Annotated in this window: 62 protein-coding genes, 1 tRNA gene and 1 pseudogene (1 of these 64 running past the window's edge); 26 read left to right on the top strand and 38 right to left on the bottom strand. The window is 66.3% G+C overall.

From position 1 onward, the window contains the following. Positions 1–14: 14 nt before the first annotated feature. Positions 15–1,448: a helix-turn-helix transcriptional regulator gene (locus HDC94_RS02820; RefSeq protein ID WP_179494680.1), complete on the bottom strand. Its 1,434-nt coding sequence runs from the start codon at positions 1,446–1,448 to the stop codon at positions 15–17. 109 nt (positions 1,449–1,557) lie between these two features. Here HDC94_RS02820 and HDC94_RS02815 point away from each other — a divergent pair, with 109 nt between their 5' ends. Together HDC94_RS02815 and glpX are read left to right on the top strand one after the other, a co-directional pair. After that, the gene (locus tag HDC94_RS02815) at positions 1,558–3,384 is read left to right on the top strand and encodes a phosphoenolpyruvate carboxykinase (GTP) (RefSeq protein ID WP_179494678.1); all 1,827 of its coding nucleotides are present in this window, start codon (positions 1,558–1,560) and stop codon (positions 3,382–3,384) included. After that, positions 3,381–4,349, top strand: a complete 969-nt coding sequence (gene glpX, locus HDC94_RS02810; protein WP_179494676.1) for a class II fructose-bisphosphatase — start codon at positions 3,381–3,383, stop codon at positions 4,347–4,349. Before HDC94_RS02815 ends, glpX begins: the two co-directional genes overlap by 4 nt. A 9-nt stretch (positions 4,350–4,358) precedes the next feature. Here the strand turns inward: glpX and HDC94_RS02805 are convergent, their stop codons facing one another. From HDC94_RS02805 to dnaK, 5 genes are all read right to left on the bottom strand, one after another. Continuing rightward, complete coding sequence (locus tag HDC94_RS02805) at positions 4,359–5,453, bottom strand: methyltransferase (RefSeq protein ID WP_308495610.1); 1,095 nt, start codon at positions 5,451–5,453, stop codon at positions 4,359–4,361. A 98-nt stretch (positions 5,454–5,551) separates the two neighbouring features. Next, complete coding sequence (locus HDC94_RS02800) at positions 5,552–5,968, bottom strand: heat shock protein transcriptional repressor HspR (RefSeq protein WP_179494672.1); 417 nt, start codon at positions 5,966–5,968, stop codon at positions 5,552–5,554. Continuing rightward, positions 5,968–6,906 carry a DnaJ C-terminal domain-containing protein gene (locus tag HDC94_RS02795; protein WP_179494670.1) on the bottom strand — a complete coding sequence of 313 codons (939 nt, stop codon included), beginning with the start codon at positions 6,904–6,906 and terminating at the stop codon, positions 5,968–5,970. Before HDC94_RS02795 ends, HDC94_RS02800 begins: the two co-directional genes overlap by 1 nt. A gap of 9 nt (positions 6,907–6,915) precedes the next feature. Further along, positions 6,916–7,563, bottom strand: coding sequence for a nucleotide exchange factor GrpE (locus tag HDC94_RS02790; protein WP_308495609.1), 648 nt, complete (start codon positions 7,561–7,563; stop codon positions 6,916–6,918). Further along, on the bottom strand, positions 7,564–9,441 hold the full coding sequence (dnaK, locus tag HDC94_RS02785) for a molecular chaperone DnaK (protein ID WP_179494668.1): 1,878 nt from the start codon (positions 9,439–9,441) through the stop codon (positions 7,564–7,566). It abuts the gene before it with no gap. A 190-nt stretch (positions 9,442–9,631) separates the two neighbouring features. Between dnaK and HDC94_RS02780 the strand changes: the two genes are divergently transcribed. Further along, the gene (locus HDC94_RS02780; RefSeq protein ID WP_179494667.1) at positions 9,632–11,020 is read left to right on the top strand and encodes an MFS transporter; all 1,389 of its coding nucleotides are present in this window, start codon (positions 9,632–9,634) and stop codon (positions 11,018–11,020) included. On the opposite strand, the gene HDC94_RS02775 is transcribed toward HDC94_RS02780, so the two are convergent. Continuing rightward, entirely contained in the window at positions 11,017–11,553 is a 537-nt protein-coding gene (locus HDC94_RS02775) for a MarR family winged helix-turn-helix transcriptional regulator (RefSeq protein ID WP_179494665.1), read from the bottom strand. The genes HDC94_RS02780 and HDC94_RS02775 overlap by 4 nt on opposite strands. A 56-nt stretch (positions 11,554–11,609) precedes the next feature. Between HDC94_RS02775 and HDC94_RS02770 the strand changes: the two genes are divergently transcribed. Together HDC94_RS02770 and HDC94_RS02765 are read left to right on the top strand one after the other, a co-directional pair. After that, positions 11,610–12,035 (top strand): hypothetical protein, encoded by a 426-nt coding sequence (locus tag HDC94_RS02770; RefSeq protein WP_179494663.1) that lies wholly within the window; start codon positions 11,610–11,612, stop codon positions 12,033–12,035. Positions 12,036–12,050: 15 nt separating this feature from the next. Beyond that, a complete protein-coding gene (locus HDC94_RS02765; RefSeq protein ID WP_179494661.1) occupies positions 12,051–12,470 on the top strand; it encodes a MarR family winged helix-turn-helix transcriptional regulator in 420 nt (139 codons plus the stop codon). A 117-nt stretch (positions 12,471–12,587) separates the two neighbouring features. Here HDC94_RS02765 and HDC94_RS02760 read toward each other — a convergent pair whose 3' ends face one another. Genes HDC94_RS02760 through HDC94_RS02735 form a run of 6 tightly spaced genes read right to left on the bottom strand, consistent with a single transcriptional unit; the run spans position 12,588 to position 17,627 of the window. Continuing rightward, positions 12,588–13,445, bottom strand: coding sequence for a prenyltransferase (locus HDC94_RS02760; protein ID WP_179494659.1), 858 nt, complete (start codon positions 13,443–13,445; stop codon positions 12,588–12,590). Next, a complete protein-coding gene (locus HDC94_RS02755; RefSeq protein WP_179494657.1) occupies positions 13,438–13,755 on the bottom strand; it encodes a lycopene cyclase domain-containing protein in 318 nt (105 codons plus the stop codon). Before HDC94_RS02755 ends, HDC94_RS02760 begins: the two co-directional genes overlap by 8 nt. Then, the gene (locus HDC94_RS02750; RefSeq protein ID WP_179494655.1) at positions 13,752–14,111 is read right to left on the bottom strand and encodes a lycopene cyclase domain-containing protein; all 360 of its coding nucleotides are present in this window, start codon (positions 14,109–14,111) and stop codon (positions 13,752–13,754) included. The genes HDC94_RS02755 and HDC94_RS02750 overlap by 4 nt, the downstream gene beginning before the upstream one ends. Continuing rightward, positions 14,111–15,694 carry a phytoene desaturase family protein gene (gene crtI / locus HDC94_RS02745; RefSeq protein ID WP_179494653.1) on the bottom strand — a complete coding sequence of 528 codons (1,584 nt, stop codon included), beginning with the start codon at positions 15,692–15,694 and terminating at the stop codon, positions 14,111–14,113. The genes HDC94_RS02750 and crtI overlap by 1 nt, the downstream gene beginning before the upstream one ends. Next, the gene (locus tag HDC94_RS02740) at positions 15,691–16,560 is read right to left on the bottom strand and encodes a squalene/phytoene synthase family protein (RefSeq protein WP_179494651.1); all 870 of its coding nucleotides are present in this window, start codon (positions 16,558–16,560) and stop codon (positions 15,691–15,693) included. The genes crtI and HDC94_RS02740 overlap by 4 nt, the downstream gene beginning before the upstream one ends. Next, positions 16,557–17,627 (bottom strand): polyprenyl synthetase family protein, encoded by a 1,071-nt coding sequence (locus HDC94_RS02735; protein ID WP_179494649.1) that lies wholly within the window; start codon positions 17,625–17,627, stop codon positions 16,557–16,559. The genes HDC94_RS02740 and HDC94_RS02735 overlap by 4 nt, the downstream gene beginning before the upstream one ends. Positions 17,628–17,644: 17 nt before the next feature. Here HDC94_RS02735 and idi point away from each other — a divergent pair, with 17 nt between their 5' ends. Beyond that, entirely contained in the window at positions 17,645–18,160 is a 516-nt protein-coding gene (gene idi / locus HDC94_RS02730; RefSeq protein WP_179494647.1) for an isopentenyl-diphosphate Delta-isomerase, read from the top strand. A gap of 6 nt (positions 18,161–18,166) precedes the next feature. Here idi and HDC94_RS02725 read toward each other — a convergent pair whose 3' ends face one another. The 3 genes and pseudogenes from HDC94_RS02725 to HDC94_RS02715 all read right to left on the bottom strand — a co-directional run. After that, positions 18,167–19,147: a hypothetical protein gene (locus HDC94_RS02725; protein WP_179494645.1), complete on the bottom strand. Its 981-nt coding sequence runs from the start codon at positions 19,145–19,147 to the stop codon at positions 18,167–18,169. Between the two features lie 122 nt (positions 19,148–19,269). Next, positions 19,270–19,875 carry a dCTP deaminase gene (gene dcd, locus HDC94_RS02720; protein WP_179494643.1) on the bottom strand — a complete coding sequence of 202 codons (606 nt, stop codon included), beginning with the start codon at positions 19,873–19,875 and terminating at the stop codon, positions 19,270–19,272. Positions 19,876–20,016: 141 nt separating this feature from the next. Then, positions 20,017–20,535: pseudogene (locus tag HDC94_RS02715) on the bottom strand (formylglycine-generating enzyme family protein); the annotation flags it as partial. A gap of 10 nt (positions 20,536–20,545) precedes the next feature. Here HDC94_RS02715 and HDC94_RS02710 point away from each other — a divergent pair. The 4 genes from HDC94_RS02710 to HDC94_RS02695 all read left to right on the top strand — a co-directional run bounded on the left by HDC94_RS02710 (position 20,546) and on the right by HDC94_RS02695 (position 23,921). Then, positions 20,546–21,082 (top strand): sugar phosphate isomerase/epimerase, encoded by a 537-nt coding sequence (locus HDC94_RS02710; protein ID WP_257021618.1) that lies wholly within the window; start codon positions 20,546–20,548, stop codon positions 21,080–21,082. A gap of 46 nt (positions 21,083–21,128) precedes the next feature. Then, positions 21,129–21,199, top strand: a tRNA-Gly gene (locus HDC94_RS02705). A 410-nt stretch (positions 21,200–21,609) separates the two neighbouring features. Further along, positions 21,610–23,241 (top strand): FAD-dependent oxidoreductase, encoded by a 1,632-nt coding sequence (locus HDC94_RS02700; RefSeq protein WP_179494637.1) that lies wholly within the window; start codon positions 21,610–21,612, stop codon positions 23,239–23,241. Between the two features lie 44 nt (positions 23,242–23,285). After that, a complete protein-coding gene (locus HDC94_RS02695; protein WP_308495607.1) occupies positions 23,286–23,921 on the top strand; it encodes a dienelactone hydrolase family protein in 636 nt (211 codons plus the stop codon). Here HDC94_RS02695 and HDC94_RS02690 read toward each other — a convergent pair. Beyond that, complete coding sequence (locus HDC94_RS02690; RefSeq protein ID WP_179494633.1) at positions 23,918–24,730, bottom strand: IclR family transcriptional regulator; 813 nt, start codon at positions 24,728–24,730, stop codon at positions 23,918–23,920. The two genes, HDC94_RS02695 and HDC94_RS02690, sit on opposite strands and share 4 nt — an antisense overlap. Before the next feature lie 99 nt (positions 24,731–24,829). On the opposite strand from HDC94_RS02690, the gene HDC94_RS02685 reads away from it, so the two are divergent. After that, positions 24,830–25,267, top strand: a complete 438-nt coding sequence (locus HDC94_RS02685) for a cupin domain-containing protein (protein WP_179494631.1) — start codon at positions 24,830–24,832, stop codon at positions 25,265–25,267. Positions 25,268–25,332: 65 nt separating this feature from the next. Here HDC94_RS02685 and HDC94_RS02680 read toward each other — a convergent pair whose 3' ends face one another. From HDC94_RS02680 to HDC94_RS02645, 8 genes are all read right to left on the bottom strand, one after another. Then, on the bottom strand, positions 25,333–26,382 hold the full coding sequence (locus tag HDC94_RS02680) for a sugar ABC transporter substrate-binding protein (protein ID WP_179494630.1): 1,050 nt from the start codon (positions 26,380–26,382) through the stop codon (positions 25,333–25,335). An 87-nt stretch (positions 26,383–26,469) separates the two neighbouring features. Next, positions 26,470–27,486 carry an ABC transporter permease gene (locus HDC94_RS02675; protein WP_179494628.1) on the bottom strand — a complete coding sequence of 339 codons (1,017 nt, stop codon included), beginning with the start codon at positions 27,484–27,486 and terminating at the stop codon, positions 26,470–26,472. Then, entirely contained in the window at positions 27,483–29,000 is a 1,518-nt protein-coding gene (locus HDC94_RS02670; RefSeq protein WP_179494626.1) for a sugar ABC transporter ATP-binding protein, read from the bottom strand. The genes HDC94_RS02675 and HDC94_RS02670 overlap by 4 nt, the downstream gene beginning before the upstream one ends. Positions 29,001–29,111: 111 nt before the next feature. Further along, positions 29,112–29,498, bottom strand: a complete 387-nt coding sequence (locus HDC94_RS02665) for a zinc ribbon domain-containing protein (RefSeq protein ID WP_179494624.1) — start codon at positions 29,496–29,498, stop codon at positions 29,112–29,114. A gap of 1 nt (position 29,499) precedes the next feature. Continuing rightward, entirely contained in the window at positions 29,500–30,297 is a 798-nt protein-coding gene (locus tag HDC94_RS02660) for an N-acyl homoserine lactonase family protein (protein ID WP_179494623.1), read from the bottom strand. Between the two features lie 3 nt (positions 30,298–30,300). Beyond that, positions 30,301–31,116, bottom strand: a complete 816-nt coding sequence (locus tag HDC94_RS02655) for an NAD(P)-binding domain-containing protein (RefSeq protein WP_179494621.1) — start codon at positions 31,114–31,116, stop codon at positions 30,301–30,303. Continuing rightward, positions 31,113–31,892, bottom strand: a complete 780-nt coding sequence (locus HDC94_RS02650; RefSeq protein WP_179494619.1) for an SDR family NAD(P)-dependent oxidoreductase — start codon at positions 31,890–31,892, stop codon at positions 31,113–31,115. Before HDC94_RS02650 ends, HDC94_RS02655 begins: the two co-directional genes overlap by 4 nt. 25 nt (positions 31,893–31,917) lie before the next feature. Beyond that, positions 31,918–32,736 (bottom strand): fumarylacetoacetate hydrolase family protein, encoded by an 819-nt coding sequence (locus HDC94_RS02645; RefSeq protein ID WP_179494617.1) that lies wholly within the window; start codon positions 32,734–32,736, stop codon positions 31,918–31,920. Between the two features lie 133 nt (positions 32,737–32,869). Here HDC94_RS02645 and HDC94_RS02640 point away from each other — a divergent pair, with 133 nt between their 5' ends. Further along, positions 32,870–33,550 carry a FadR/GntR family transcriptional regulator gene (locus tag HDC94_RS02640; protein ID WP_179494615.1) on the top strand — a complete coding sequence of 227 codons (681 nt, stop codon included), beginning with the start codon at positions 32,870–32,872 and terminating at the stop codon, positions 33,548–33,550. On the opposite strand, the gene HDC94_RS02635 is transcribed toward HDC94_RS02640, so the two are convergent. The 3 genes from HDC94_RS02635 to HDC94_RS02625 all read right to left on the bottom strand — a co-directional run bounded on the left by HDC94_RS02635 (position 33,551) and on the right by HDC94_RS02625 (position 36,100). Next, positions 33,551–34,198: a heme oxygenase (biliverdin-producing) gene (locus HDC94_RS02635; protein ID WP_179494613.1), complete on the bottom strand. Its 648-nt coding sequence runs from the start codon at positions 34,196–34,198 to the stop codon at positions 33,551–33,553. A gap of 106 nt (positions 34,199–34,304) precedes the next feature. Then, on the bottom strand, positions 34,305–34,601 hold the full coding sequence (locus HDC94_RS02630; protein ID WP_308495606.1) for a DUF2470 domain-containing protein: 297 nt from the start codon (positions 34,599–34,601) through the stop codon (positions 34,305–34,307). 197 nt (positions 34,602–34,798) lie between these two features. Continuing rightward, on the bottom strand, positions 34,799–36,100 hold the full coding sequence (locus HDC94_RS02625) for an ATP-dependent RecD-like DNA helicase (RefSeq protein ID WP_179494612.1): 1,302 nt from the start codon (positions 36,098–36,100) through the stop codon (positions 34,799–34,801). A 75-nt stretch (positions 36,101–36,175) separates the two neighbouring features. On the opposite strand from HDC94_RS02625, the gene HDC94_RS02620 reads away from it, so the two are divergent. After that, positions 36,176–37,147, top strand: coding sequence for a hypothetical protein (locus HDC94_RS02620; protein WP_179494610.1), 972 nt, complete (start codon positions 36,176–36,178; stop codon positions 37,145–37,147). 234 nt (positions 37,148–37,381) lie between these two features. Here the strand turns inward: HDC94_RS02620 and HDC94_RS02615 are convergent, their stop codons facing one another. The 7 genes from HDC94_RS02615 to HDC94_RS02585 all read right to left on the bottom strand — a co-directional run bounded on the left by HDC94_RS02615 (position 37,382) and on the right by HDC94_RS02585 (position 42,758). Further along, positions 37,382–39,355, bottom strand: coding sequence for a cytochrome c oxidase assembly protein (locus HDC94_RS02615; protein ID WP_308495605.1), 1,974 nt, complete (start codon positions 39,353–39,355; stop codon positions 37,382–37,384). A gap of 73 nt (positions 39,356–39,428) precedes the next feature. Then, positions 39,429–39,716 carry an HU family DNA-binding protein gene (locus tag HDC94_RS02610; RefSeq protein ID WP_179494608.1) on the bottom strand — a complete coding sequence of 96 codons (288 nt, stop codon included), beginning with the start codon at positions 39,714–39,716 and terminating at the stop codon, positions 39,429–39,431. 55 nt (positions 39,717–39,771) lie between these two features. Continuing rightward, complete coding sequence (gene rpsN, locus HDC94_RS02605) at positions 39,772–40,077, bottom strand: 30S ribosomal protein S14 (RefSeq protein WP_179494606.1); 306 nt, start codon at positions 40,075–40,077, stop codon at positions 39,772–39,774. A gap of 3 nt (positions 40,078–40,080) precedes the next feature. Beyond that, positions 40,081–40,248 carry a 50S ribosomal protein L33 gene (rpmG, locus tag HDC94_RS02600; RefSeq protein WP_179494604.1) on the bottom strand — a complete coding sequence of 56 codons (168 nt, stop codon included), beginning with the start codon at positions 40,246–40,248 and terminating at the stop codon, positions 40,081–40,083. Continuing rightward, entirely contained in the window at positions 40,248–40,484 is a 237-nt protein-coding gene (gene rpmB / locus HDC94_RS02595; RefSeq protein ID WP_018188988.1) for a 50S ribosomal protein L28, read from the bottom strand. Before rpmB ends, rpmG begins: the two co-directional genes overlap by 1 nt. A gap of 152 nt (positions 40,485–40,636) precedes the next feature. Further along, positions 40,637–42,025 carry a reverse transcriptase domain-containing protein gene (locus tag HDC94_RS02590; protein WP_179494602.1) on the bottom strand — a complete coding sequence of 463 codons (1,389 nt, stop codon included), beginning with the start codon at positions 42,023–42,025 and terminating at the stop codon, positions 40,637–40,639. Continuing rightward, the gene (locus tag HDC94_RS02585; RefSeq protein ID WP_257021616.1) at positions 42,018–42,758 is read right to left on the bottom strand and encodes an SLATT domain-containing protein; all 741 of its coding nucleotides are present in this window, start codon (positions 42,756–42,758) and stop codon (positions 42,018–42,020) included. The genes HDC94_RS02590 and HDC94_RS02585 overlap by 8 nt, the downstream gene beginning before the upstream one ends. A 292-nt stretch (positions 42,759–43,050) precedes the next feature. Here HDC94_RS02585 and HDC94_RS02580 point away from each other — a divergent pair, with 292 nt between their 5' ends. From HDC94_RS02580 to HDC94_RS02565, 4 genes are all read left to right on the top strand, one after another. Further along, complete coding sequence (locus HDC94_RS02580; RefSeq protein WP_218870427.1) at positions 43,051–44,271, top strand: DNA cytosine methyltransferase; 1,221 nt, start codon at positions 43,051–43,053, stop codon at positions 44,269–44,271. Continuing rightward, positions 44,271–45,215, top strand: coding sequence for a NotI family restriction endonuclease (locus HDC94_RS02575; RefSeq protein WP_179494598.1), 945 nt, complete (start codon positions 44,271–44,273; stop codon positions 45,213–45,215). The genes HDC94_RS02580 and HDC94_RS02575 overlap by 1 nt, the downstream gene beginning before the upstream one ends. A 27-nt stretch (positions 45,216–45,242) precedes the next feature. Then, the gene (locus HDC94_RS02570; RefSeq protein WP_179494596.1) at positions 45,243–46,496 is read left to right on the top strand and encodes a threonine/serine exporter family protein; all 1,254 of its coding nucleotides are present in this window, start codon (positions 45,243–45,245) and stop codon (positions 46,494–46,496) included. A gap of 127 nt (positions 46,497–46,623) precedes the next feature. Continuing rightward, entirely contained in the window at positions 46,624–47,097 is a 474-nt protein-coding gene (locus tag HDC94_RS02565; protein ID WP_179494594.1) for a hypothetical protein, read from the top strand. Here HDC94_RS02565 and HDC94_RS02560 read toward each other — a convergent pair. Continuing rightward, positions 47,081–47,515: a hypothetical protein gene (locus tag HDC94_RS02560; protein ID WP_179494592.1), complete on the bottom strand. Its 435-nt coding sequence runs from the start codon at positions 47,513–47,515 to the stop codon at positions 47,081–47,083. The two genes, HDC94_RS02565 and HDC94_RS02560, sit on opposite strands and share 17 nt — an antisense overlap. 191 nt (positions 47,516–47,706) lie before the next feature. Here HDC94_RS02560 and HDC94_RS02555 point away from each other — a divergent pair, with 191 nt between their 5' ends. Further along, complete coding sequence (locus HDC94_RS02555) at positions 47,707–48,795, top strand: DNA alkylation repair protein (RefSeq protein ID WP_179498783.1); 1,089 nt, start codon at positions 47,707–47,709, stop codon at positions 48,793–48,795. A 65-nt stretch (positions 48,796–48,860) separates the two neighbouring features. Here the strand turns inward: HDC94_RS02555 and HDC94_RS14740 are convergent, their stop codons facing one another. Continuing rightward, positions 48,861–49,766 (bottom strand): macro domain-containing protein, encoded by a 906-nt coding sequence (locus HDC94_RS14740; RefSeq protein ID WP_179494590.1) that lies wholly within the window; start codon positions 49,764–49,766, stop codon positions 48,861–48,863. A gap of 121 nt (positions 49,767–49,887) precedes the next feature. Here HDC94_RS14740 and HDC94_RS02545 point away from each other — a divergent pair, with 121 nt between their 5' ends. The 8 genes from HDC94_RS02545 to HDC94_RS02510 all read left to right on the top strand — a co-directional run bounded on the left by HDC94_RS02545 (position 49,888) and on the right by HDC94_RS02510 (position 54,572). Then, on the top strand, positions 49,888–50,061 hold the full coding sequence (locus tag HDC94_RS02545; RefSeq protein ID WP_179494588.1) for a hypothetical protein: 174 nt from the start codon (positions 49,888–49,890) through the stop codon (positions 50,059–50,061). Next, on the top strand, positions 50,054–50,203 hold the full coding sequence (locus tag HDC94_RS02540) for a hypothetical protein (protein ID WP_179494587.1): 150 nt from the start codon (positions 50,054–50,056) through the stop codon (positions 50,201–50,203). The genes HDC94_RS02545 and HDC94_RS02540 overlap by 8 nt, the downstream gene beginning before the upstream one ends. A 17-nt stretch (positions 50,204–50,220) precedes the next feature. Next, positions 50,221–51,708, top strand: coding sequence for an SGNH/GDSL hydrolase family protein (locus tag HDC94_RS02535; protein ID WP_179494585.1), 1,488 nt, complete (start codon positions 50,221–50,223; stop codon positions 51,706–51,708). 86 nt (positions 51,709–51,794) lie between these two features. Next, positions 51,795–51,944 (top strand): hypothetical protein, encoded by a 150-nt coding sequence (locus HDC94_RS02530; RefSeq protein ID WP_179494583.1) that lies wholly within the window; start codon positions 51,795–51,797, stop codon positions 51,942–51,944. 36 nt (positions 51,945–51,980) lie between these two features. Then, the gene (locus HDC94_RS02525) at positions 51,981–52,226 is read left to right on the top strand and encodes a hypothetical protein (protein ID WP_179494581.1); all 246 of its coding nucleotides are present in this window, start codon (positions 51,981–51,983) and stop codon (positions 52,224–52,226) included. 1 nt (position 52,227) lies between these two features. Next, a complete protein-coding gene (locus tag HDC94_RS02520) occupies positions 52,228–52,428 on the top strand; it encodes a hypothetical protein (RefSeq protein ID WP_179494579.1) in 201 nt (66 codons plus the stop codon). A gap of 216 nt (positions 52,429–52,644) precedes the next feature. Continuing rightward, complete coding sequence (locus HDC94_RS02515; RefSeq protein WP_179494577.1) at positions 52,645–53,748, top strand: LLM class F420-dependent oxidoreductase; 1,104 nt, start codon at positions 52,645–52,647, stop codon at positions 53,746–53,748. A 47-nt stretch (positions 53,749–53,795) separates the two neighbouring features. After that, positions 53,796–54,572, top strand: coding sequence for a sulfite exporter TauE/SafE family protein (locus HDC94_RS02510; RefSeq protein ID WP_179494575.1), 777 nt, complete (start codon positions 53,796–53,798; stop codon positions 54,570–54,572). On the opposite strand, the gene HDC94_RS02505 is transcribed toward HDC94_RS02510, so the two are convergent. Beyond that, positions 54,569–54,582, bottom strand: partial view of a Fur family transcriptional regulator gene (locus tag HDC94_RS02505; RefSeq protein ID WP_179494573.1) — the 3' end only. The gene runs 373 nt beyond the window's last position; only the last 14 of its 387 coding nucleotides appear in the window; its start codon lies off the right edge, out of view — the gene reads right to left on this strand; the stop codon is at positions 54,569–54,571. The genes HDC94_RS02510 and HDC94_RS02505 overlap by 4 nt on opposite strands.

The raw sequence follows: 54,582 nt of genomic DNA, 5'->3' as shown, positions 1-54,582 counted from the left end.
CGGATGCTAGTGCCCTAGTCCCCCGCGTTGTGCGCGTCGAGGAACTCGAAGAGCTCCCGATCGTCCACCCCGGGGTAGGTACCGGAGGGCAACGGCGAGAAGATGTGGGCGTGCACCTTGGCGCTCGTCCAGGCACGGCCGGACCAGCGCGCCTCGAGATCGGCCGGCGGACGCTTGCAGCACGAGGCATCCGGGCACTTGGAGTGCTCGCGCCGGGTCACCTCGCGACCGCGGAACCACTTGGATGCATCGAACGGCACCCCGATCGTGATCGAGAACTCGTCCGTGGCGCTCGTGCCGGTCTGCGTCGACTCGAAGAACGTGCCCTCCGGGGTGTCGGTGTACTGGTAGAACTCGGTGGTGCGGTTGGTGCGCGTGAAGGCGCGGCGGGCACTCCAGCGTCGGCAGACGATCTGGCCCTCGACGCCTCCCTGCACGTCGACGGGAAAGCGCAGACCGTCGTTCTCGTAAGCCTTGCTGATCGATCCGTCTCCCCCGACCCGGAGGAAGTGCACGGTCATGCCGAGGTGGGCGGTCGCGAGGTTGGTGAACCGCAGCGCTGCCGCCTCGTGGGTGACGCCGAAGGCATCCCGGAAGTCCTCGAGCGCGATGTCCTTGTCGGCCTTGGCCTGCGTGAGGAACCGCACCGACTCCCCCTGGGGCATGAGGCACGCCGCAGCGAAGTAGTTGATCTCCAGCCGCTGCTGGAGGAACTCGGCGTAGTCGCGCGGCGCCGTGTGACCGAGCAGACGGTGCGCAACGGCTTGGAGCGCCATCGAGCGAAGACCGTGTCCGCCCGGGATCGACGCCGGCGGCAGGTAGATCCTGCCGTTCTCCAGGTCGGTCACCGATCGGGCTGAGTGCGGCAGGTCGCCGACGTGCACGATCTCGAAGCCGAGGGATGCCGCGATCCGCGCGACCGATCGATGGGTGAGCGCCCCCGTGGTGTGGCCGGCCTCCGCGACGACCCGCTCCGCGAGGTCCTCCAGCTCTGGCAGGTAGTTGTTGCGTTCCCGCATGCGAATGCGCAGCTCCGTGTTGGCACGCCGCGCCTCCTCGGGGGTGGCGATGGCCTCGCGCGATCGTCGATCAAGCTCACGATGCATCCCGACCAGTACCGACAGCACCTCGTCCGGCATGCTCCGGCCAGGGCGCAGAGCGGGGAGCCCGAGCTCGGCGTAGACATGGCTCGACTGCGCGCGCTCGAGCTCGATCTCGAGGGCGGCGCGCTCGGAGGGCGGCGTCTCGTCGAGGAATTGGCTGAGCGGCACACCGAGGTGATCAGCGATGTCGGAGAGAAGTGAGAGCCGCGGTTCCCGCCTGCCGTTCTCGTGCAAGGAGAGCTGGCTGGGTGAGACACCCACCGCGTCCCCCAGTTCGCCCAACGTCATGCCCGCGGCCGTGCGGTAGTGCCTGAGTCGCTGGCCGAGGGTTGTCAGATCCGCCATTCGTCCACGATATGTCAAATATGGCTTAACTTTCCAGCATTTCATTCGCTCACACTGAACGTTCGCGCTCCAGAGTCTAAGTAAGCACATTCTTTACGGAGGACGAACGATGACGACAACACTCCCGAGAACCCTTGAGGCCTGGGTCGAGGAGCAGACCGAATTGCTCCAGCCCGACGGCATCGTCTGGGTTGATGGCTCCCGCGCCCAGCTCAACGGCCTCCTGCGGGCCATGGTCGACTCTGGCCAGCTCACCCAGCTCAACCCAGAGCACCGCCCGTACAGCTTTCTCGCGCGCAGTGACCCCGACGACGTTGCTCGCGTCGAGAGCCGCACGTTCGTCTGCTCCAAGAACGAGGCCGATGCCGGCCCGACAAACAACTGGCGGGAGCCCACCGAGTTGAAGGCGGAGATGACCGAGCTGTTCCGCGGCGCTATGCGCGGCCGCACTCTCTACGTCGTGCCCTTCTCGATGGGTCCGGTCGGCGGACCGCTCTCCCGCATCGGCGTGCAGCTCACCGACTCCCCCTACGTCGTCGCGAGCATGTCCATCATGACGCGCGTGGGAGACGACGTGCTCAGCCGTATCGCCGCAGGCGACAGCTGGGTGCCGGCGCTCCACTCGGTCGGTGCGCCCCTCGAGCCGGGGCAGCAGGATGTCGCGTGGCCGAGCAATCCCACCAAGTACATCGCCCACTTCCCCGAGTCGCGGGAGATCTGGTCGTTCGGATCGGCCTACGGAGGCAACGCCATCCTCGCGAAGAAGTCCTTCGCCCTGCGCATCGCGTCGGTCATGGCGCGCGACGAGGGCTGGCTCGCCGAGCACATGCTCCTCATCAGGGTCACCGACCCGGGCGGTCGCCGTTTCCACATCGCCGCGGCCTTCCCGAGCGCGTGCGGCAAGACCAACTTCGCGATGCTACGGTCGACCATCCCCGGATGGACGGTCGAGACGCTTGGCGACGACATCACGTGGATCGCTCGCGGGGACGACGGGCGTCTCCGCGCGATCAACCCGGAAGCCGGCTTCTTCGGCGTTGCCCCGGGCACCGGCCCCGCGACGAATCCGACCGCTGTCGACACCATCTGGGGCAACACGATCTTCACCAATGTGGCCCTCCGCGAGGACGGCGACGTCTGGTGGGAAGGACTCACCGACACCGCACCGAAGGGCCTCACCGACTGGCAGGGTAGGCCGTGGAACCCCGCGGCCGGACCCGCAGCCCACCCCAACGCGCGGTTCACCGTTCCGGCATCGCAGTGCCCCTCGATCGCGCCAGACTGGGACGACCCGGCGGGCGTGCCACTCGACGCGATCCTGTTCGGCGGGCGCCGGGCATCCAACGTTCCGCTCGTCGCGCAGGCGCGCGACTGGCAGCACGGGGTCTTCCTCGGGGCGACGATCGCCTCCGAGCGCACCGCCGCCGCCGAGGGCACGGTGGGCGAACTGCGCCGGGACCCCTTCGCGATGCTCCCGTTCTGCGGGTACAACATGGCCGACTACTTCGGGCACTGGCTCGAGCTCGGCGAGAGCCTCGGTGCCGAGGCGCCCGCGATCTTCCAGGTGAACTGGTTCCGCAAGGGGTCGGATGGCTCGTTCCTCTGGCCGGGCTTCGGCGAGAACGGTCGCGTGCTCACCTGGATCATCCAGCGCATCACGGGAGAGATCGGAGCCGCGGACACCCCCGTCGGCCTCGTGCCGACTCCGAACACGATCGACCACCTCGCTGCGGGTGTCTCCGCCCGGGACTGGGAGGCCCTGTTCGACCTGGACGTGAACTCGCTCCTCGACGAGGCAGACGACACGGAACGGTTCCTCGACGGGTTCGGGGAGCGTCTGCCCGCGGAGGTCAGGGCGCAGCTGGCCGACCTGAGGCGCCGGCTCGAGACTCGGCTCGGCGTCGAGGCGGCCTCGCTCCAGCGCGCCGTCGCGTGAACGCCGCAGCGATCCCCGATCGCAACCTCGCGCTCGAGCTCGTACGCGCAACGGAGGCGGCCGCCATCCGGGCGAGTTCGTTCGTCGGGCTCGGTGACAAGAATGCGGCCGACGGTGCGGCGGTCGACGCCATGCGCGCGTTCCTCGGCACCGTCGCGTTCCGGGGCACCGTCGTGATCGGAGAGGGCGAGAAGGACCAGGCCCCGATGCTGTTCAACGGCGAGGTTGTCGGGCTCGGGTCTGGGCCGGAGTGCGACATCGCTGTCGACCCGATCGACGGCACGTCGCTGACGGCGGCCGGGAGGCCCGGCGCGATCTCAATGATCGCGGCATCCGATCGGGGCACGATGCTCGACGCGTCGAGCGTGTTCTACATGGAGAAGATCGTCGCCGGGCCGGAGGCGATCGGGGTAGTCGATATCAGGAACCCCATCGGTGAAAACCTCCGAGCCCTGGCATCCGTTCTCGGCAAACGGGTCGGGGAACTCGCGGTTGGGGTACTCGACCGGCCACGGCACCAGGTCCTCATCGAGGAGATCCGCGCCGCGGGTGCGGGGACCCGACTCCTCCTCGACGGCGACGTCGGTGGTGGAATCGCTGCCGCGAGTCTCGAGGGTGAGCTCGATCTCTGCGTCGGCACCGGCGGCAGCCCGGAGGGGGTCGCCACCGCGTGCGCGGTCAAGGCGCTCGGTGGACTCATCCAGGGCAGGCTCGTCGCGCGGGACGACGACGAACGAGCACGCGGGGAGGCGGCTGGCCTCCGTTTCGATACCCACTACGAAGCCGACGAGCTCGTGAAGGGCAACAACACGTTCTTCGTCGCGACGGGTGTCACCGACGGGCCGCTCGTCGCGGGAGTGCGGCACCGTGGCGCGATCATCCGTACCGAGAGCGTCGTCGTGCGCGGAGCTTCCGGCACGATGCGTCGGGTGCTCGCGGACTACCGGGCGGAGCGCTGGGTTTAGAGGCTCTGCCTAGCGGCGCGTCGACGCTGTCACGGTGAACTTGCGGTTGCGCGACACCTCACGCGTCGGCCCGACCGCGCGCGCGAGTTCGGCGCGGTACCCGAGATGCGAGTTGTAGACCGTCCAGAGCTCGCCGCCGGGCTTGAGGATGCGGGCCGCAGCCGCGAAGAGCTTCGACGCGATGCCCGTGTGCACCGTCGATCCCGTATGGAAGGGCGGGTTGAGCAGCACGAGGTCGACGCTCGCATCCGGGATGCTGGAGCCCGCGTCGTCCTGCAGCGCCGTGATCGTGGTGACGCCGTTGAGAGCGACGTTCTGCTCGGTGGCGCGCACTGCTGCTGCCGAGACATCCGTTGCGGTGATGTGCAGGTGCGGTCGGGCTTGGGCGAGGGTGATCGCGAGGATGCCCGAGCCGCAGCCCAGGTCGACGGCGCTGGTAGCGGCAGGCGCTACCTCGTCGAGCACCTCCAGCATCGCCCGCGCGCCGATGTCGAGCAGACCGCCCGCGAAGACACCCGGGGCGCCGTGGAGCTGTATGCCGAGATCGGTATGGATGCCACGACTCTCGTTCGACCGCGCGCTGGGTATGGGGTTCGCGACCCGCAGAGCCCGCGACTTCTGCCTCGCCGGGAGCACGTCAAGACTTGCGAAGTGCTGCTTCAGCACCTCGTTTATGCGGAGAGTCATGTGTTTGATGCGCCCACCGGCATACACGGTTGCGTCCGGCGAAACGCCCCCTGCGAGCGCCCAGGCGACGTCCGCGACGCGGTCGAGGCTTCGCGGAAGTTGCCAGAGCACGACCCGCACGCCAGCGAGCGAGTCACGGTCATCGAGGTCCTCATGTCGGTAGTCAGCGAGCCCGCCAGCATTCGCGGCGAGGGCGCGCTCGCCCACGATCGAGTCCTGATGCACGAGCACGCCCCGAGCACCCAGCGCGATTGCCCCGAGCGTGAGTGCACCGTAGTTGTCGTCGACGACGAGAACGCCGTCGGGGTTGGCGCGTATGTCCTCGGCCGCCTTGTCGAGGAGCAGGCGGTCCGTGGCATCCACGGCGACTAGGTTCGGCGCCTCGATGTCGGGCCAGCGGCGGAGACTCTCCAGCACCTCAATCCCCAATGCAGGAGATTTGGGATGCTCCCGCTCAGGCATGCGCGTGAGGGGACAGGTACACGGGGATCTCCTGTATTCGGGATGCGTGGGGGTCAGCTACGACGCAGGGGTCGCCACACGACCACCTGGTTGGCCTTCTCGGCGCGGGATCCGGCCCGCAGCGACACGACGTCCCCGGCGGAACCCGCAGCGAAGACGCGGCGGCCGGGGCGCGAAAGCAGTTCCTCGGCGAGGGCGTGCTCGAGCTCACGCACTCGCTCGCTCAGTGCGCTGACCTGGTTCTCCAGCTCGAGGATGCGGCGGATGCCCTCGAGGTTGAGGCCCTCGGCCGAGAGAGCCGCGATCTCGCGGAGTTGCGCGACATCTCGCATCGAGTACCGACGCGACTGGCCGGCCGTGCGGGTGGGGCTCACGAGGCCGAGCCGGTCGTACTGCCGCAGAGTCTGCGGGTGCATGCCCGCCAACTCTGCGGCAGCCGCGATAGCGAAGACCGGCGTATCGAGATCCATCAGACCTTGGCCTTCTGGATCAGCTCGGCGCGCGGGTTCTCCTTCGGCATGGCCTCGTCGAATGCTCGCAGGAGTTCGGCCGCATCATCCGGCACGCGTGAAGGTACAGCGATCTCGACTTCGGCGAGCAGGTCGCCGGTGCCGCGCGCTGATGTCACGCCGCGACCCTTCACCCGAAGGATGCGACCGCTCGGCGTTCCGGGCGCAACCCGGAGCTTCACGGGGTCGCCCCCGAGGGTGGGGACCTCGATCGTGGCGCCTAGAGCCGCCTCCGTGAAGGTGACGGGAACGACCACGCGGAGGTTGAGGCCGTCGCGCTCGAAGACGGGGTGCTTGCGCACCGCGACCGTGAGCACGAGGTCGCCCGCCGGGCCGCCGTTCGGGCTTGGTTCACCCTTGCCCTTGAGCTTGATCTTCTGGCCATCGGCCACTCCGGCGGGAATCTTGACGGTGATGGGGTTGCCCCCGGCCGCCTGCAACTTGATCGTCTCGCCGCGGATGGCGGTGACGAAATCGAGCGTCGTTGCCGCCGTGATGTCCCTGCCCGGGGTTGGGCCGGTACGGAACCCGGCCTGACCACCGAACATGCCACCGAGGAGATCCTCGAAGCTCGCGCTCTGGGCGCCACCACGCTGGCCGAACATGCCGCCGAAGACGTCCTCGAACCCGCCCGGCTGGTCGCCCGCCGTGAAGCGAGCGCCGGAACCCATGGCGCGGATCTGGTCGTACTCGCGGCGCATCTCGGGATCGGAGAGCACGGAGTGCGCCTCACTGATCTCCTTGAACTTCGCCTCTGCCTTGGCGTCCCCCGGGTTGGAGTCCGGGTGGTACTGGCGTGCGAGCTTGCGGTAGACCTTCTTGAGCTCGGCCTCGCTGATGTCCTTGGACACCCCGAGTACCGCGTAGAAGTCCTTGTCGAACCAATCCTGGCTTGCCACTGACGTGCCTTACTCGGCGGGAACCGCGACCGCGACCTTGGCGGGCCGCACGAGGCGGTCGCCGAGCGCGTAGCCCTGCTCGATCACGTCCGCGATCGTGTTCTCGGTCACACCGGGGGTCGGGATCTGCACGACGGCCTCATGGAACGCGGGGTCGAAGGCTTCGCCCTTCTCCCCCACCGTCTTGAGTCCGTACTTCTCGAACGAGGTACGGAGCTTCTGGGCAACGATCGCGAGCGGGCTGCCCTCGACGAGGTCGCCGTGCGCCTCGGCGCGAGCAAGATCGTCGATCGCCGGCAGGAGCGAACGCAGCACCTCGGCGATGACCGCCTCACGGTTCGCGGCGCGGTCGCGTTCGACCCTGGTGCGGAAGTTCACGAGCTCGGCCTGCGCACGCAGCATGTCGTTGCGCATGTCCGCGACGAGGTCGCGCTCGGCCTCATCGAGGAGAGCCTGGTCCTCCGCGCTCAGCGGTTCGGCGTCGGCCTCAGCCGAGGGAGCGGAGTCGTCGTCCGCTCCCTCAGCCGTGGCATCCGACTCGTCCTGCTCGTCAGCCTTCGGCTCGCGGACATCGCCCGTCTCCGGGTCGATGCGACGCTTGTCGCGGATGACGGGCTCCGCTGCGTTGTCGTCCTCTGGGGTGATGTCGTCAGCCACTTACTTTGCCTGCCCTGAGCCTGTCGAAGAGTCCTTGTCGTCCTCGTCGTCCACGACCTCGGCGTCCACGATGTCCTCATCGCTGGATGCTGCGGCTGCGGGCTCCTCGGCCTCGGTCGGCTGCGCCTCGGGCGCGTTGTAGATCGCCTCGCCGAGCTTCTGCTGGCTCTCGGTCAGCTTGTCGAACGCGGTCTTCACGGCTGCGTCGTCGTCTCCGGCGAGCGCGGTCTTGAGTGCGTCGACATCCGCCTGGACCTCGGACTTGACGTCGTCGGGCAGCTTGTCGGCGTTGTCGGCGATGAGCTTGTCGGTCGAGTAGGCGAGCTGCTCTGCCGTGTTGCGGGTCTCGGCTGCCTCACGGCGGGCCTTGTCCTCAGCAGCGTGCTCCTCGCCCTCGCGCACCATGCGCTCGATGTCCTCCTTCGACAGCGAGCTGCCGCCGGTGATGGTCATCGACTGCTCCTTGCCGGTGCCCTTGTCCTTCGCGGACACGTGCACGATGCCGTTGGCGTCGATGTCGAACGTGACCTCGATCTGCGGGATGCCACGGGGCGCGGGTGCGATGCCCGTGAGCTCGAACGTGCCGAGGTTCTTGTTGTCGCGGGTGAACTCACGCTCGCCCTGGAAGACCTGGATCGCGACGGACGGCTGGTTGTCGTCTGCCGTGGTGAAGGTCTCGCTGCGCTTGGTCGGGATGGCCGTGTTGCGCTCGATGAGCTTCGTCATGATGCCGCCCTTGGTCTCGATACCGAGGCTCAGGGGGGTCACGTCGATGAGCAGAACGTCCTTGCGCTCGCCCTTCAGCACGCCAGCCTGGAGCGCGGCGCCGACGGCGACGACCTCGTCAGGGTTGACGCCCTTGTTGGGCTCCTTGCCACCCGTGAGCTTCTTGACGAGCTCGACGACGGCCGGCATACGCGTGGAACCACCGACGAGGACGACGTGTGCGACGTCGCCGACCTTGACACCGGCCTCCTTGATGACGTCGTTGAACGGCTTCTCCAGACGAGCGAGCAGGTCAGCGGTCAGCTCCTCGAACTTGGCGCGGGTGAGCGTCTCGTCGAGGTTGGCGGGGCCGTTCTCCGTGAGGGAGAGGTAGGGCAGCTGGATGGTGGTGCTCGTCTGCGACGACAGCTCCTTCTTCGCCTGCTCCGCGGCCTCCTTGAGGCGCTGCTTCGCGATCTTGTCTCCCGAGACATCCACTCCCGTGGTCTCCTTGAAGCGCTTGATCAGGTAGTCGACGACGCGCTGGTCCCAGTCGTCTCCACCGAGGCGGTTGTCACCGGCGGTCGAGCGAACCTGGATCGTCGAGAAGTCGTCGTCCTTGCCCACCTCGAGGAGGGAGACGTCGAACGTGCCACCACCGAGGTCGAAGACGAGGATGAGCTCGTCCTCCTTGCCCTTGTCGAGGCCGTAGGCGAGTGCGGCCGCGGTGGGCTCGTTGATGATGCGGAGCACGTTGAGGCCCGCGATCTCACCGGCCTCCTTGGTGGCCTGGCGCTCGGCGTCGTTGAAGTACGCGGGAACGGTGATGACGGCATCCGTCACCGGCTCACCGAGGTACTGCTCGGCGTCGCGCTTGAGCTTGGCGAGGATACGTGCCGAGATCTCCTGCGGGGTGTACTTCTTGCCGTCGACATCCTGCTTCCAGTCAGTACCCATGTGGCGCTTGACGGAGGCGATGGTGCGGTCGACGTTGGTGACGGCCTGGCGCTTCGCGGTCTCACCGACGAGCACCTCCCCGTCCTTGGTGAAGGCCACGACCGAGGGGGTCGTGCGGAAGCCTTCAGCGTTGGCGATGACGGTGGGCTCTCCACCCTCGAGAACGGCAACCACCGAGTTGGTGGTTCCGAGGTCGATACCTACTGCTCGAGCCATATGCTCTTGTCTCCTTGTTGCTGGTGTTTCTTCGTGGTCGGCTCACTGACTCGAAACGATTGCGTCGAAACATGAGTCGTGATGTATCAAGTCTGGTCCTGTGGATAACTTCTGTCAAGTCGAAGTTGAGCCGATGCGACTCAAGGTGAAAGTTCACCGCCAGGACACCCGTGGGCACTAGCGTGTGACCATGACGGACAAGAAGATTCCGGTCGCCGCCAACACGCTCGCCGTGGGTGTGGTGGGGCTGGATATCGAGAACAAAGTCGTTCCCCGCAAGCGGGTCGTGTCGTGGGCGTTGTGGGACTGGGCCACCCAGCCGTTCAACTCGGTCATCCTGACCTTCGTCTTCGCCTCGCTGTACCTCGTGTCGGACTCGTTCCTTCCCGCCGACATCGCGTCCCTCCCCGAGGGGAATGCCACCCGGGAGGCGGCACTTGCGCAGTTGTCGTCGGGCTACGGATGGGCGACCACGGCAGCGGGCATCCTGATCCTTCTGCTGGCGCCAGTTCTCGGACAGCGGGCGGATGCCAGCGGCCGCAAGAAGCGCCTCCTGCTCCTGTTCACCGCACTGCTGGCCATCCTGCAGTTCGCCCTCTTCTTCGTCTTCGCCGACCCCGCGTACTTCTGGTACGGCGCGATCATCCTCGCGCTCGGTGCGGTGGTCTCCGAGATCGCGGGCGTCAACTACAACGCCATGCTCGTGCAGGTCTCGACCCGCAAGACCATCGGCAAGGTCAGCGGTCTCGGCTGGGGTCTCGGCTACATCGGCGGCATCGTCGCGCTCGTGATCGTCGTGCTGCTGAACACGTTCGAGTGGTTCGGCCTCGACACTTCGGGCGGACTCGCCTACCGACTCATCGCGGTGGGCGCGGCGGTGTGGACTGTGATCTTCTCGCTGCCCCTCTTCTTCAACGTGCCGGAGGCGCCCGCGACGGGCGGTGAGGCGTCCAAGGTCGGGTTCTTCCGCAGCTACGCGCTGCTCGTGCGCGATGTCGCCGCACTCTACAAGAACCCGGAGTCCCGTCCGACCTTCTGGTTCCTGCTCGCGAGCGCGATCTACCGCGATGGCCTCGCCGGGGTGTTCGCCTTCGGTGGCATCCTCGCCGCGGTCGCGTTCGGCTTCACGGACAACGAGGTCATCCTCTTCGGCATCGCCGCCAACCTCGTGGCGGGCATCTCCACGATCTTCGCCGGCCGCATAGACGACCGTTTCGGCCCGAAGGCGGTCATCCTCTTCGCGCTGTTCGGTCTCGTCATCATGGCCGTGCTGGTCTTCGCCCTGCACGACACGGGCACGGTCGTGTTCTGGATCGGCGGCCTGACGCTCTCCGCGTTCGTGGGCCCGGCGCAGGCTGCGAGCCGCTCGCTGCTCGCCCGCGTGACCCCCGAGGGTCGCCAGGGTGAGATCTTCGGCCTCTACGCGACGACCGGCCGAGTCGCGAGCTTCCTCTCGCCCGCGCTGTGGGCGTCGTTCATCGTGATCTTCGGCGCGACGATCTTCGGTGTTCTCGGCATCGCGCTCGTGCTGCTCGTCGGCGCGATCCTCATGGTGTTCGTGAGGGTGCCGAAGTTCTAGCGACCAGGTCGCGGCCAGGCCGCGGCGAAGCGTGACAGCAGCTCCGCGAACAGGGCGGTCTCGTCTGGCGTGAATCCGCTGAGGGCGTCGGTGACCGCGGAGGTGCGGCCGGCTCGCACCGTGTCGAGCATCTGGCGGCCGGCATCCGTGATGGTCACGACGCTCTTGCGCGCATCGCCCGGGTCGACGGAGCGGGTGACGAAGCCGCGGGCCGCGCCGTCCGCGACGAGGCGGGATGCCCGGGGCTGATCGACCTCGACCGCTTCGGCGATCTCCGAGATACCCACTCCGCTTGACGACCCGGCGAGGAACTCGAGTAGACGGATGCGCGCTCCCCCGTGCATCCCGCGTGCGTGCGGTTCGTGGTCGTGCCGTCGGCGTGCGCCGAGCGGCCCGGGCCCGTGGCCTCCAGCCCACGGCGGCGGACCATCCCCCCACGGCGGGCGCGGGCCACCACGGCCAGCGCCCAGGCGGAGCGTGAGCAACGCCTCCTCGATCTGGCGAACGGCATCCGCTTGACTCTCCTGACCCATGTATGTAATCTTACATTTATTGTCATATGACATGTAAACCACGAAAGGCAGTTCCCATGAACACCAACACTGAAAAGACCAACACCGACAAGACACAGCGCCCCGGCTTCTGGCTGCGGGCGATCGAGTACCGCAAGCACCAGCTCGGCCGCGAACAGCGTCGCGCGTTCCGCGACTCGCTCGCCGACAAGGCTCGCGACGGCGTCTCCGACGAGGACTACGCCACCACCATGGCAACTCTCGAGAAGATGGCTCGCAACCTTGGATGGCGCGCTGGAGCTCAGGAGCAAAGCCCATTTCTGGGCTTTGCCGCGACGCCAGCGCCGCACTCCGTCTCGGAGTGCGGTCAGCACGGCTACGAGGGCCGTGGACACCGCGGTCACGGGTTCGGCCCGCGTGGATTCCGCGGGCGCGGCTTCGGCCCCGACTTCGACCACGACCACCACGAGGGGTCCAAGGACCTCCCGTCCGACAAGGCGTGAGCGTAACCTCAAGCCATGGACACCAACCCTCGACCGATCGGATTCTGGCTCAAGCTCGTTGACCGCATGATCGACGAGCAGTTCGCCTCGACTCTTGAGGAACACGGCGTGACCCGGCGCCAGTGGCAACTGATGAACGTGCTCGCACAGGAGCCGTCCACGGTTGAGCAACTGGATGCCGCGGTCGCGCCGTTCCTCGTTGGTCCGGGCGACTCCGCCGCGGAGCACCTCACCGAACTCATCGACAGCGCCTGGGTGGACGCCACACCCACCGGCTACGAACTCACCGAGCGCGGACGCATCGCCCTCGACAAGCTCTCCGAGGTGGTCGCGGCGCAGCGGACCCTCGCGACCGAGGGCGTCAGCGCCGAGGAGTACGAGCAGACCGTCGCCGTGCTCGAACGTGTGGCGCGCAACCTCGGATGGAACGACTAGCGTTTCATCCGTTTCTCCGGAGGATGTGGGCCTCAGTCACAGTGGTTACCCAACTGAGCGGAGCCTGGCCTGAAACCTCCGGAAAAGAGGTGGATCCAGGGGAGGTGGTGCGCTCGCTTAGGGGAGCAGCGCGAACCAGATGAGCAGCATCGTCACCAGGAACCCGGTGATGAAGTTCAGCAGGAGGAAGCGCCGCCAGCCTCGGTTCGCGGTCTCGGCCGCGGCATCCGTCACGTTCCAGTAGGGCGCGCACATGAGGATGTACGGCACGACGAGGATCGCCGCGAGCGGGCCCGGCCACGCGCTGAAGAGCAGGAGCACTCCGCCGAGCGCGTAGGCCGCGATCGCGAAGCGCACGGTGGCGCGACCCCCAATGACCGTCGCGATGGACGAGATGTCCGCCTCGCGGTCGGCAACGATGTCCTGAACGGCACCGAACGCGTGCGATCCGATCCCCCACAGGAAGAACGCCGCGAGCACCGCCCACAGCTGCGGCGTGAACGTCGCGCCCGCGAGCACGAGACCGTAGAGCGCCGGCGACACGAAGTGTGTGCTCGAGGTGAGGGAATCGAGGAACGGCCGCTCCTTGAAGCGCAGTCCCTTGGCCGAGTATGCGACCACGGCGAAGAGACTGACCGCGAGCACGAGCCAGGAGAGCGGGTTTCCGACCGCGACGAGGTAGACGACGAAGGGAACGGATGTCACGACCGCTGCGATGATCGTCGGTCGGTGCATCCGCGGATCGAGGAGCGCGCCCTCCACCCCGCCCTTGCGCGGGTTGCGCAGGTCGGACTCGTAGTCGAAGACATCGTTGATGCCGTACATCGCGAGGTTGTACGGGATGAGGAAGAAGATCGTCCCCAGCACGAACGTGAGGTCGACCTCGCGGGTCGTGAGCAGGTAGGCAACCGCGAACGGGAAGGCGGTGTTCACCCAGCTCAGCGGGCGGGATGACACGAACAAGGCCCTAAGCACCGTGATCCTCCTTGCTGGCAGAGGAGGCCTTGCGACCGAGCAGTACCCACAGCGACGGAAGCCCCACGATGGCAGCGAGCGCGTACGCGAAATCCTCGAGCGGGGCCACGCCGATGAACGCGCCACTGATCAGGTCCGGCGCGTAGTCGACGAGCCCGACCGAGATCATGATGTTGTCGAACACGGCCGTCATGACGAGCAGCACCGCGGCGGTGATCCCGAGCGCTGGCCAGCGCAGGCGGCGGGCGGCGAGGATGCCGAGGACGAGCACGGGCGCGAGGAAGATCGCGTTGAGGAGCCAGTAGGTCATGGGGCCGCCCTTCGAGACGCGGCTCCGCCGCTCCTCAGGGAACGGGGGGACCGCAACCGCGACGCCGCGAAGGTGTACACGTTCATCGTGAGGTAGCAGAGCAGCGTGAGAAAGAAGACCTCCTCGAGCGGCACCTCCGGCGCCACCTGCACACCCGTCATGAAGTCGGTCTCGCCGCGGAAGAACACACCAAGACCCACGCCTGCGAGATCCCACGCGAGGAAAAACAGCACGCCCACGACGAGCACGATCGCGGCCCTGCCCGGGTTCGACCAAAAGAACAGCCGGAACCGCCGGTCGAGCATGACCATGCCCGTGAGGGCGATCGCCAGCGCAGCCAGGTACAGCAGACCCACTACGGCACCAGCGTCGAACCGGCGGGCGTGATCGACGGGATGAGGGGCTCACTCATGGGCTCGGTGGACGTGTCGCCGCGCAATCGCTTGACGAGGATCTCGGCGCTGATGAGACACATCGGCAGGCCGATACCCGGGATGCTCGAGCCCCCCGCGTAGTAGAGCCCCTTGACCTTCTTCGACACGTTGCCCGCGCGGAAGAACGCGCTCTGCTTGAGGGTGTGTGCCGGCCCGAGGGCCGTGCCACGCCAGGCGTTGAGGTCGTGCTCGAAGTCGCCCGGACCCGCGGTGCGGCGCACGGTGATGCGGTCCGCGAGGTCGGGGATGCCCGTCCACTCCGCAATCTGCGCAATCACTCGATCCGCCGTGGCCTCGAGATCCGCGTCGCCCGCGCGGTCCTCGCCGCCTCGGCCGATGCCGGGGTCCGCTGGCACCGGCACGAGAACGAAGAGGTTCTCGAAGCCCTCGGGCGCGACATCCGGATCCACGCCACTCGGCTTGCAGATGTAGAGGGATGCCGGGTTCGGAACGCTCGGCTCATCACCGAAGATCGCGGAGAACCCCTTCTCCCACTCGCGCGTGAACAGCAGGGTGTGGTGTTCCAGCTCGGGGAGGGACCCCTTGACGCCGAGGTACAGGAGGAGTGCGCCGGGGCCGGCGGTCGCGGCATCCCAGTACTCCTGGGGGTAGCTCTGGTGCTCGGGGGCGAGGAGCTCCGTCTCGGAGTGGTGGAGGTCGGCGGCGGAGACCACGATGTCTGCGGCGAGGAAGGTCGTCTCGTCACCGTCGGAGTACTCGACGCCGGTGGTACGACCGTTCTCGACAACGATGCGCGTGACCGGAGCACTCGTGATGATCGTGACACCCTCGGCCTCGGCGAGGTCCGCGATGCTCTCGATAACGCGCGTGAAGCCGCCCATCGGGTAGAGCACGCCGTCCTGCAGGTCCAGGTGGCTCATGAGGTGGTACATGCTCGGCGTGAGATACGGCGACGAGCCCAGGAACACGGCGGGGTAGCCGAGCACCTGGCGAAGCCTGCGGTCACGGAACTTGCCGCCCACGAACGACGACAGCGGCTGGATGAGCAGGCGCAGGAAGCGACCCGTGCGTGACAGCACGTCCTTGCGCAGCAGCGGCCGGAAGTCGGCGAACGTCGTGTAGAGGAACCGCTTCTTCGCGAGGTCGTACGTCTCGCGTGCCGAGTCGAGGTAGGTGGCAAGCCGGTTTCCCGCGCCCTTCTCGATGCTCTCGAACAGCTCCAGGTTGTCCTGCACCTCGGTCGAGATGTCCAGGGGCTCATCGACGCCCTCGAAGTAGACCCGGTAACCGGGATCGAGGGTTACCAGACTGAGCTGCTCCTCGGCGCTCGTGCCGAGCAGCTTGTAGAAGTGGTCGAACACCTCGGGCATGAGGTACCACGATGGGCCGGTGTCGAAGCGGAAGCCCTCGTGCTCCCAGTTGCCGGCACGACCACCCACGTCGGCGCCCTTCTCGAGCAGCGTGACCTCGTGGCCCTCGCGGGCGAGGAGTGCAGCGCTGGCGAGTCCCGCGATGCCCCCGCCGATGACGATGACGGTGCTCATGGTTTCGGCATTCCCCCGAGGCTGGCCACGAGCGCGAGTCGCGCCTTGACCGGGTTGGGTACCCGCACGCGGGCGCGCACGAGTTGGTCGGCGGGTGTGGCGCGGAGCCTCACCGAGAGTTCGGCGAAGAGCGACTGGGCGAGGGCCACGGCCCGTCGGCTCGACGCGGGCAGTTGCGGCACCACTGCGGCCGAGACCGCGAGATCGTCGTCGATGTCATCGAGAAGGCGATGCTTCTCGGCCTCGGTGAACGAATCGACACGGATGCCCGGAAAGTAGCTGCGACCGAGTGCATCGAAGTCGGTACCGAGGTCGCGGAGGAAGTTGACCTTCTGGAACGCCGCACCGAGTGCTCGTGCACCCCGTTGCATCCGCTCCGTCTTCTCCTCGTCAAAGCCCTGGTCTTTGAGGAAGGCGGCGAGGCACATCAGGCCGACGACTTCGGCCGAGCCGTAGACGTAGCGCTCGAAGCTCGACTGGTCGTGCACCTTCTCGCTGAGGTCAGCGCGCATGGAGTCGAAGAAGGGGGCCGTGAGTTCGCTGCCGAATCCGACCTCGCGTGCGGTGAGCGCGAAGGCGTGCACAACGAGGTTGGCGCTGAAGCCGGAGTCCATGGCGTGCTCGGTCTCGCGCTCAAGTTCGTTGAGCGCGCGGCCGGCGCCGACCGTGTCGAGTCCGGCCTCCGTAGCGGGGCCGTCGACGACCTCGTCGGCGACACGCACGAGGGCGTAGATGTTCTCGACGTGCTGACGAACCTCGGGGCCGAGCAAGCGCGAGGCCAATCCGAAGGATGTCGAGTACTTGCGGATGACGACGCTCGCGACCTCCTCGGCCACGCGGTCATACAGGGCCAGTCGAGAGCTCACTTCACCCGCCCGAGAACGGCATCGGCCACCGGGTGGAGTTCCGTGCGGAGGGCTGGCGTGATGTGCGGCTCGGCGAGGCGAGCGAGTGCACGGTTCGCGTAGTAGCGCGCGAGTCCCTCGGTGAACGAGCGAGCGCCGCAGTCGCTGAGCGCCGTGCGGAGGAGCTCAGCCTCGGCGTCGGTCAGTCCCTCGGTGCCGAAGAGGTGCTCGACCTCGGCCCACTCGCGCGTGCTGGCCGCGTAGGCGATGAGCACGGTGCGCTTGCCCTCACGCAGGTCGCCGGTCGTGGTCTTGCCTGTCTCGGCCTCGGCCCCGAAGACGCCGAGCAGGTCGTCGACGATCTGGTACGCGATGCCGATCTCGCGGCCGAAGTCACCGAGGGTCGCGACGACCTCGTCGCTCGCGCCCGCGAGGATGGCCCCGGCCTGGAGCGGGCACTCGAAGGAGTAGACCGCGGTCTTGAGCCGTTCCATGGTGAGGATGTCGTCCACCCGCGGAACCTCGAGCGCGGACGCGAAGTCCACGTCGATCATCTCGCCTGCGGCCGACGCGAAGAGCGCTTCATCCATGACGTCCAGCAGGCGTGCGCGAACCTCGCCGCTCACGCCGCTGCGGTCGATGAGGCGGTACGAATTGAAGAGAGCCAGATCCCCGGCGATGACGGCGGCGGAGATTCCGCTGTGCTCGGCGGCACGCTCCGACTTACCGGCGTTGATCGCCTCCTCGCGGTAGGTGCCCGAGAGGTTGGGAACGCCGCGACGCACGAAGTCGTGGTCGATGACATCGTCGTGCACGATGAGCGCGGTGTGGAGCAGCTCGAAGGCTGCACCGACGTACGCTGCGGCCTCGGTGTCCGTGCCTCCGAGCGATTGGTAGGCGGCCATGACCATGCCGGGGCGGAATCGCTTGCCGCCGCGCGTGCTGGTCTCGAGGGCCTCCCACAGGCGGACGTACTGCGGACCCATGGCGGCGGCCCGGCTCTCGGCTAGGGTGAAGAAGCGCGCCAAAACGGCGTCGACCTGCGTCTGCCTCTCCTTCGAGAGGGCTAGCAGCCCCGTTACGTCCATTGAGGCAGAGTACCGCGATGAGCCACCCCGAGCAGGTCGTACTTCTCGACGAACAGGGCGGCGCGATCGGTGTCGCCGACAAAATGGCGGTCCACACACACGACACCGCCCTGCATCTCGCCTTCTCCTGCCACGTCTACAACGACGCCGGACAGGTTCTCGTCACGCGGCGTGCGCTGTCGAAGTTGACGTGGCCGGGCGTCTGGACCAACTCGTTCTGCGGCCACCCCGCGCCCGGTGAGTCCTTCGATGACGCGATCGCCCGTCGCGCCGTCGACGAGCTGGGCATCACGGTTCGGGATCTGCAGTTGATACTTCCGGACTTCCGTTACCGGGCGGTCGATGCATCCGGAATCGTGGAGAACGAGGTGTGCCCCGTGTTCCGTGCGGTGACGACGGATGCCGTGGCCCCGAACCCCGCGGAGGTCGCCGAGTTCGCCTGGGTCTCCCCTGAGGCGCTCGCTACCGCAGCAACCGCAGCCCCGTACGCCTTCAGCCCGTGGCTCGGCTGGCAGCTGGCGCAGCTGGCTTGACTCTCGCTAGAGAGCGCGTCGGCGTGACGCGACCAGCATCACTCCGCCGACGAGAAGCACCGCCACAGCCGTGACCCCCAGCCCGACCGGTGCACCACCCGTCGCGGCGAGTGCAGGTTGGGGCGACGGAGACGGCAGTGCGGGCGCTGCCTCCTCGGGCGCTGTTCCCCACACGGCAACGACGAAGGCGTAGACGCTGGCGGGCGAGGAAATCTCGCCGACGACCTCGATGCTTCCCGTCTCACGATCCCACGTGGCGAGGCTGGTCGACTGGGTCACGTAATCGGGCAGAGGGACCCACAGCACGCTCCCCTCGGAGAAGCTACCGCTCCCCACGAACGACGGGAACTCGGCAACCTTGTACTCGTCTGCGGCCCCCGGCACGGTCGGGTCGTACGTGTCGAGATCGAACTGGAAGAGGGAAGAGCCAGCTGCGAAGAAGACAGTGCCGTCGGCGGGATCGATGGCCGGGGGGATGTCCTCGGTTCCGCCCCTACCGAAGACGAAGAGGGGGGTGAACTCGCCGGTCAGCTGGTCAATCACGGAGTAGGTGTTGGTGCCGCCCGGGTACTCGTAGAAGCCGCAGTAGGCGTAGAGGTTGCCACCGGAGAGCTGCAGACTGTGGCACGTCCCTGATGTTTCGGGGCTGCCCGCGAGCGTGATGGGCGCGATCTCCGTGACTGACTGAGTCGTCACATCCACGGCCCAGAGCGACGACTGCCAGGCCTGCCCAGTTCTCGTCGTCGCGAAACCGCGTCCGGATGCATCGAGTGAGAGTGCTTGCGCGTTCTCGAGGCCGGTGTCCCAGCGTGCTGTCGCGTCGCCCGAGGAGGGATCGATGTCGTAGAAGATGCCGGTAGCGGCGTCGATCGTGGAGATCCGCTGGTGGTCGGGCAGGTCGGCCGCGACGGAGGGCGAGCATCCCAAGATCGTCAGGGCGGCAACCGCGACGGCCACCCCGGATCCTGTCAGCAGACGTGCGGTCATGGTCACTCCTTGGGTACCGGACAGCCTCGGAGAGAGAGTTCTGCCACGGCGTAGTGGTCGGGCGCGAATGCGCAATTCCACTGTAGCGTGGCTCTAGCCAATATGGCTACCGCTTCACGAAGCTAGTTGCCCGTGGCCCCGGCATCCGTCGACGTGACATCGGTGCGGTGGAAGTTCATGAAGCTTCGGGATGCCGTAGGCCCGCGCTGACCCTGGTAGCGGTTGAGGTACGCGCCGGAGCCGTAGGGGTTGTCGACCGGCGAGCTCGTGCGGATGAAGCAGAGCTGCCCGATCTTCATGCCCGGCCACAGCTTGATCGGCAGGGTGGCGACGTTGCTGAGCTCGAGCGTGACGTGCCCGGAGAAGCCGGGGTCGACGAAGCCCGCGGTCGAGTGGGTGAGCAGGCCGAGGCGACCGAGCGAACTCTTGCCCTCGAGTCGGGCGGCGATGTCGTCCGGGAGGGTGACGAGCTCGAACGTCGACCCCAGCACGAACTCGCCGGGGTGCAGGATGAACGGCTCGTCCGGCTTCGTCTCGATCAGGCGGGTCAGCTCGGGCTGGTCCTCCGCCGGGTCGATGAACGGGTACTTGTGGTTGTCGAACAACCGGAAGAAACGGTCGAGCCGCACGTCGATGCTCGACGGTTGAACCATGTCGAGTTCGAGGGGCTCAAGGCCGATGCGGCCGGCGTTCAGTTCGGCACGGATGTCGCGGTCTGACAGCAGCATGCGGCCCAGTCTATTGACGCCCAATGGGTCCGCCGCATCCGCCCGCCCTGTGGACAGTCATCCTCCGTCGAGGTGGCCGCTACCTTGTTGCAGCGGATTTCGCGGCCGTCTGAGCATCTCGCGGAGCCGAGCGAATCCCGATCACGCCTGATGGGCGTGCAGCGCCACCGTGCGAAATCCTGCGTTCGACATCGACGACAGCGGCGAGTTGGACGACCGCGCGGAGTTGCGATACCGATTGCAGTAGCTGATGTGGCAGAGAAAGCTACCCCCTCGCAGCACCCGATAGTGCCCGCGCTCTGGTCCCCGCGGGTCCTCGAGTGGAGACTGCGTGTAGTACCGGGCAGAGTACTTGTCCGCGCACCATTCCCATACGTTGCCCACCGTTTGCCACAGCCCGTAGGCGTTGGGCTGGAAGCTCTTGACGGGTGCCGTGGTAGCCCACCCGTCGTCCAGAGTGTTGAGCGTGGGGAACTCGCCCTGCCAGATGTTCGCGCGCCAACCGCCCTCGTCCACCGCGTCGTTGCCCCAGGGGTAGGTCGCCCCGTCCAGACCGCCGCGGGAGGCATACTCCCATTCGGCCTCGGTGGGTAGCCGCCGACCCGCCCACGAGCAGTACGCCATGGCGTCATTCCAGCTCACGTGCACGACGGGGTGGTCGAGGAGCCACATGGTGAGGACAGCGAGTGCCGCCGCTGTTGGAGCGGATTTCCGTCTCGACCGGCTCGAGGGGGTCACCGAGATGATCGCCGAGTGCGCGAGCATCCTGAGTTCGGAAGGCCTGCGTGCCGGCCTGCACAATCACGTGTCGAGCTGGGTGGAGACCGAGCAGGAGATCGACTTCGTGCTCGGCGCTCTCGGGGACGACGTTCTGGGTGCGTCCTTCGACATCGGACATCTCGCGTGGGCCGGAATCGATGCCGTGTCGATGCTCCGAAGGCACTCCGATCGGATCGTCGATCTGCACATCAAGGATGTCGCGGCGGCGAGCCGAGCGGAACCCGACTCCTACGACCACACCGTCGACGCGGGAGTGTTCCGCGAGCCCGGAACGGGCGATCTGGATCTTGTGGCGATCCTGCGAGCGCTACCCCCCGAATTCGACGGCTGGATCGTGATCGAGGTGGACCGCCCCACCATGCCGCCCGCGGAGAGTGCACGCGTGGCCCACGCATGGGTCGAGCGGATCAGTCCGAGCCTGCGCTGACTCGCGGTCCTCGCCTACACTGGTCCCCAGTCGTTAGTGCGGCCACGCGGATGTAGTTCAATGGCAGAACTTCAGCTTCCCAAGCTGATAGCGCGGGTTCGATTCCCGTCATCCGCTCTCGAATGAAGAAGGCGTTCACCGCGAGGTGGGCGCCTTCTTCATTCGACAACAGTGCAGTGAATCGAATGGGCCCCCGCTGAGCAGTCCGCCGCGCGGCATAGCCGCGTGGTGGCGGCTCAGTAGGGGATTCCCGTCATCCGCTCCAATGAGAAAGCGCTCGCCCGAAGGGTGGGCGCTTTCTCATTGGTATTGAGTGGAGTGAATCGAATGGGCCCCCGCTGAGCAGTCCAGCGCGCGGCATAGCCGCGTGGTGGCGGCTCAGTAGGGGATTCCCGTCATCCGCTCTCCTCTGGAAGCGCCGCGGTGACGTTCCGGAGGACGCCACGCCGCGATTGCCGCCATTCGGCGGGTCCGTGCGGCGCGTCCTCCTCCGCAACGTTGGGCCCTGCTCCTCATAGGATCTCCTCGTGATCTCTCCCGACGAGCTCCGCTCAGTTCCCCTCTTCTCCGACCTCACGGACGACCAGCTGCGATTCGTCGCACGGTCGGTCGAGGACATCCGTCTCATGCCTGGCGAGTTCGCTGGCCGCGAGGGTGACGAGCGCGCGCTCTTCATCATGATCGAGGGCCGCACCGAGTTGACCAAGGAGGTCAACGGCGTCGAACGGGTTGTGGGTAAGCGGCATCCCGGGCAGATCTTCGGGGAGGTGCCGATGCTGCTCAGTACCAAACTGCCGGCGAGTATCGGAGCGGTGGAGCCGACACGGCTACTCAAGCTCGAGCCCGGCCCGCTCGTGAAGCTCGCCGTCATCGCGCCGCAGATCAATGAGGCGTTGAGTGAGCTCGCGGTCGGGCGCATGCGAGACCTTCGGGAGCTGGCATCCGAGGCTGCACGCCCCGAGCTCACCGTCATCGGGCCCATGATCGATCCCCGCGTGCATGTCGTCTGCACCTTCCTTGTGCGCAACCAGGTGCAGTTCGAATCCGTCAACGCGGATGACCCCGCCAACGCCGAGCGGCTCGGTGACCTCTCCGACTTCCCTGTCCTCGAGACCGCGGATGGCACGCGCCTGACCAACCCGAGCGTGCGCCAGATCGCCGCCCTGAGCGGCCTCGCCGTCGACCCGGAGCTCGATCACTACGACGTGATCGTCATCGGTGGTGGTCCAACCGGTCTCACCGCCGCGGTCAACGGCGCGGCTGAAGGCCTGCGGACGTTGGTGATCGAGAGGTTCGCCCCTGGAGGGCAGGCCGGCACGTCGTCCCGCATCGAGAACTACACGGGCTTCCCGTTCGGCGTTTCCGGCGACGAGCTAGCGGCCAAGGCCCTGCGTCAGGCCAAGCGCCTCGGAAGCGAGATCATCGTCACTCGTACCGTCGAGGCCATCGACCCCTCGGCCCGCACCGTCACTCTCGACGGCGGCACAACGCTCGCAGCCAAGGTCATCCTCCTGACATCGGGCGTGGAGTGGCGCCGACTGCCGCTGGAACGCATCGAGCACTTCGTCGGCAACGGCGTCTACTACGGGGCGGCGCGCAGCGATGCAGGCAACGCGCACGGCAAGAACGTGTACATCATTGGTGCTGGCAACTCCGCTGGTCAGGCCGCGATCTTCTTCTCACGCCACTCGAAGGCCGTGACTCTCATCGTGCGCGGGGAGTCGCTCGCAGCGAGCATGTCGCAGTACCTCATCGACCAGATCGCGACCAACCCGCACATCACCGTCGAAACGCGGTCGGAGGTGACTGCCCTCCACGGCGACGACGACCTCGCCGAGATCGACGTCACCGACAACCGCACCGGCACCACGACGCGCCGCGAGGCCGAGGTGCTCTTCGTCATGATCGGCGCTGATGCCGAGACATCCTGGCTACCTCAGGAGATCGGGCGCGATGCGAACGGATTCGTGCTGACCGGGCCTGCGGCCAGCGGATGGCATGCCGATCGGGACCCTTTCGCCCTGGAGACGACGGTGCCGGGCATCTTCGCGGCCGGCGATGTGCGTTCCGGCTCGGTCAAGCGCGTGGCGGCCGGCGTCGGCGAGGGCGGGATGGCGATCGCCTTCGTGCACCAGTATCTGGCGCTCGCCAACCCGTAGAGCCTGCGCCCGTCGCGTGGTTACCATCGACTATGGGCGAGCTCGTGCCAATCCCCTCTCCGGGCATTCCCCTGCTCTTCGGTGAGGCGGGCAATCCGGTCGTTGTCGTGGTCCACGACATGTACGGTCGGCTGCCCGGGCTCACGAGCTACGCCGAGGCGCTGGCGAGCCGCGGCTTCCGCGTTTCGGTTCCTGACCTGTACGACGGCGTGTGCACCGTCGATGAGGATGCCGCGCTCGAACTCATGGGCCGCCTCGAGATCGGCACCGCCCTCGCCGAGATCGATGACTCCATCGCTGGCGCCCAGGCCACCGGAGACGAACGGGTGGGACTCGTCGGTTTCTCGGTCGGCGGATGGCTCTCGCTGCTTCACGCCCAGGCCGGTGCGGTGGATGCGGTGGTGGCGTACTACGCGAGCCTTGCCGCGGCAGACCATGGTGTCATCCCCTGTCCCGTGCTCCTGCAGTGGGCTGAGACGGATACCTGGGATGCAGGGGAAGAGCCGGGGCCTTTCGTCGAACGACTCCAGGATCACGGCACGCCCGTAACCGAGCACCACTATGTCGGCACCGTGCACTCGTTCGCGAACTCGAGCCTGCCCGACGCAATCAACGCGCGCGCTGCCGGCCTCGCCTTCGCGCGGACGGCCGTGTTCCTGGAGAAGTACCTCGTCGACTAGTGGCCGCGAGGGCCTCGCCGGGGGAGGCGCCACGGTTGCACGGTACCTGCAGCTGAGGCCTCGGCGATGACGCTCGTCGCCGCAACGCCGAGACGCCTGAGGTGTCGCATCCCCCCTCGCGCGCTCGGCACGGACACCACGGCGGCCACGCGATCACGGTAGGTGGATCCATCGAGCGGCACAGCGATGGAGTCCACTCCGGTTTCGGATTCCTGCACGGCAAAGGCATACCCGTCGTGGCGGATGTGATCCAGCTCGGCCGCGAGCGCGTCTGCACTCGCGATCGTTCGGCTCGTGCGCTGGGGCAGCTCGGCGTTCGGGATCATCGAACGGATGAGACGGTCATCCAGCGCGGCAAGCAGCAACTTGCCCGCCGCCATCGAGTTGGCGGGTGCGGTCATGCCGATCCGGGATCCCATGTCGTTCTCGTTGATCGACCTGCGCCCGTCGACGACGAGCACCTGGCTCCCGATGAGAACGGCGGCGTGAACGGTCTCGCCGGTGGCATCCCGGATGCCGTCGAGCACGCTCGCCCAGCGCCGCTTGACGGTGACGTCGATGGCGGCGATCTCCGCCAGGTGCACGAGAGCAGGTCCCGGGCCGTAGCCGCGGCCGGTGGGAGCAAGCAACAGGTAGCCAGTCTCTTCGAGGGTGCGTAGCGCGCGGTACGCAGCCGACCTGCTGGTGCCGAGTTGCCGCACGACGTCGCCGATGCCGATGCGTTCGCGCCCGCTGGCAAGCGCGATGATGCGGAGGGGCAGCTCCTGCGTGCGGGGGACGCCATGTGATTCGCTGAGCGGAACAACCATGATCAATCAGTAGCACGAATCGGAGGCCGATCGATACTGGTGAGTGGGCGGCGGTGCCGCTCGATCCAGAACCACATCACCATCACAGAGAGGTGCCCGGTGACCGACACCAGCCAGAAACTCAAGACCCTGTCCGTGCAGCGCGCGGCCGACCTGAAGGCCGCCCCCGGCCAGACCCTCAATGCCCGCCGCATCTCGGGAGTCGCCAAGGAGAACACCGAGGTCGAGGGCCTCTGGTTCGGCAAGGTGCACACCGGCCCCGGTGAGATCTCGGACCCCCACCACCACGGCGAGGCCGAGACGGGTGGCTACGTGTTCCAGGGGCGCGGCTTCATCCGCTTCGGCGAACGCTACGAGAACCTCGTGATCCTGGAGGAGGGTGACTTCGTCTACGTGCCGCCGTTCGTGCCGCACATCGAGGGCAACCTCAGCAAGAGCGTCGAGCTGGTCTGGATGACTACGCGCACGCCCGACAACATCGTGGTGAACCTCGAGGATCAGGATGTCGCAGACATCGAGATCCCCTTCACCGACTAGCAGCACCACTGAAGAGGGCCCGCCGCGAACAACGCGACGGGCCCTCTTGTCATGGGAGGAGCCGGCTAGACCGTGTTGCCCCAGATGGCCTCGTCATCGACGTTGTCGATCGTGACGAAGAGCGCGGGGATGAAGTCGGTCAGCACACCGCCATCATCGATGATCTCGCTGTCGTGGTCGGTCGGGCCGGCCTCGACCGTGCCGCCCTCGAGTGCGAGCTTCAGGTAGGCGACGGCCTGCTCACACTGCTGCACGAGGGGCTGGGCGACGAGGTTATCCATGTAGCCGTCACGGATGGCCTGGAGTCCCTCCGGCGATCCGTCGATGCCCGACAGGTAGATGTGTCCGTCCTCACCGACCGGGAACAGCAGGTTCAGCTTCTTGAGCGTAGATAGTGCACCGGGGCCGTAGACAGAGTCGCTCGCGAGCACGAGTGCGTCGTACTGCTGGCCGGAGCCGAACGCGGTCTCGATGATCGTGGTCGACTCCACCGGGTCCCACTTGGCTTCCTTCATCGTGACGGTGACGCCCGGGAAGTTCTTCGAGACGCAGTCGTTGAACGACTCCCAGCGCTCACGGCCGGTGGAGTCGCTCAGGAAGCCTGCGACATAGAAGATCTGCGCGTCATCCGGGATGTTGCCCTCGAGCGCCTCGCACTGGAGCGTGCCCATCTCGATGCCGCTCGGGCGCACGTTGACGAAGACCTTGTCGGTGTTCACGCCGATGTTGGGGGTCACAACCGGGATGCCCTGGCTGACCGTGGAGTCCACGACCCCGGCGAGCGCGTCAGAGTCGTTCGGCGTGAGGAGGATGCCCTTGGCACCGCGACTGATGAGGCTCTGCACGTCGGAGATCTGCTGCGAGCTGTCGCCGTCGGCGTTGGTCGGCTCGAGGGGCGCGAACCCGGCGTCCTTCGAGTACTGCGTGAGCAGGGCCACGGCGGCCTGGTTGAACGAGTTGCCGAGGAACGCGTTGGCGATACCGATAACGGTGCCACCCTCCTCGGTGCCGGCATCTCCGCCGCCGCCTGCGGCACAGCCGGTGAGAGCAGCGGTGGCAACGATGGCAGCGGTGGCGAGCACCGTTGCCCGTCGTCGTGAAGGCAGGAATGACATGTCTAACTCCTTTGTTTGATGTGCATCTGGTGCGGGTGGGTAGTGCTGTGGATCACGGCATCCGAGGGGGTGGTCGGAGGCCTGGACTCACTTCTGGCGTCGACCGCTGGTGAACCGGGCGAGCACGAGGGCGACAAGGATGATGAGCCCGTAGGTTGCGGAGATCCAGTAGGACTGGATGTTGGAGAGCACGAGCAGGTTGTTGACCACTCCGAGCAGCAGCACGCCGCTCGCGGCGCCGAGCATGGTCCCGCGGCCGCCGTTGAGGCTGATGCCGCCGATCACGCAGGCGGCGAGCACCGAGAAGATCAGCCCAGAACCCTGCGTGGCCGTGGCGGCACCGAGCCGGCCGGTGAGGAGCACGCCCGCGAGACCTGCGAGCAGACCGGAGACGACGTAGACGCCGATCACCGTGCGAGCCACGGGGATGGCTGCTGCTGATGCCGCGAGCTCGTTGCCGCCGATCGCGTACAGCGACCGCCCGATGCGGTGGTATCTCAGGAAGAGGCCGGCCACGATGAACAGCACCGCGGCCACCCACACCGAGACGGGGATGCCCAACCACATCGCCGAGCCGAGGTAAAGGTAGGCATCGGGGATGCCGTAGAGCGTGCGACCCTCACCGATACCCTGGGCGACACCCGCGAGCAGGATGAGCATCGCAAGAGTCACCACGAACGAGTTGAGACCGACCTTCATGACGAGCACGCCGTTGATGAGGCCGACTATTCCGCCAACGAGGATCGTGAGCAGGATGCCCAACACCGGATCCATCTCGAGGCCAAGTCCGCCCGTGGCAACCGGAATGACGAGCCACACCCCGAGTACCGGCGCCAGGGTCACGATCGATTCGGTGGACAGGTCGAGACGCCCGGTGAGCATGACGAGCGTCTGGGAGACCACCAGCACGCCCAGCACCGCGGATTGCGCGAGGATGTTGACCACATTGCTCGGCGAGAGAAAGAGCGAGTTCGCGAGGGATCCCACGACAAGCGCGACCACGAGCACGGGCAGGAGCGGATACTCCTTGATGAAACTGAGCACGGGATTCGAGCGGCGCCTGGGCGTTGCATCCGTGGTCGATGGTGCTGTGGTGGCGCTCATGATTCTGTGACTCCTTCGATTGCCGCGATCATGTCTTCGCTGCTCCATCCCTGATCGAACGTGCGGATGATGCGCCCGTCGAACATGACGTGCACGATGTCGCACGCCCGCAGTTCGGTCAGCGTGTTCGATGCGATGACTGTGGCCAGACCCTCGGATGCCGCGAGCTCGAGCCGATCGAAGATCGCCCCCGTCGACACGATGTCGACTCCCGCGGTGGGGGTGTCGAGCACGAGCACGGAGGGCTGCGACTCGAACGCCCGCCCGAAGAGGGCCTTCTGCTGGTTGCCGCCGCTGAGGCTTCCAATCGCCGTTTCGCGCGACTCGGTCTTGACCCCGAAGTCGGCGATGATGCGGTCGGCGGCCTCCCCCCGTGCACGTGGGCTCACGAATCCGAATCGACCGAGCTTGCCCGGGGTGGTCGCGGTCACGTTCTCGTCAACGCCGAGCTCCGGGAACAGACCCTCGCGAAGCCGATCCTGCGGAACGGAGCTGATGCCAGAGGCGAGGCTCCTGCGAACGGATCCCGCCACCACGGCGTCACCTCGCACGGTGACCCTGCCGGAGGTGGGAACGAGGAGGCCGGAGAGCACGCGGCCCACCTCGGTGGCTCCCGAACGCAAGGACCCCGCCAGTCCAACGACCTGGCCCGGGCGCGCCTCGAAGGAGACGGGCCCGAAGCGTCCGTCGAGCGTGAGCGCCTCGACGCGGAGCACCGGCTCCGAGGCGGAGGTGAGTGCGGGGTTACCGCGCGGATGCTGCGCCACTGCGCCATCCGTCGTTCCGGACATCGCACGGATGATGGTGGGCTCGTCGAGTTCGGATACCTCGGCCGTGAGCACGGCGCGCCCATCGCGGAACACGACCGCGCGGTCGCACACCTCGAAGACCTCGGGAAGGAAGTGCGAGATGTACAGGAAGCTGACCCCTCGCTCCTGCAGCTGGTGAATGCGCTCGTGGAGTCGCGCGGTCTGGTGGGAGTCGAGCTGCGCGGTCGGCTCGTCGAGGATGATGAGCCGACTACCGCGGGAGAGTGCTCGCGCGAGTTCGACGGACTGCCGCTCTTCGAGGGTGAGGTCCTCCACTCGCATCCGTGGATCGAGGTCGACGCCCCACTCGAGCAGCGACGCCCGTGCATCCGCGTGGGCCTTGCGCCACGCGATCAGACCGCCGCCGATGTTCGCGATGCGATCGATGAACAGGTTCTCGGTGACGCTCAGGGACGGGATGAGGGTGCTGTGCTGGTACAGACAGGAGATGACGCCGCGAGCGCCCTCCTCGCCGATGCGATGCCCGGCGATGCGGATGTCACCACCGTCGGGTTCGATCAGACCGGTGAGCGCCGCGACCAGAGTCGACTTGCCCGCCCCGTTGCGCCCGATGAGCCCGACGGTCTCGCCCGCGGAGATGGTGATGCTCACGCCGTCGAGGGCCTGCGTGGCGTCGAACCGCTTGGAGACGGCGTCGACGACGAGCAGGGCGTCGGCCTGCGGGGTGTCAACCGTTGCGTTCATGTTCCTCACCGTTGAAGTGCATGGCGGGCCTGACCCGTCGTTCTGATCATAATGACTATAACCGTTATGATCAATAGGCTCGATCGTCGGAAGATGGCGGAGTGGGCGGCTCTAGGCCGCAGTCGGGGGCGATACGGCAACGCCGTGCACACCGGCGGAGGGCGTGAGAGTCCCCTCGGAGATCATTCGCTCCTGCGCTCGGAACTCACGCTCCAGGCCGCGCTCGTCACCGGAGAGTCGCGCGGTCAGTGCGCGGGCGGCCGTCGGCAGGAGACCGCAGGTGCCCAGGCCGTCGGGGTGGTCGTGGCCATGGCCAGACGAGCTGCTTGCGGTCGTGGCATCCGCCGGCTTGCTCGCTCCCAGCCGGAAGCTGTACACCCGCCGCGCCTCAGCGCCGCACCGCGTGCAGTCGACGGACGACGCCGCGGGATGCTGCACCCTTTGCTCGGCAACGAGACCACAGGCACCGCAGCGGTAATCGACGAGGATGCCACCCACCTCAGGCCCCGTATCGTCCTGCGCCGCCGAAGGCGACCCAGTCCCGGTTGTCGTGCGCAATCCAGACCTTCGCGTCATAGGCGTCGCGAATCTGCTGGAGGCGACGGATCGAATCGGTCGCCTGCGAGGTGTTGTGGTCGCCGCCCATCGGCATCGTCCACTCGATGTTCTCGCGCAGGTGCACGGTGTCGCCCGTCAGCAGGAGAGTTTCTCCCGGGAGCTGAACCAGCAGCCCGGAGTTGCCCGGAGTGTGGCCCGGCAGGGAGAGCATCACGATGCTGCCGTCACCGAACAGGTCGTAGTCGCCCACGACGGGGTTCCAGCGGAAGTCACGGGTGGCCTCGATGTCGGGCCATCGGCACGAACCCGCGGCACCGCCATCCGGCCAGAACACGAAACGCAGGTCGGCGAGACCCATGTAGAGCTTGGCGTTGGGGAACAGCTTGAGCCCCCCGGTGTGGTCGAAGTGAGCGTGCGAGACGACGACGTGGGTGACGTCGCTCGGCGAAAAGCCCATCTTCTCGATCTGGCGATCGACGCGGTTCTCCGCGGAGAAGCGCATGTCGAAGACCGAGGCGAGCTCGCCGTACTCCTCCACCTGACGATCCGCGGCGACGGGGTCAAGTCCCGTGTCGAAGAGCACGAGACCGCGCTCGTGCTTGATGAGGAACGATGTGATCGGATGCACGCTCACGCCGGAGCCGCCGAGAACGACGAGGCTCGCGTCGTAGGTGAGCGAACCGTGGTCGAGTGCCCAGAGTGCTTCGGCCGTGCCTGTGTTGGGTGCGGAGAGAACCATCGGTTACCTTTCTGCGGCGTCGTTGCCTGTGGTGGATCGTTCGGTGGCGGTGCGGTGTCGCGCGGCGGCGACGGCACCCATGAGGTCTGAATCAATGGTCGTCGACGGGAAGGCGACGGAGTAGTCGTCGTGCAGAAGGCCGAAGTCCTTCCACAACAGATCGACGGGGAAGTCCTCGAAGTGGTCGGCCATCCAGCCGCCCCCGCTGGAGACACGAACGACATCCAGCATCTGCGCGGGATCCAGCCCCAGCCCCGCCGCCTGCTCTATTGTGGCGGTCAGGGCGTGGGCGTTGGCGGCACCGAGCGCGTTGTTGAGGAGCTTTGCGGCCGCTGGCAGGCCGTACCCCTCGAAGCGGAACACCGTGGTCGCGGCATCCTCGAGCCAGGAGACCGGGGCGCCGGCGAGGAGCACGGTCATGGTCCCGGTGCGTGCGCCGAGCACTCCACCGGACACCGGAGCCTCGGTGAGCGGGCGGGTCGTGGCGAACCGGTCGGCGAGGGCACGGGCATCCGATGGCCTCAGCGTGCTCAGTACCGAGACTGGCACGCCGTCGAACCACGGGTCTGCCGCGAGATCCTCGAGCACCGAGACGACCTGGTCGTAGAGGCGCACGAAGACAAGCACCTCGGAAGGTCGCGTGCCCTGGCCCTTGATCGCGGCCAGCGAGTGCAGCACCAGAACGCCGTCCACGCTCGTTCCGGCCGACCCCACAGGCGCGAGAAAAGGATCGACACCCACCACCACATGGCCGCGTTCGATGAGACGTGCGCCCATCGCCGAGCCCATCGCCCCGACGCCCACCATCACCAGGGTCATGAGAGCATCCCGCCGTCGACGGTCACCGTCGTGCCTGTCACGTAACCTGCCGCGGGGCTCAACAGGAATGCAACGACGGCCGCGACATCCTCCGGCGTACCGGCTCTGCCGAGCGGTACCTGCTCGATGATGGCGTCGGCACCCGCCGTGCTCGCGGTCATCGCCGTCGCGATGAAGCCCGGCGCGACCGCATTGACGCGGATACCGCGGGGCGCGAGTTCCCGCGAGAGCGAGCGCGTGAGGTTGGCGATGCCTGCCTTCGTTGCGGCGTAGTGGGAGGACGACGGGAGAGTCGGTGCGAAGGTGGCATCCACCGGTCCGCCCGTTCCCATGCGCGCGGTGATCGACGAGATGTTGACGATGGCGGCGCCCGCGTTGTCGGGCATGTGGGCGAGCGCCGCACGCGTCACGCGCACGGGCCCGAAGAAGTTGACCGCGAAGATCTGCTCCCATGCTGCGTCGTCGATGTCCTCGAACATGAACTTGCGGCCGTCGTTCTTGGGCGAGATGCCCACGGAGTTCACGAGTCCAGCCAACTGCCCGCGGCTCGCGGCTGTGCGCACGAGTTGCTCGACGACCGCCGAGTCCGACAGATCCCCGACGAACGCGAACGAGCCGGGAACCTCGGCCACGACACGGTCGCATGCCTCGGCGGACAGATCTGCGACACACACCAGGTAGCCGGCCGCCGCCAACTCGCGCACGATCGCCGAACCGATGCTGCCCGCCCCGCCAGTGACGATGGCAACTCGTGCGTCGTTCGATTCGATAGCCATGTGATCCTCCTCGATCATGTGCGTTTCAGTCCGCGGCGACGCACACGTTGTGCAGTTCGCCGATCCCCGCGATCGACGTCGAGACGACATCTCCTGGCGTGAGGAAGATCGGCGGCTTGCGCGAGAACCCTACGCCTGCGGGTGTCCCGGTCGCGATGACGTCGCCCGGCTGGAGCGTCAGGAACTGCGTGATGTAGACGACGAGATCGACCGGGGTGAAGATCATGTCCGACGTGGTTCCCGCCTGCATCACCTCGCCGTTGACGGAGCAGGTGACGGCGAGACCAGCCGCGAGGTCGAGTTCGTCGGGGGTCGTGACATCCGGCCCGATGGGGCACGTTCGATCGAAGTTCTTACCCTGGAACCACTCGCTCGTGCGGTTCTGCCAATCGCGGATGCTGATGTCGTTGAGCACCGTGTAGCCGAGGATCGCCTCGGCCGCCGTCTCCGGCGTTGCGTGCCGGATCTCGCTGCCGATCACGATCGCGAGCTCGGCCTCCCAGTCGATGCGGGTGCTCACACCAGGCAGTTCGAGGCGATCGTTCGCGCCGACCAGGGTGGTTGCCACCTTCGCGAAGAGGGTCGGCACGGCCGGCGCCTCCTTGCCCACCTCGAGCGCGTGGTCGGTGTAGTTGAGGCCTGCGCAGATGATCTTGCGCGGGCTGAGCACGGGAGGCAGTACGGATGCCGCGTCCGGTGCCGCACCGGGGCGCCCATCCTCGTGCTTCCAGGGGCCCGCCTCCACCAGCGCCATGACGTCGACGGCGTCGTGGTAGCGGTACTCACCGTCCCGCAGCGAGTATGCCGAGGAGGAATCCGCTGTGCGGACCGTTCCGAGCTTCATCGATCATCCTTCGCCTTTGAGGGGTTCGTGCGTTGCTGTTCCGAAACCGCCCGCTAAGTTGGGTGAAGTCGGGGTGTGCGAATTCAGCATAATCGTTATCATCTATACGTCAAGTGACCAAAGGAGACACCTGGTGCGAGTCGGTTCGAAGGCCGAGACGGTGGCGCTCGCGCTGGAATCGGAGATCGAGCGGAGCGGGCTGACCGCCGGCGACTCCCTGGGCACGAAGTCCGATCTCGCCGCCCGCTTCTCCGTCTCACCCGGAACACTCAACGAGGCGCTGCGGCTCCTGCAGTCCGGCGGGATCATCGCCCTCAAGCCCGGCCCCGGCGGGGGCGTCTTCGTGGGCGCGCCAGCTCCCCCGCTGCGTCTGCGCAACATCATCGTCGGCACGACCGGCGCCCAGGCCGAACTCGCCGACGTCGTCGCCGTGCGGGACGAGCTCGAGGTGCTTGTCGCCGTCGAGGCCGCGCGCCGCTGCACGCCAGCCCAGGCCGAGCAGCTGAGGGCTCAGCTCAGTGTGATTGCCTCGCTACCGAAGGGCCGGGAGGAGACCCTCGAGATCTTCCGGCTCCACAAGATGATCGCGCGCATCGGCGGCAACGCCTTCCTGACCCGCGTCTACATCGAGTCCCTCGACACGATCGAGATGCTTGTCACCGACTACGCGGTGTCCCCTGCGCCAGCGCCGGGAGTGCGCCCGGACACGGTCGAGGTGCACCGCGCACTGCTCGAGGCCGTGGCATCCGGCGACCTCGCGCGCACGCGCGCTGCCGCGATCGCGCATACGCCGATCCCGCACGAAGCTGTTTAACTAGGCGGCGGCCTTCGCGGCGCTCAGGTCCTCGAAGAGCTCCGTGTTGAAGCGGTAGGCCACGAGCACCTCGTCGATGACGCGCTCGCGCTCCTCGTCGCTCCAGGTGACGGCGTCGAGCTGGTCGCGGTACGTCTCCTTGAACTCCTTGGGGCTCGCGATCTGGTCGAACAAGTAGAAGCCGATACCGTTCGTGTCGAAGCCGAAGTGGCGCTGCATGAGGCGCCCGATCGCCTGGCCGCCCGAGAGGTCGCCCATGTAGCGCGTGTAGTGGTGGGCGACGAAGCCGCCGGCCCAGTTCTCGGCTGCGACCTCGTTGATGCGCTTGACGTAGCGATCCGTGGTGGGCAGCGGCGAGATCTGGTTGCGCCAGTCAGCACCGAGGAGGAACTCAAGGTCCTGCTCGAGTGCGGGCATGCGCGTGAGACTCGGGGAGATGAAGGGCGAGGCGAGCGTGTCATCCGCGAACTGCTCGGCGGCCGCCTCGAGGGCCTCGTAGATGAAGTAGTGCTGGGCGACGAGGGCGATGTAGTCCTCGCGCGAACCCGTGCCCGACATGAGGTCCTTCATGAAGCTCGCCCCCTCGCTGTCGCCGTGGGAGGTCCAGGTGCGCTCGCGGAGAGCCTGCGAGAAGGGAATGACGGTCACCGGGTACTCCTGACGGCTGCGCGGGTTAGGTAACCCTCAGTTTAGCGGGTGGGATGCCACGGGGCGCTGGGGAGTTCCTCTGACCTGGCCCTGCGGCCTCCACGGCTCAGTGCTCGCGGAAGTCGATTCCGAGCTTCTCGCACGCCGCCCGGTAGACGAACACGATCTCGCGTCGGATCTCCGGGCGCTCGCTGATCGGCTTCGACCACGGCACGGTGACAGTCTGCTCGGCGCCGTCCACCTCGTACGTCCAGGTGCCGCCGAGGTCGTCGAGGGTGGTCATCCGCGCGTTCGTCGCGTCCGGGTTTCCGAAGGCGCGCGCGACGAGCTGGCTGTCATCGTTGTGGTCGTCGTTCATGTGGTGGAGCACGGCAGCAACGACGTCGTCAGAGAAGGTGGGCACGGGTTAACGGTACCTACTCGCTCGGCCGCACCGCCGCCCGCTGGTTGAGGAGCGACCGAAGGTCGCGTCTCGAAACCTCACATCCGAAGTACCTCGGTGGTTAGGTTTCGATAACGCCGGGCTTCGCCGCGGCTACTCAACCCACCGGCTTTCGATGACGGCCGCTTCGCGGGCCTAGTCAACCAGCAGAGGCGGCACTACGCCTTGATCGCCGGGATCGCCGTCACCCGATCCATGAAGCGCACCACGTTCTCGTCGACGATGATGTCGCTCGGGCGCAGCGGGCGCGTCATGTAGAGCCCCTCGAGGTCCGTGAGGCGGCTCAGCGCCACGTACGTCTGACCGGGCGCGAACGACCGGGCGCCGAGGTCGATGATCGCGCGGTCGTAGCTCTTGCCCTGCGACTTGTGGATGGTGACCGCCCATGCCAGCCGCAGCGGGAACTGCGTGAACTCGGCGACGATGTCCTTGCGCAGGGACTTCGTGAGCGGCGAATAGCTGTAGCGGAACTTCTCCCAGATCGCCGGCTTCACCTCCTGCCGCACGCCGTCGATCTCCACGAAGACGGTGTCGGCAATCTTGAGCACGGTGCCGACTGTCCCGTTGACCCACCGCGGTGCGCTGCCATCCCACGGGGTGTCGTTGCGCAGGAACATCACCCGTGCGCCGACCTTGAGCTCGAGCACCTCATCCGCGGGGTAGGCACGACCGCCGAACTCCCCGGAGACTTCCGCACGAGCGGTGAGCGCCCGCCCGGGCAGGCGCGCGAGTTCGGTGGCGTTGATGCGAGTCACGGTGCCATTGGTGGTGGCGAGAGTGATCGCGCCATCCGTCGGTGCGGGTCTCGCGCCCATCTCGTTGAGGCGGCCCGCGATCTCGGCGGTGACCTGTCCGTGGCGCACCGCGTTGAGCATCCATGTGAACTCTCGGTCGGACTGGCGGTGAATCTGCCCGAGCTCGTAGATGGTGAGGTCCGTCTCATCCCACACGCGGGCGTCGAAGAACCACAGGGAGCGGTAGTGGTCGGAGAAGTACGCGCGCTCGTCGCCCTCGCCCGGCACGGGGGCAAGCTGGTACGGGTCGCCGAACAGGATCACCTGCACCCCGCCGAACGGTTCATCCTTGCGCCCACGTGCCTGGCGCAGCGAGCGGTCGATCGCGTCGAGCAGATCCGCGTTGACCATCGACACCTCGTCGATCACGAGCGTCTCGATCGTGTTCAGCAGGCGGCGCAGTTCGTCGGTCTGGTCGATGTCGTGGTCGGCGATGACCCCGATCGGCAGGCGGAACAGCGAGTGGATGGTCTGGCCACCCACGTTGAGCGCCGCGACACCGGTCGGCGCACACACGACCATCTGCTTCGAGGAGTTCTCCGACAGGTAGCTCAGCAGCGTCGACTTACCCGTGCCGGCACGGCCCGTGACGAAGATGTGGTCGAGGGTGGTCTCGATGCGATCGAAGACGGCCTGCTGCTCCGGGGAGAGGGCGAAGGCTGTCACTCATTCACTGTACGACCTCCCCCGAGCACGACAGAGTCATGAGCGATGCACAGGTGAACAACTTAGGATGTGGGCATGCGCCGCGAGATCATCACCTGGTCCGTTATCGCGGCAATCATTGTCGGCGGGTTCGGTGTCACCGTGCTCGCGCTTAACAATTCGCTCTACTCCGCCTCCGGTTTCGTGAGCTCCTACCTCGATGCCCTCACCCGCAAGGATGCAGCAGGCGCGCTCGAGATCATCGGCGGAATCCCTGACGATGCCGACGGCGTCGACACGCTGCTGCGCCGCGCCACCATGCCGGATCTCACGGATGTCACGATCCAGAGTGACGAGGAGGTCGAGAACCGCGTCCACCGGGTGACCGTCTCGTACAAGGTGGATGACACCCCCGGAACAACCATCTTCTCCGTCGTCTCCACGGGCCGAGCCTTCGGGCTCTTCCCCGAGTGGACGTTCACTGACGGACCACTCTCCACCGTCTACGTGACGGTCGTCGGCGACACGCGATTCACCGCCAACGGGCTCGACCTGGTCACCCCCACCCCCGACGAGCCGCAGGGGTACCTCGCCTTCACCCCGGGTGCCGTGACGCTGTCGCACGCGACGACGTTCCTGGACGCGCCGCCCGTCACCGTGCCGGTGAGTGAGCCCGCGGCATCCATCCCCACGGCCGTCGTCGTGCAGCCGAACGCCCACATGATCGAGCTCGTGCAGGCCGACGTGAACGACTCGCTCGACACGTGTGCGACGCAGGAGATCCTGATGCCGACGGGGTGCCCGTTCGGCCAGTCGATGAGCAATCGCATCGCCAGCACGCCGGTCTGGTCGATCGCGCAGTACCCCGAGGTGAGTATCCGCATGGGCGAGCGCGCGGGCGAGTGGGTTGTGCCATCCACGCCGGGCACTGCCCACCTGCTCGTGGACGTGCGCAGCCTCTTCGACGGAACGATCTCGACCTTCGACGAGGACGTGCCCTTCACGGTGAGCTACGCGATCGCGTTCCTCCCGGGCGACGAGCTGCTCATCACGGCCCGCTACGAGTAACGCCGCCCCCTGAGGGGACCGCGGGGCCGGCCTCGCTCCCTGAGGAGGACCGCCAGGCCCCTCCCCGCTCCCTGAGGAGAACCGCCACGCCCCTCCCCGCTCCCTGAGGAGAACCGCCACGCCCCTCCCCACTCCCTGAGGAGGACCGCAGGTCCGTCTCGAAGGGCGCCCCACCGAGCAACGTCGGCTGCGCTTCGAGACGCGGCTTCGCCGCTCCTCAGCGAACGGTCCCCTCTACCGCCGCTTCGCCCGCTCGGCGAGCATCTTGTTGTACGCCTCGAGCTCGGCATCCCCGTCCCGGTCCGCCTGGCGGTCGAGTCGCTTCGTCTCCCGTGCGTCGCTGCGCGACCACAGGTAGACGATCGTGAGCGCGAGGATCGCGTTGGGGATCTCGCCCACGCTCCAGGCAATGCCGCCGCCGGACTGCTGGTCCTGCAGCGCCGTGAACCCAAGGTCCCAGCCCATCGCGCCGTACCAGTTGGCGAGCAGCAGGCCGGTGCCCGTCATGATCGCTAGGCCGAAGAACGCGTGGAAGGCCATCGTCGCCAGCAGCACGACGAGCCGCACCGGGTACGGGAACCGTGAGGGCGCCGGGTCGATGCCGATGAGCGACGAGACGAACAGGTAGCCCACGAGCAGGAAGTGCACGACCATGAACTGGTGGCCGACGTGGTTGGTCGTCGCGAAGCTGAAGAGCGGCGTGTAGTAGAACACCCAGAGCGAGAACGTGAAGAGCACGGCGGCGACGATCGGGTTCGCGAGGATCGCGAAGAAGCGCGAGTGCACGAGGATCATGAGCCATTCGCGGATGCCACGGCTGCCGTCGTCTCGCTTCTTGATGGCCCGCAGCGCCAGGGTGATCGGAGCCCCGGGCACGAGCAGGAGCGGCACGATCATGCCGATGGTCATGTGCGCGAGCATGTGCGAGCTGAACAGGAACTTCTGGTACAGGTTGACGCCGCCGTTGGTGGCCCAGAACAGCACGAGCAGGCCGCTGATCCACAGCACGGTGCGGTACCAGGGCCACGAGTCACCGCGACGCTTCAGCCGGATGACCCCCAACACGTAGAACGTGATGCCGAAGGCGCACGCCAGCAGCCAGAGTAGGTCGATGTTCCACTGCGTGAAGTAGTTCACGAAGTCCGCGGGTGGCGGGAGCGCCCGACCGGTGAGGATCTCGGCGGGGCTCGGGTCGATGAGATCCTCGGCCGTCTGCTCGGTGACGGGGGTCGCGGTGCGGGCGAGCGCGGCTGCGGCTCCGGTCGCGATTCCCATGAAGGCGATCTCGCCGAGAACGAGGAGTGTGAACCAGGGGCGTTCGCGGGCGGCTGGCCGTGACATCCGGCCGATCATCCAGCGGCGCTGGATCGCCCCGAAGAAACCGAGCGCGAGGAGTGCCAGCACCTTCACGACAATCAGCCCGCCATAGGGCGTGAACATGTTGTCAATGGTCTGCACGCGGATGAGCGCGCTCACGTAGCCGGAAACGGCGACCACGATGAAGCAGATGAGGGCCACCGTCGAGTACCTGGTGAGCACAACAACGAGGCGGGAGCGGTCCATGGTGGAGCGGATGAGCACGAGCGTGAGCAGGCCGCCGACCCACGCTCCGGCGAAGAGCACGTGGAGGAAGAGGGCGGTGGATGCCGCGTCGTGGTCGGCCGTGCCACCGCGGTGTCCCTGGAGGGTGGGGGGCAGCATCCCGTAGGCGGCGAGGATGGCGACGAACGCGAGCACCGTCTGGTTGCGCACGGCGAAGGCGAGCGCGGTGACGGCCGCCGCTACGAGCATGCTGGTGAGCCACGCCTGGCCGAGTTCGGTGGCGGTGAGGAAGTTGGCGAGCAGTTCGCCGAACTCGTTGTCGAGTCGGAACGGCTGGCTGAACACGCTCATGAACGTGAACAGTGCTGTGGCGGCGGATGCCACGGTCCACACGGCCGCGGACGCCGCTGCCACATCGAGCGCCCTGCCGTACTCCGGCCGTTTCGCGTCGAGGGCGAACCCGGCGAGCACGAGTGCGCCGAGTGCGCCCGCTGCGCCGAGGTTGACGAGCATCTTGGCGATGGGGAGGCCGTAGCGCACGACGGGGCCCGGGTCGAGCAGGAGGGGTGCTGCTGCGCCGCCGCCGTAGGCGAGGCCTGCGAGCACGGTCGCGAGTGCCGCGAGGATCAGGATCGCTGGGGCTGCGATCTTCACTGTTCGGGGCACTGGTCAAGCTTAAGGCGAAAGGGCGACGACCTTCGCGGTCGTCGCCCTCAAGCGTGCTTCTGGTGAAGCGGAATTACTTGGCTGCTGCCTTGAGCTTGCTGCCGGCGCTGATCTTCACGCCGTTGCTCGCCTTGATCTCGATGGCCTCACCCGTCTGCGGGTTGCGGCCGGCACGGGCGGCACGGAACGTGCGCTCGACGGCGATCCATCCGGGGATGGAGACCTTGGTGCCCTCGCTCACCGAGCTGGCCAGCACGGAGAAGATCGAGTCCACGACGGCGCTCACGGTCGCCTGGCTCTGGCCAGACTCTGCGGCGACTGCCGCGACGAACTCGGTACGGTTTAGTGACTTGTCAGCCATTGAATGTCCTCCTCGGACCTCATGCAATTGGTGGAGCGTGTTTAGCGCCTGAAATCTACCAGCTTGACTTGGTAATTCCGGGCAATTCGCCCCGGTGCGCCATTTCGCGGAAGCGAACGCGCGAGATGCCGAACTGGCTGAGGAAACCGCGGGGGCGTCCGTCAATCGAGTCACGGCCACGCACGCGCACCGGCGATGCGTTGCGGGGGAGCTTCTGCAGGCCGACGCGTGCGGCCTCGCGGGACTCGTCGGTTCCGTTCGGGTCGACGAGTGCCTTCTTCAGCTCAAGGCGGCGTGCGGCGTAGCGCTCGACGATGACCTTGCGCTGCTCGTTCTTGGCAATCTTGCTCTTCTTGGCCATGTCTTAGCGCTCCTCGCGGAATTCAACGTGCTGGCGGATCACCGGGTCGTACTTCTTCAGCACGAGGCGGTCGGGGTTGTTGCGACGGTTCTTCTTCGTCACGTAGGTGTAGCCGGTGCCCGCGGTGGAGCGGAGCTTGATGATCGGACGAACGTCCTGCTGCTTAGCCATTAGATCTTCTCCCCACGTGCAAGAAGGTCCTTGACCACGGACTCGATGCCACGAGCGTCGATCACCTTGATGCCCTTGGCGGACAGCGTCAGCGTGACGTTACGGCGCAGCGAAGGCACGTAGTAGGTCTTCTTCTGGATGTTCGGGTCGAAACGACGCTTGGTGCGTCGGTGCGAGTGCGAGATGTTGTGCCCAAAGCCGGGAACGGCTCCGGTCACCTGGCAGACTGCTGCCATGGTTGTACTCCTGTTCTGGTTACCGTGACGCTTCCGTATTGAACGGATGCTTCACCCAAGATCACTTGTCGGCGTGCCTGCTTCCCGGACTTACATGGGAGGCACACGTGTGTGCGCGGATGCGCAACCTGTCTAGGGTACGCGAAGAGCTCCTAGTAAGCAATCGCGAGATCAGTCTCGAGGGCGTCGATCTCGCGACGGAGGCGACGATAAAACCACTCGGCGACAGCCTCGTCTGAACTAGCCAAGATCTGTTCTTCAGGGAAGAGGAAGATGTCTCGGAGCACATCCCGCTGTTGATCAGATGTGTAGAGATCGAAGTTGGGAACGTATCCAGAGCGGTCGGATCTAGACCGAGCCGCGCGTCGGAAGGCTTTTACGAACGACTTCGGCTTGAGGCCCACGGTTGTGGCGGCTTTTCGGACCACGAAATAGTCGAGCTCCCGCAGGAGCTTGAAATCATTCATTAGCGCGAAGTAGTGAATCCAACCTCTTCGGTGTTCATCCAGAACACAGCCGGCAATCGTCAGGTCCAAGTACCATCGCAGCCGGACTTCGCAACTTGCCTGCCATTCTTCAGCGGAAAGGGCAATCGGGCGATCTGAGAGCGCGCGTCGGTACCGCAAGAATCGTTGGGCGATCTTCTCCTTCAGGCGACTAACAGTCTCGTCCCGGACTGAGATCGACCCCGCCGAAACTGAGTATCCGAGATAGTCGACCGGAAGCTCCAAGGTTCCCCAAGTGCTCTTGGAGCCGGCAACTGCCAGCTCGTGGCAGCGGAGGCCAAGCAGGTTTAGGTCGTCTTTGATTTCTTTGAACACCAAACGGTGTTTGCGGCGACGAGTCAGGACCAGGATGTCGTCCACGTAACGGAAGTAGGCCAGATCCGTGCGTGATTTCCACTTGGCATCGAAATCTTGCATCACAAGTTCCGCCACCGAATTGGAGATAGACAGTCCTTGGGGGACGCCTCTCGTCGAACGCGCTCCCCTCGAGGTCGCATTGTGTTTGAGCGTCGGAGTAGATATTGCAGAGTGCAGGATCTTTCTCACCTCGTCTAAGTCGACGAACCGGTCTATTGCTGCGACGGCAGAATCGTGGGAGATCGACGGATAGAAGTCTTCGACGTCTACACGTACGAAGTGCTTGAAGCTCCGTGTGTCGATTGCAGCGATCAAGTCGCGGATTACCTGCTGCGCGAGAGAGGGCTGTGATTCAGGGACCAGGCGGTGCAGATACCTCAGAATCGCCTTGAGTGGAGCCCGATCCCGTGCAGATGGGACCGATATCACCCGCGGGACCTTGCCAGCACCTTTAGAGGCAAGAACCTGCCGGTAGGCGATGAATCGATATTCGCCGGCTTGCAACTCAGAGCTTAGCTTCTCGACGTAGCTCGGCAAGTCACGCGCGAATCTGGTCGGCGACTGGCCGTCACGCCCTCGTGCATGGCTCCTCGCAGCCTCTTTCCGAGCCATCTCTATGAGGCTCTCAGGGGCCGTCAGGTTGACAAACACTGCTCTCTTCGCATCGGCCTCATTCACTGAGGAACCATCGGACTGTCGGGATCAGCGTGAGAGCTACGAGGACTGCGAGCGCTAGAGGGAGGTAGGTGAATGCCCAGCTGCTAAGGACACGGAGTCTAGCGAAGGCCCAGGGTCCCAGGAGGAGAAGCTCGTGGGATTCGGTGGCTACGTACGGGGGACGTGAGCTGCCCCGAGCGCCGAGCCGGGATCGCGCCCTTCGGTCTTTCCACGCCCAGTACGCCCGAAGTCGCGGCGGGAAGGCAACCCTAAAGTCCGCCTGAGTATGGTTTGGCACTTCATCCAGGAGACGCTGATAGCGAGCCTCCCAGTTGGCCAAGTCAGGCATGCGCCTGACACTCGTCGAGTCAAGCTCGGCCCAGAACCTCTGTAGGTCCCTATACGCCCTGAAGTACTGCAATGCCCTTACTGGGTAGTTCGCGCTCGCGACTAGGAGCGAGTTCACGAGTGTGAGGATGCTCACCACCGCGAACATAGTTGCACCGCGACTGCCGAATATCTCCGGGGCGATGATCTGAATCACACCATTTATGGCCAGCACGACGGCAGAAGTCACTAACACTGCGTTCCAGAGCACTCCTCGAGTCTCCAGCCGCCGAGCTGTCTCAAGGCGCGCGCGATAGGTGCGCTTCACGCGATGCTCGAGGCCCGCCTTGAGTTGATGCACAGATTTAGGGCTCGGCCGCCCCTGACCTTCGTCAGTGTGGGGCCCGGAGAGGCGTCCACTATTCATTCGTGCTCCTTGGAGTAGGGGCTGAGGTCACGCCGAGCGCGACAGCATCGCTGCGATATATACAAAGGCTTCGCTTGCGCGTCACCATGGCGACCGAGCCAAGTGAGAAGCTATCACTAGACGGCGTTGCTCCCGGCTGCATCTCTCTCAAAATGTGCCGAGGCTATGTCCGCTGTTCCAAGGTCCAGTGTCACAAGCCACGACTAACGTCGGTCATGGAGGCACTAGCAACAACTGGGACACACTCGTGACTGAGCGTGATGGCCTCCTGCCGATCACGTAATCTCGAGAAATGGAACGCGAGCCAATGGCAGGTCTCACCTCAATCGACTTGTTTGCGGGGGCGGGCGGCCTCTCCGAAGGGCTTCGCGAGGCAGGCTTCCGGACTCTCTACGCGAACGAACTCGTCCCGACCTATGCGGCCACCTACGCACTTAACCATTCAGAGACAACGGTCGACTCACGAGATATCCGATGGGTGGACGCTGGAGCCGTTCGCCGGGATCTAGGACTCCGCCCGGGCGAACTCGACCTCATCGCAGGTGGCCCACCCTGCCAGGGTTTCTCCATCAATGCACCGTTGAGATCGACCGAGGACCGACGGAACCATCTATTTAGGGAGTTCCTGCGGTTTGTTGAAGAGTTCCGTCCACGCGCCGTCTTGATCGAGAACGTCCCTGGTCTGGTGTCGTTCCAGAACGGCGCTACCTTGTCTGCAATACTCCAGTCGTTGGAGGATCTCGACTATTCGGCGGACGTCCAAATTCTCTATGCGCCGCACTTTGGAGTACCACAGACCCGTTGGCGGACTATCGTCCTCGCGGTTCAAAAGGGCAACGGTGTGCAACCCGCGTTTCCTGTTCCTTATCGTCACGCGCCGATGAGAGTGAACTTCACATCCCGGTTCGGAGGACGACAACTGGTAGCTCTGCCAAGGTCAGTCGAGTTACCTCCCCACACCACAGTTTCGGACGCAATTAGTGATCTCCCCCGACTCGAAAACGGCGAGCTTGGGGCTCGAGTGAAGGCGTACGCTACCGCTCCTACTAACGACTACCAGAGAGCTCTCCGAGCGGGTAGCCCTGGGGTCTTCAACCACGAGGCCGCACGGCTCTCTACGGTGAATCTTGAACGTCTCGCCCATATCCCCCAAGGTGGCAATTGGACTGACATACCCTTCGACCTCCTCCCCAAAGGCATGCAGAGCGCTCGCCGAACGGACCACACCAAGCGCTACGGTCGAGTGCATCCTGATGGGCTCGCATCGACAATTCTCACGAAATGCGATCCGCACTGGGGTGCCTATTTCCACTACGACCAGGACCGCGCATTCACCGTCCGCGAAGCCGCGCGAATCCAATCCTTCCCTGACGCTTATCAGTTCACCGGCTCGCGTGTGGATCAGTACGAGCAAGTCGGGAATGCCGTTCCACCCCTCCTCGGCGCAGCCGTTGGCCAGTCCATTTCAGCGGCCCTAGGTGCGAAGACTGACGCGTTGACCCGGGTGATTTGATGGCTGGGACGGTCTACGAGCTTTTCGGCTTCCGAGCCGCCGACACGTCCCAAGCTGCGCTCGTCGCTGCTCACGAATCGCACTGTCCGTTCTTGGACGACCGCTGCGAGAAGCGGTTGAGCGACGGTGTGGTATCTGGTGTCTGCACCGTAAAGCCAGTCACATCCCCGCCTGTCATTTGTTGCCCTGTTCGCCTCTACGCTGAGGACTACCGCATACTGCGCGACGTTGCGGACCGCGCCTTCAGCCCGGGTCTCTCGCTACAGCCGGGGCGCACCGCCGTTGAGCACGCCCAAACTAATGGCGAAGCGGTCGTTGCCGTCTTCGGTAAGCGTTGGGGTGGCGAACTCAGGCTGCCACAGAAGGACGGAATCAACTCTTACTTCGTGGACTGGATCCTGGCACTTCTGGACAAAGAGGGTGCTCTCGTTGAGTTCGTCGCAATTGAAGTGCAAACGATCGACACGACGGGAAACTACCGCGCTAGTCGCGCCGCCCTTTTAACTGAGACTCGCGACATAGTTCAATCCACAGTTGGGCTGAACTGGGAGAATGTGAACAAGCGAATTCTACCTCAGTTGATCTATAAGGGGCAGATTCTGCAACGCGAGGAACTTTGCAGAAAAGGGCTCTTTTTCGTGTGCCCAACCCCTATCTACGACCGAATCATGCGCAGGCTTGGTGGGGCATCTGGGCTGGTCAAGTACGCGTTACAGCCAGCGTCGATAACTTTTCTCCCCTACGATCTCAACCTTTTTGAACCAGCAATCAACGGGCAACCACTTCCGCTGAAAGCTGACGCGCACCATTCAACGACCGTGTACAAAGTTCAGGAAGCGTTCAATAACGTCACTCTTCCCGATGAGAACGTCTACAAGAACGCGATCGAGACCGCGCTGGGAGTCCCTATGGGCGGTTCAACCGACGACCTCTGGACCCAATGACCAAGGATGGCTACACAGTTCGTTCTAATGGCTGAGCCGGCACCCGACGAAGAGGTTGAGGCCATCGGTCGCCTCGGTATCGCGCTGCTCGACGCTGGCTACGCCGTCACCGACGTGTCGCGCATTGCGAAGGCAGTAGCACGCAGCAATTCCGCCGAGTTCACTGTGGGCGCGCTACCCACGGGCGTGTTCGTGGATGATGGCGACCGCACGCGAGTGCTGGCATCCACGGGGACGTCGTTCACGTTCGAACAGGTGGGCATCGTGGGCAAGCTCGCGGCGGAGGCGGAGAGCGGAATGCCCTGGCACGAGCTTCAGGAGGGGCTCGACCGGGTTTACACGATGCATCCGCGGTATCCGTTCTGGCTGTCGCTGTTCGGGAGCGGGCTCATCTCTGGGGGCATCGCGGTCGTGCTCGGCAACCCGTGGTGGGCGGTGGGGCTCGACTTTCTGCTCGGTGTTCTGGTGGGTGCCATCCTGACTGTCGCTGGACGGTACCCGCGTATCGCCGCGATCCTCCCGTTCTTCCTGGCCCTGTTGATCGCGCTGCTTGTCGGGCTCACCGCGGTGGTTTTCGGGATTGCGGAGATTCCGTTCTTCGCGATCGCAGCGCCGCTCGTCATCCTGATTCCGGGCGCTGCTGTAACCAACGCGTTGATCGAGGTGAGCGCGGGCGACGTTGTCTCGGGAGGCGGTCGGCTCGTCGCGGGGCTGACAGTGTGGACGTTGCTCGCCGCGGGATCGGTGGCGGGGGTCGGCATTCTCGGCGGGCGACTCGAAGAGACCGCAGTGATCATGGGCGACGGGTCCGGACTGGCTGCGGAGTTCGTGGATCCAATCTTCGGATGGCCCGCCGTCGCGTTGCTCGCAATCGGAGTCGGTCTCTTCCTCTCCGCGACTATCCCGGTGACACTCGTGATCACGGCTGTGCTGGTGCTTGCCTACGCCGGGTCGGTGTTCCTCACGCCAGTGCTCGGAGCCGGATTCGCGGCCGGGCTCACCTCTGCGGTGCTGCTTGCCGGGTTGCGGCTCGTCGAACGCGGTTGGCCGAGTCTGCCGGCGATCGTGACGTTCCGGCCGGTGTTTTGGCTGCTGGTGCCGGGGTCGCTGGGGCTCATCGCCGTGAGCGGGTTGGCGTCTGACTCGGCCGGGAGCGAGGACCTTCTCCTCACGACCGTGTCGACGGTGCTTGGGCTCGTGATTGGTGTGCAGGTTGGTGCTGTGGTGTCGGAAGCGTTCCGGTCGGGGCCCGGGCACAACGCTCCGGAGCGCAGGAAGTAGGGATGCGCGGGCGAGAGTGCACTTGCGTCTAGTCAGAGACTCGGCAACTGCTGCAAACTGAGTTCTCGATCGGGGGAGAGACCTGAACGAGCACTTGTAGCATGGCTGATGCTGCAAGTATTGAGCGGTGATCACCAACAAGCGGGCGCTCCTGGCCCTGGGCATCGTCGGGTTCTTCGTTGGCGCGGCGCTCGCCTACGCGGTCAGTACCGGCACTCTCGGACTCTGGGCGACGCAGCAGTCCCAGATGTACGACGAACCCGCACGCGCTCCGTTCGTGTGGGCCGCGACATCCCTCGCCGCCATTCCCGTGCTCGGTGTTGCCGCGTGGGGCGCGTTCCGCTTGGCTCACGCGACGTCGCCGGTGCGACGCGGACTCACCGCGTGGGGTGTCTCGATTCTGCTGACGCCGCTGCTTCTGGTCGGCGGACTCTTTCTGTCCATGTCGCTTGCGACCCCCGACATGGCGAACGCCGTCTACTTTCTTCTAGCTGGGCACGGACTGCTGTGCAGTCTGGTGTGGGTTGCGGTTGCTCGGGCGCGGTTTGAAACCATCCCCGAGCCATCTCCGCTAGAGACCGGCGCTACGGACGAGAGCTAGCTGGCGTAGCCTCGGGCGCCGCACCGCGCGTGAGGCGCACCGACGACGAAACGTAGAGAGCGGCCCACACCACGTTCTCCAGCATGAGCAGCCACCACGCGGGCACAAGAGGCTCGGTCGCGACGAGCGCGATGTAGGCGGCCACAGCTGGCGCGAAAACGAGGATGCCGAGCACGAAGCCGGCGCGCGGGCGGGCAGTCATCCGCCACCAAGGCCGCGGTGGTTGAACCAGCTCGCCGGCGCCGCGGAAGATGCGGGTGCCTCCGTATATCCACGCGACATCCAGAATCAGCGTGATGATGGCCAGTCCGCCACCCTGAGGGAGCAGAACGTTGATCACGAAGATCACCAGATATCCGCCCACGATGTAGACGGCCTTCCACCGCTTCTGGGTGAGTCGCAGCGGGTTCCAGGTCATGTCGCGATTGTCTCCAGCTCAGGGCACGGAAGACCCGATTGCAGCTCACGTTACCGGAGGGACAGGCCGGTCCCTGTCCTGGCAGCAGGCAGTTTGCACACCAGGCGAAACCGGTGCACGGCCGGGCAGCTCCCGTCAGCGCTCCGACCGCGGACGTCGTGGGTGGAGGACAAGATGGCCCTGTGGGAACGATGGATGAGTTGATCAACCCGACGGTGATAGCGCGGTTGCGGGAGTCGCTCACTTCGGTGGCGCCGCGGCTGCAGCTGTCCTCTCTCGCGGAGGCGGCGAACGCGGTCGAGGGGAAGCGACTGCGAGACCGCGTGGACATCGTTCGCGACGCACTGCTTCGGGACGTTCCGGAGGGGTTCGCGACGGCAGAACAGATCGTGCTCGACGTACTCGAAGAACCGCGGTTCGCTGGTTGGATGATCTGGCCGACGACCGAGTTCGTATCGGCACGTGCACTCGAGAGCGGCTCGGACTCGGACTTCGATGCCGGGATGGAACTGCTCGCACGGTTGACGGTCGGCCTCAGTAGCGAGTTCGCGATCCGCGACCTCCTCAATGCCCGCCCGGAACGCGCGCTCGACATCATGCGCGGCTGGACGGCTCACGACAACGAGCACGTGCGCAGGCTCGCGACGGAAGGATCCCGCTCCTACCTCCCCTGGGCGCGGCGCGTTCCGTGGCTCATCGCCCATCCGGGTGCCACGCGAGCGATCATCGACGCCAGCTATCGCGATCCGGAGGACTACGTGCGCCGGTCGACAGCCAACCACCTCAACGACCTCAGCCGAACCGATCCGGCCCTCGTCGCGGAGGTCGCGCGGGGATGGCGCGACAGCCCGGACGCGAACACGCCCTGGGTTATCCGACACGGCCTCCGCACCCTCGTTAAGAAAGCCGACCCTCAGGCGCTCGCGTTGCTCGGCTACACCGGCGACGGGTTGGAGGTGGCTCGCCCGACAGTCTCCACTGCATCGGTGCCGGCAGGTGGGACCATCGAGTTCTCAGCGGTGGTCACCAACAACGGCGACAGCGAAGCCATCGTGGCGATCGACTACTCGATCGCGTTCGTGCGGGCGAACGGGATGCTCAGCCCCAAGACCTTCAAGCTCGCGTCACGCCGGCTCGCGCCCGGTGAGAGCGTGTTCGTGGGAAAGACACACTCATTCCGGCCCATCACGACGCGCACGTACTACCCGGGCCGCCACTCCGTGACCGTGCAGGCCAACGGCATCCTCTCGCCCGCCGCCGAGTTCGACCTCGAGGCGTAGCGCTCGAGAACGCAGTTGCGCCTAGTCCCTGCCGAGTCTGGTGGCTAGAGCTGCACTCTCGACCGTCACTCCGGCGGGTGCGGATGCCGCACACCGCTGCCCCACCCGACCTCCCAGCCGTCCGTCGCATCGAAGTAGTCCGCGAACGCGATGGGGAGTGCGTACCTCTCCTCCACTAGAGCGAGGAGTTCGCGGTACCACTGCGTGTAGGCCGGGTCGCGCTCGGGCGTGAGGTCGGGGTGGAGCGCGAGGAGGTGGTCGGCGAGCGCATCCGGGGTGGTGGCGGCCGTGACATCCATGCCCGCCACATCGGGTCCGTTGCCGGTCGTGTAGCCGACCACTTCGCGGTCGCCGAGCCACACACTGCCGCGCCAGTACATTCCCGAGGGGCTCATCCCCGCGGTGAGCCGTGCGTTCTCGATGCCGCGCTCGTGCAGCACCCGCATCGACTGCAGGATGCGCAGCGGCGTCACTCGCCAGAGCGCGGCCTCGACCTCGTGCGTCGCCTCCTCGGTCGGCGTCACGAGGATCACCTCGCGCACCGAGGTTCCGGATGCCGCGATCCCATCGAACCCCGCATGGATCGCGTCGACCCGCGGCCAGCCGTACACCCCTGCGCTCACCAGGGGGAACGCGACCGTCTCGGCGCCCAGCTCGTCCGCCACCCGCAGCGAGTTCGCGTACGCGTCGACCAACTGGCTGCGGCTCCCGCGTCCGTACACTGGCCCGACCGTGTGGATGACCCAGCTCGCCGGCAGCTCGTGCGCCGTCGTCCACCCGGCGCCGCCCACCGGAAGGCCGTGCGGGAAGCGCTCGATGTTCTCGCGGAGCAGCCCGGGCCCCGCGGCGCGGTGGATCGCGCCATCCACTCCCCCGCCGCCGCGCATCTGCGGGCTGGCGGCGTTGACGATGGCGTCCACGGCCTGCTGCGTGATGTCACCGCGCACGACTCTGACCAGAGGAGGCGTCATGCTTCGAGCGTACGTCGCACCCGCACCAGCTAGCGCGTTGACGGCACGGAATCAAGCCCTACGTTTCCGTGCGCGGCAGGAGCATCCTGTGGTGAAAGCCACACGATCGAGGAGGATCGAGATGGATGCCACACCCACCACGTTCAACGCAGGCCCCGAGTACTGGGTGGCTCCCGTGCCCGCCGCGGAGGCGCCCCTGAGCAACTTCAGCGAGCCGGAACACCACGAGGAGCCAGCCGACCACCACCGCGCGTTCGAGGCGCACGACTTCGGAGGCGACGACCACCGTGGATGACAAGCCGCGCCCGGCCGACAACCAGACCGACGGAACCAGCGACGAGGCCACGGAGGAGTGGACGCCGCCCATCGTCGTCGACTCCGACGAGCCCGCCACGGATGACGAGTACACGGCCGACTCTGGCGGCTCGCCCGAGTAACTCGCTAGCCTTCGAGCATGCGCCGCGCATCCTGGGTATCCCTGCTCGCCCTCGCAAGCCTCGCCGTCGTTGGAGCGGTGCCAGCCACCGCCGCAGCACCGGGTGAGCTCGACGGCCTCGAGTACGTATCCCTCGGAGACTCCTACTCCGCCGGCTTCGGCCTCACGCCCTACTCCAGCGCGAGCCCGTTCGCGGGCGACCCCAACGGGTGCTACCAGGCGGACGCGAACTACCCGCACAACGTGGCATCCGCCTTGAAGCTCGACCTCACCGACCAGACGTGCAGTGGCGCGATCAGTGCGAACCTCGGTTATCCGAGCGGCGCGAGCTTCCCGATTCCGGTGAGCTCGGACCCACTGCCCGAGCTGCCAGCGGGCGACCAACTTCAGGTGACGCTCTCGGGCATGACCGCGCCCGAGCTCCAAATCGCTGGCCTGAGCGCCGACACCGACATCGTGACGCTGGCGATCGGCGGCAACGACCTCGGCTTCGCGGACATCGCCACGGCGTGCATCCGGGAGGACGTCGACTCCGGCAGCGTGCCGCTCTACCTCTACTACGAGGTGGGGGCGGATGTCACGAACTGCGCCGACTACTTCGGCAACGACACCACGTACCTCGGTGCCGACCTCTTCACCCGCCTCTCGGGAGACGTGGAGCCGCGCATCCAGAGCACGTTCGACGCCGTGAAACAGCTGGCCCCCAACGCACAGGTGTTCGTGGTGGGCTACCCGCAGATCGCCCCGGCGAACGCCACCGACGCGTGCTTCTCGTCGATGGACAACGACAACGCCGTGCCGTTCTCCGGCACCGACATCGAGTTCATCAACACCGTCGAGGGCGCACTGGATGCCACACTCCAGAGCCAGGCCGAAGCCCACGGGTTCCACTTCGTCTCCAGCTGGGCCTCCTCCGCGAACAACACGCTGTGCTCGGACGACCCGTGGATCTGGGGACTCACCGCCTACGTGAACCTCGACTCGTCCACGTGCGAGAGCGGCTACCTGCCGGAGGCGGACGCCTACGTGTGCGTCAAACTTGGCGCTCTCCACCCGAATGAGCAGGGGGTCGCAAACCTGACCGCCCTCACGACCACGGCAGTGCAGTCCGCCTTCCACGTGACCGCGTCGGTGGATGAGGCCGCGCCGGGCGACGCCGTGGACGTCACGGGGTCCGGGTTCCACCCGGGCGAGACCGTGCGCTTGGAGCTGCGGCTCGGAGGCGTGACGCTTCAGCTCGGCACGGCGGTGGCCGATGCATCCGGAGACTTCAGCTCGACAGTGACGATTCCGGCAAGCGCCGCCGCTGGGTCGCACACGGTCCACGGCGTAGGGCTCGAGTCCGGCCGGTCGTTCAGCGACACCCTGAGCGTCGTGCGCACGGCTGCACTCGCCGCGACAGGGCCCGCGGATGCCACGGCTGCCGTGCTACTCGGCTTCGGGTTGCTCGGCCTCGGCGCCGCAGCCTTCCTCGCCGCACGGATGGGCCGCCGCACCAAGTCCTGACGTCGCGCTAGCGCACTCGGCCGTCTCGCGGTAGTGGTTGACCCCCTCCCCGGCAGGGCGCACCGTGGAGACAGGAAGGGGCAATCATGTCTGACGCGAAGAACGACGAGACCACCAAGCCGACGAAGTCCGAGGAGGTGGCCGAAACCGAGGAGACAGCGGACGGCTACGGCGCCTACGAGGCGGAGAACTTCGGCCCCGACGGCGACAACTCCAAGAACGCGCACAAGGGCTAGTCGCGAGCGACACCCCATGAACCGAAGGGATGCATCATGACCAGTGATCCACTGTTCGACAACCCGGATCGCACCGATCTCGGCGGCAGCGCCGAGGATGCCGTGCCCGAAGCCGATGCGCTCGAGCAGTCGCGCCTCGAGATCCCGTCGACCCTCGACCCCGAGGCGCCGGCCGACACAGCGCCGAACCCCGGGATCAGCGATAGCGTCGACGCCAACGAGGCGGACGTGATCGAGCAGTCGCTCGAGGTTCCCCTCGACGACGAACCGCGTGAGGACTGAGATGCACGACGAGCGTGACCACCACGACAAGGCCGAGGTCGAGATCGAGATCGAGGGTACGACGGCAGATCCGACCGCCGATGACGGCCAGTTCGACAGCCAGAGCATGCCGACGACCGACGGCGAGATGACCGACCCCGAGGGCGAGGTCGGCTGGGAGGAGTTCCAGGAGAGCGGCACGCTGGAGGAGCCCGCGCCGTAGGTGGCCTGTGCTGCGCGTGGGTGAAGTTTCGATACGCGCCTGCGGCGCTACTCAACCAGCAGAGGGTGCCTGCGGAGGGTGCCTGCGGCGCTACTCAACCAGCGGAGGGCCGCGCATTCGGGGCATCTGTGGGTTGAGTAGCCGCGGCGCAGCCCGGCGTTATCGAAACCCGCCCCCGATTACGCTGGAACCCACGCTGCAACCAACGGAGGCACCATGCGCATCGGCTACTCGACGGGGTACTGGAGCGCCGGCCCCCCGAAGGACGCGCTCAAGGCCATCCGCACAGCCGAGCGCCTCGGCTACGAGTCCGTTTGGACCAGCGAGGCCTACGGCTCCGACGCCCTCACCCCGCTGGCCTGGTGGGGTTCGCGCACGAAGCGCATCAAGCTCGGCACCGCGATCGCGCAGCTCTCCGCGCGGCCCCCGGCAGCGGCGGCGATGGCCGCGATCACCCTCGATCACCTGTCGGGTGGCCGTTTCATCCTGGGTCTTGGTGCCTCCGGTCCGCAGGTCGTCGAGGGATGGTACGGCCAGCCCTACCCCAAGCCACTCGCGCGCACGCGGGAGTACATCGGGATCGTGCGTGAGGTGCTTGCGCGGCAGGAGCCCGTGACATCCACAGGCCCCCACTATCCCCTCCCCTACACGGGTGCGGATGCCACGAACCTGGGCAAACCGCTCAAGTCCACTGTTCACCCGCTCCGCGCCGACCTGCCCATCTACCTCGCGGCGGAGGGACCGAAGAACGTCGCACTGGCAGCCGAGATCGCCGACGGGTGGATCCCGTTCCTGCTGTCCCGCAACGCGCTGGACGAGGCACACACCAACCTCGAGGCCGGTTTCGCCCTGCGCTCGCCAGAGCTGAGCCCGCGCGAGCAGTTCGAGGTCGTGCTGCCGATGCCCGTCGTTCCGCACCCCGACGTGGAGGCGGCTGCCGACCTCGTGCGACCGATGCTCGCCCTGTACATCGGGGGCATGGGGGCGAAGGGCGCCAACTTCCACCGCGACGTGATCGATCGTCTCGGGTACTCGGCCGAGAGCGACGTGATCCAGGAGCTGTACCTGGCGGGCAAGAAGAAGGAGGCGATCGCGGCCGTGCCGACGAAGCTCGTCGAGGAGCTCGCGCTCGTCGGCCCGCCCGAGAAGATCCGCGACGAACTGGCCGCCTGGGAGGAGAGTGTCGTGACGACGTTCCTCGTGCAGGGCCCCGCCTACGCGCTGCGGACGATCCGCGACGTCGTGCAGGGTGAATCGCTGTCGCGCGCCAAGCTCAGCATGCTCGCGATGGCGTTCGCAGCGCGACGCGACCGCCGATAGCGCCGCAGCCGCTCAAGCAGGCCCGGCGTGACGGTTACGCTGGTGCGATGACTCGGCGCATCCTCTCGCTCGTTGGCGTTGGCATCCTGGGAGGATTCCTGTCGGGCACGTTCGGCATCGGCGGCGGCATCCTCATGGTGCCCCTGCTGATCCTCCTGATCGGGCTCGACCAGCGTCGAGCAGCCGCGCTCTCCCTCGCGGGAGTGCTGCCCGCGGCCATCGTCGGGGCGATCACCTACGGCATCGAGGGACACGTCGATCTGCTCGCCGGTGCGCTCGTGGCGGTCGGCGGAATCGTGGGTGCGCTCATCGGTACCCGTCTCCTGCGTCAGCTGTCCCTCGGCTGGCTGCGATGGATGTTCGTGGTGCTGCTCGTGCTCGTGGCGGCTCGCATGCTCTTCGCCTCACCGGAGTCCGACGCATCCATCGAGTTCGGCTTCTGGTCGATCGCCGGCCTTATCGGGCTCGGACTCGTCGTGGGCGTCGCCTCGGGCTTGTTCGGCATCGGCGGCGGCGTGATCATCGTGCCTGCCCTCGTCGGTCTCTTCGGGGTGAGCGAGCTCATCGCCAAGGGCACCTCGCTGCTGGCGATGATCCCAACGTCGATCACGGGCACGATCGCGAACACCCGCGCGCGTCTCGTGAAGCCCCTCGACGGGCTGATCCTGGGCGCCGCTGCGGCTCTCGCCTCCTACCCCGGCGTGGTCGTGGCACACCTGATGCCCACGATCGTCTCGCACATCCTCTTCGCGGCACTCGTGCTGTTTGCCGCAACGCAGCTCGCCATCAAGGCCTGGCGAGCGCGCGGCACAGAGAAGACCTAGCGCGAGCAGT

The sequence above is a fragment of the Leifsonia sp. AK011 genome (genome assembly GCF_013410945.1).
Taxonomy (GTDB): domain Bacteria; phylum Actinomycetota; class Actinomycetes; order Actinomycetales; family Microbacteriaceae; genus Rhodoglobus.
This window is presented reverse-complemented; position numbering and strand designations above follow the sequence as displayed.

Coding starts and splice junctions, on each gene's coding strand:
- HDC94_RS02820 (WP_179494680.1), bottom strand. CDS start 1,448: ATGGCGGATCTGACAACCCTCGGCCAGCGACTCAGGCACTACCGCACG.
- HDC94_RS02815 (WP_179494678.1), top strand. CDS start 1,558: ATGACGACAACACTCCCGAGAACCCTTGAGGCCTGGGTCGAGGAGCAG.
- HDC94_RS02800 (WP_179494672.1), bottom strand. CDS start 5,968: ATGGATCTCGATACGCCGGTCTTCGCTATCGCGGCTGCCGCAGAGTTG.
- dnaK (WP_179494668.1), bottom strand. CDS start 9,441: ATGGCTCGAGCAGTAGGTATCGACCTCGGAACCACCAACTCGGTGGTT.
- HDC94_RS02780 (WP_179494667.1), top strand. CDS start 9,632: ATGACGGACAAGAAGATTCCGGTCGCCGCCAACACGCTCGCCGTGGGT.
- HDC94_RS02775 (WP_179494665.1), bottom strand. CDS start 11,553: ATGGGTCAGGAGAGTCAAGCGGATGCCGTTCGCCAGATCGAGGAGGCG.
- HDC94_RS02770 (WP_179494663.1), top strand. CDS start 11,610: ATGAACACCAACACTGAAAAGACCAACACCGACAAGACACAGCGCCCC.
- HDC94_RS02765 (WP_179494661.1), top strand. CDS start 12,051: ATGGACACCAACCCTCGACCGATCGGATTCTGGCTCAAGCTCGTTGAC.
- HDC94_RS02755 (WP_179494657.1), bottom strand. CDS start 13,755: ATGACCTACTGGCTCCTCAACGCGATCTTCCTCGCGCCCGTGCTCGTC.
- crtI (WP_179494653.1), bottom strand. CDS start 15,694: ATGAGCACCGTCATCGTCATCGGCGGGGGCATCGCGGGACTCGCCAGC.
- HDC94_RS02735 (WP_179494649.1), bottom strand. CDS start 17,627: ATGGACGTAACGGGGCTGCTAGCCCTCTCGAAGGAGAGGCAGACGCAG.
- idi (WP_179494647.1), top strand. CDS start 17,645: ATGAGCCACCCCGAGCAGGTCGTACTTCTCGACGAACAGGGCGGCGCG.
- HDC94_RS02725 (WP_179494645.1), bottom strand. CDS start 19,147: ATGACCGCACGTCTGCTGACAGGATCCGGGGTGGCCGTCGCGGTTGCC.
- dcd (WP_179494643.1), bottom strand. CDS start 19,875: ATGCTGCTGTCAGACCGCGACATCCGTGCCGAACTGAACGCCGGCCGC.
- HDC94_RS02710 (WP_257021618.1), top strand. CDS start 20,546: ATGGTGAGGACAGCGAGTGCCGCCGCTGTTGGAGCGGATTTCCGTCTC.
- HDC94_RS02690 (WP_179494633.1), bottom strand. CDS start 24,730: ATGGTTGTTCCGCTCAGCGAATCACATGGCGTCCCCCGCACGCAGGAG.
- HDC94_RS02680 (WP_179494630.1), bottom strand. CDS start 26,382: ATGTCATTCCTGCCTTCACGACGACGGGCAACGGTGCTCGCCACCGCT.
- HDC94_RS02675 (WP_179494628.1), bottom strand. CDS start 27,486: ATGAGCGCCACCACAGCACCATCGACCACGGATGCAACGCCCAGGCGC.
- HDC94_RS02670 (WP_179494626.1), bottom strand. CDS start 29,000: ATGAACGCAACGGTTGACACCCCGCAGGCCGACGCCCTGCTCGTCGTC.
- HDC94_RS02660 (WP_179494623.1), bottom strand. CDS start 30,297: ATGGTTCTCTCCGCACCCAACACAGGCACGGCCGAAGCACTCTGGGCA.
- HDC94_RS02655 (WP_179494621.1), bottom strand. CDS start 31,116: ATGACCCTGGTGATGGTGGGCGTCGGGGCGATGGGCTCGGCGATGGGC.
- HDC94_RS02650 (WP_179494619.1), bottom strand. CDS start 31,892: ATGGCTATCGAATCGAACGACGCACGAGTTGCCATCGTCACTGGCGGG.
- HDC94_RS02645 (WP_179494617.1), bottom strand. CDS start 32,736: ATGAAGCTCGGAACGGTCCGCACAGCGGATTCCTCCTCGGCATACTCG.
- HDC94_RS02620 (WP_179494610.1), top strand. CDS start 36,176: ATGCGCCGCGAGATCATCACCTGGTCCGTTATCGCGGCAATCATTGTC.
- HDC94_RS02610 (WP_179494608.1), bottom strand. CDS start 39,716: ATGGCTGACAAGTCACTAAACCGTACCGAGTTCGTCGCGGCAGTCGCC.
- rpsN (WP_179494606.1), bottom strand. CDS start 40,077: ATGGCCAAGAAGAGCAAGATTGCCAAGAACGAGCAGCGCAAGGTCATC.
- rpmG (WP_179494604.1), bottom strand. CDS start 40,248: ATGGCTAAGCAGCAGGACGTTCGTCCGATCATCAAGCTCCGCTCCACC.
- rpmB (WP_018188988.1), bottom strand. CDS start 40,484: ATGGCAGCAGTCTGCCAGGTGACCGGAGCCGTTCCCGGCTTTGGGCAC.
- HDC94_RS02585 (WP_257021616.1), bottom strand. CDS start 42,758: ATGAATAGTGGACGCCTCTCCGGGCCCCACACTGACGAAGGTCAGGGG.
- HDC94_RS02580 (WP_218870427.1), top strand. CDS start 43,051: ATGGAACGCGAGCCAATGGCAGGTCTCACCTCAATCGACTTGTTTGCG.
- HDC94_RS02575 (WP_179494598.1), top strand. CDS start 44,271: ATGGCTGGGACGGTCTACGAGCTTTTCGGCTTCCGAGCCGCCGACACG.
- HDC94_RS02570 (WP_179494596.1), top strand. CDS start 45,243: ATGGCTGAGCCGGCACCCGACGAAGAGGTTGAGGCCATCGGTCGCCTC.
- HDC94_RS02560 (WP_179494592.1), bottom strand. CDS start 47,515: ATGACCTGGAACCCGCTGCGACTCACCCAGAAGCGGTGGAAGGCCGTC.
- HDC94_RS02555 (WP_179498783.1), top strand. CDS start 47,707: ATGGATGAGTTGATCAACCCGACGGTGATAGCGCGGTTGCGGGAGTCG.
- HDC94_RS14740 (WP_179494590.1), bottom strand. CDS start 49,766: ATGACGCCTCCTCTGGTCAGAGTCGTGCGCGGTGACATCACGCAGCAG.
- HDC94_RS02545 (WP_179494588.1), top strand. CDS start 49,888: ATGGATGCCACACCCACCACGTTCAACGCAGGCCCCGAGTACTGGGTG.
- HDC94_RS02535 (WP_179494585.1), top strand. CDS start 50,221: ATGCGCCGCGCATCCTGGGTATCCCTGCTCGCCCTCGCAAGCCTCGCC.
- HDC94_RS02530 (WP_179494583.1), top strand. CDS start 51,795: ATGTCTGACGCGAAGAACGACGAGACCACCAAGCCGACGAAGTCCGAG.
- HDC94_RS02525 (WP_179494581.1), top strand. CDS start 51,981: ATGACCAGTGATCCACTGTTCGACAACCCGGATCGCACCGATCTCGGC.
- HDC94_RS02520 (WP_179494579.1), top strand. CDS start 52,228: ATGCACGACGAGCGTGACCACCACGACAAGGCCGAGGTCGAGATCGAG.
- HDC94_RS02515 (WP_179494577.1), top strand. CDS start 52,645: ATGCGCATCGGCTACTCGACGGGGTACTGGAGCGCCGGCCCCCCGAAG.
- HDC94_RS02510 (WP_179494575.1), top strand. CDS start 53,796: ATGACTCGGCGCATCCTCTCGCTCGTTGGCGTTGGCATCCTGGGAGGA.